We start from the raw sequence: 55,979 nt of genomic DNA on the forward strand, positions 1-55,979 counted from the left end.
CGCCCTCCCAGCCGGGATACGGCGGGGTCGCTCCGGGCGCCGGGTACTCCTGGCCCTCCTCCGGCGTCGTATAGGGCGGCTCGGGCCGCGCCGGCTCCGAGGACGGGCGCTCGAAGACGGCGGTGCTCTCGGCGTCCGGCGCGGCGGCGCCCTCCGCCGGGGAAGGCACCTCGGGAGCCGTCGGCAGGTCGGGGTGCGGGGGCTGCGGAGGCTCCTCCCCGGGGCCGGAGGGCCCCGGTCCGGACGGGCCGCCGGAGCCGAGGTAGTCGTCGGACTCCGGCCTCTCGTCGTCCCCTTCGGGGCGACCGTCGCGCGGATCCCGCGGCGGGCGAGGCTGGTTCGGGTCCCCAGGTGTGGTCACGTCTGCGTCTCCCGACGGGTCTGCATGCCGGATACCTCACCCTTACGCGCAACGCCCCGCCGAAACCGGACGACACGGTAAACGACTGTCCATGATTGGCCCACCATGCGCTCACACGCTGTGATCAGCACCCGGGTGTGCGAGCAGCCTGCCGGCCGACCTAGACTGAGCCATGTGCTGAAGGGCGACGGCCGACTCGGCCATGACCTGGACCCCGACGATCGAGCGCCACGTGACGCCTGCGGTGTCTTCGGTGTCTGGGCTCCAGGCGAGGAAGTTTCCAAACTCACCTACTACGGGCTGTACGCGTTGCAGCACCGCGGTCAGGAGTCCGCGGGCATCGCGGTCAGCGAGGGCAACCGCATCCTCGTCTACAAGGACATGGGCCTGGTGGCCCAGGTCTTCGACGAGTCCGTGCTCGGCACCCTCCGCGGCCACCTGGCGATCGGCCACTGCCGCTACTCCACCACCGGGTCGAGCGTGTGGGAGAACGCCCAGCCGACGCTGAGCTCCACCGACGTGGGCGGCCTCGCGCTCGCCCACAACGGCAACCTGATCAACACCCCGGAGCTGGCCCAGCGCCTGACCCCGGGGGCCACCCGGGCCACCACCGACACCGAGGTGCTCACCTCGCTGCTCGCCCAGGACCGCAGCAGGTCCGTCGAGGAGGCCGCCGCCGAGCTGCTGCCGCAGGTCAAGGGCGCCTACTCGCTGGTGTTCATGGACGAGACCACCCTCTACGCGGCCCGCGACCCGCAGGGCATCCGCCCGCTGGTGCTGGGCCGGCTGGAGCGCGGCTGGGTGGTCGCCTCCGAGACCGCCGCCCTCGACATCGTCGGCGCCACGTTCGTCCGCGAGATCGAGCCCGGCGAGCTGCTCACCATCGACGAGCGCGGCGTCAGGTCGCGCCGCTTCGCCCTGGCCGAGCCCAAGGGCTGCCTGTTCGAGTACGTCTACCTCGCCCGCCCCGACACCACGATCGCCGGACGCGGCGTCCAGGTCACCCGGGTGGAGGTCGGCCGGGTGCTGGCCCGCGAGCACCCCGTCGAGGCCGACCTGGTCATCCCGACGCCCGAGTCGGGCACCCCCGCCGCCGTCGGCTACGCCGAGGAGAGCGGCATCCCCTACGGCCAGGGCCTGGTGAAGAACTCCTACGTCGGACGCACGTTCATCCAGCCCTCGCAGACCATCCGCCAGCTCGGCATCCGGCTCAAGCTCAACCCGCTGCGCGAGGTCGTCCAGGGCAAGCGCCTGGTCGTCGTGGACGACTCGATCGTGCGCGGCAACACCCAGCGCGCGATCGTCAAGATGCTGCGCGAGGCGGGGGCGCGCGAGGTGCACGTGCGCATCTCGTCCCCGCCCGTCGCCTGGCCGTGCTTCTACGGCATCGACTTCGCCACCCGGGCCGAGCTCATCGCGGGCTCGCTCTCGGTCGAGGAGATCCGCGCCTCGCTCGGCGCCGACAGCCTCGGCTACATCTCGCTGGAGGGCCTCACCAAGGCCACGACGATCCCCGCCTCACGGCTCTGCATGGCCTGTTTCGACGGCTCCTATCCCATCCCGATCGACCAGGACAACGTGGGCAAGTTCGTGTTGGAGAGCAAGGCGTGACGAGCTACGAGGCCGCCGGGGTCGACATCGAGGCCGGTGAGCGCGCCGTCGCGCTCATGAAGGACAAGGTGGCCCGCTCCCGCAGGCCCGAGGTGGTCGACGACGACAGCGGCTTCGCCGGGCTGTTCGACGCCTCGGCGCTGCTGCGCTACCGGCGCCCGCTGCTGGCCACCTCGACCGACGGCGTGGGCACCAAGGTCATGCTCGCCCAGGCCTACGGCAAGCACGACACGATCGGGATAGACCTCGTCGGCATGGTCCTCGACGACCTCGTGGTGTGCGGGGCCGAGCCGCTGTTCATGACCGACTACATCGCCTGCGGCAAGGTGGTGCCGGAGCGCGTCGCGGAGATCGTCGGCGGCATCGCCGAGGGCTGCCGCCTGGCGGGCGCGGCGCTGGTGGGCGGCGAGACGGCCGAGCACCCCGGGGCGATGGGCCCCGACGAGTACGACCTGGCGGGCGCCGGCACGGGCGTCGTCGAGGCGTCGGCCATGCTCGGCCCGTCGCGGGTGCGGGCCGGCGACGTGGTGCTGGGGCTGGCCTCGTCCGGGGTGCACTCCAACGGCTACTCGCTGGTGCGTCACGTGCTGCGTGAGGCGTCGCTCTCCCTCGACGTGGAGCTGCCCGAGCTCGGCCGGCCGCTGGGCGAGGAGCTGCTGGAGCCCACCCGCGTCTACTCTCTCGACTGCCTGGCCCTGGCCGGCGCGGTCGAGGTGCACGCCTACGCGCACATCACGGGCGGCGGGATCGAGGGCAACCTGTCGCGGTCGCTGCCCGGCGGCCTGGACGCCCTGCTCGACCGGTCGTCGTGGACGCCTCCGGCCGTCTTCGAGGTGCTGGCCGGGCACGGGCGGATCGGGCGGCGCGACATGGACCGCACGTTCAACCTCGGGGTGGGCATGGCGGCCGTCGTCGCGCCGTCGGCCGCCGACGAGGCGGTGCGGCTGCTCGCCGACCGTGGGCTGCCCGCGTGGGTGCTCGGCGAGATCGTGCCCGGCACCGGCCAGGCGCGCTACCGCTGACCGCACCGGCACCCACCGCTCTCGCGCCAAAGGCGCGGGGGCGCGACGAGGTGCCCTGTTGAGACGCTCCGGGGTGCTCCGAGGCGCTCTGGGGTGCTCTGAGGTGCTCTGAGGTGCTCTGGGGTGCTCTGGGGTGCTGCTGAGGTGCGACGAAAGCCCCACGGGCTGGTGCCCGTGGGGCCCGACGCGGTGGACGAGCAGCCTGCTCCCCCGGCGTGATGATCACGCCGGGGGAGCAACTGCGTCAACCAGCAGAACCGCTATCGGCGCCCGGACGTACGGTCTTCGTCGTCTCCGGGCCCGTAGTCATCGGCGTAATCGGCATAGCGATCAGCCAGCTCGTCGTTGAGGTCGTCGGCGTCGTCATTGCGGCTGGAGTCTCCGACCCCGAGTTCGTCGCGAAGACGGTCAAGATCCGTGCCACCGCTGTTGTACTTCAGCTGGCGAGCAACCTTGACCTGCTTGGCCTTTGCTCGGCCGCGCCCCATTGGCTCGACCCCCTCGTGTGGGGTCGTCCCCGACCCCTCGTCGCTAACGCACCACACGCTGACGCCACCTGACTACGGGCGTCAGCCTATCGTTCGCCTATTACCGTACCTGTTTTGCGCCCAGCTCGGTACGTCGTATGGGCGTGGGGCGTCAGTGCCCAAGCCAAATGGCCCTAATCCGCCCGACTTCCGACATTCTGCGCTCGGCTAGCCTATCGGCTGCGACGGCCGGCGGTACGCCCTCGTCCGCGGCCATCTCGAAAATCTTCAGCGTGGTGTCGTAGATCCGCGCCGCCTTCGCCCTGGCCCGTTCCATGTCGAAGCCGCGGATCTCGTCGGCCACCTGGATCACGCCACCGGAGTTGACCACGTAGTCGGGCGCGTACAGGATGCCGCGCTCGGCGAGCTGCTTCTCGACCCCGGGGTGGTCGAGCTGGTTGTTGGCCGCGCCGCAGACGATCTTCGCGCGGAGCCGGGCGACCGTGTCGTCGTCGAGCGCCCCGCCCAGCGCGCAGGGGGCGAAGACGTCGATGTCGGAGGAGGTCAGGCTCTCGGCGTCGGACACCACGTCCACCTCGGGACGGCGGCGCCGCACGCGCTCGACGGCCTGCTCGCTGACGTCGCAGATCACCACGTCGGCGCCGTCCTCGCGCAGGAGCTCCACCAGCCGGTGGCCCACCTTGCCGACGCCCTCGACGCCCACCCGCCTGCCGAGCAGCGAAGCGGTGCCGTAGACGTGCTCGGCCGAGGCGCGCATGCCCTGGAAGACGCCGAAGGCGGTGAGGATGGAGGAGTCTCCGGCGCCGCCGTTGGCGAGCGTGCGGCCGGTCACGAAGCGTGACTCGCGGGCCACGACGTCCATGTCCTCGCTGAAGGTGCCCACGTCGCAGGCCGTGATGTAGCGCCCGCCGAGCGACTCGACGAACCTGCCGTAGGCGCGCAGCAGCGCCTCGCTCTTGTCGCGGGCCGGGTCGCCGATGATGACGGCCTTGCCGCCGCCGTGGTCGAGCCCCGCCAGCGCGTTCTTGTAGGCCATCCCGCGCGAGAGGTTGAGCACGTCGGTCAGCGCCGCCTGCTCGCTCTCGTACGGGTAGAACCTGGTGCCCCCGAGGCCGGGGCCGAGTGCGGTGTTGTGGAGGGCGATGATGGCACGCAGGCCGCTGTGCGCGTCGGCACAGAAGACGACCTGCTCGTGCGTGTCCTTGTGGGACGGGTCGAAGACGTCGGTCACGGTAGTGACTCCCTGTCCGGTCCGCCGCACCTTCGCGGCGGAGATCCCTCCCAGCGTAATGGCCACAACGGTGCGAGCCGATTGTCTTCATGACACGATGCCTCCGTGCTGCCCTATGCCGCGTACCTCCGCGTCTACGAGCCGTTGACCGCCTTCCCCGAGTCAGAGCAGAAGGTCTGGGCCGACTACGCCGATTCACGCGACCGTCCGCGCCGCGCCAACGCGCTCAACCACGAGCACGGCGAGTCGGTCAGGCGCCTGCTCGGCATGCCCCCTCAGCCCGTGCCCGCCCAGGAGAGCCCCAACGCCTACCTGAGGCGCGTGGAGGACCGGCTCTACGTCTGCCCCTGGCAGACGCGCCTGCGGTCGTGGCTGGCCTTCTCACGGCTGCGCGGCAGCACTCCCGTCAAGCTGATGGACCACATGGTCCCCAAGGCGATCGCCGAGCAGACGGCCGACGACTTCGACCGCTACAAGCGCACCCGCGGCTCCTCCGCGCTGCGCACCCACATCCGCACCACCGCCTGGCACGTGCCGCCGTCGTGGTTCGTGCCGTTCGACGGGAACGAGCGCTGGCTGGTGCTCGGCTCGGCCGCCCCGGGGCAGGACGTGACCACGGCCACGGGCCGCAACCTCATCTACGTCACCTCCATGGCCCAGGCGAGGAGGCGGGCGGCGCGGGCCCTTCAGGTGCTGCGCCGCCACCTGGGCGACGTGTCGGCCAACTTCGACGTGGAGGACGTGGCCCGCTGGCTGGAGGAGTTCCACCCGCACTCGCTGGTGGAGCTCGACTACGGCGGGCTGGTCCATCTCATGGACGACGACGCGCTGCAGGCCGACCAGTCGGTGGCCGAGCTGTCGGCGGCCCTCACGGGCCTGGACACGGGTCAAGAAGAACTTGCCTTCGCCATGTATCAGAGGGTCGTTCTCCGCTGGAAGTCAATGCAACTTCTGGAATCTGCCAACTGAGCCCCAATGCAACCGTCTGACCTGCATGAGTAGGTCATGAGTAGCGGCTGCTCGCTTCTGCGAACTGAGCAGTTTGCCGTTTTCACTGCGATACCACGAAACGTGTCGCTAGAATCACCGAGCGTGACATCGCCATGGGGGCGGGCAGTTGGGTCAAAGAAGGGCTCGCCAATCGCTCAGCGTGGCGGTATGGTCACTTCGGGTGATGCCGCATATGGCCCAGAAAAGCCGCACGTTCGGGGCCATAGGGGGACATCCGTGACACGCGCAAAGGCAGTCACAGGATCGCAAACCGGTCCACACGGAGGAGAGGCCGCACAAATGTCAGCTCGTACACCCGAGGCCGAGCCACTGCTCACGCCCGCCGAGGTCGCGACCATGTTCAGGGTCGACCCCAAGACCGTCACGCGGTGGGCCAAGGCGGGCAAGTTGACGTCGATTCGCACCCTTGGTGGTCACCGGCGTTACCGGGAGACCGAGGTCAGGGCTCTGCTGGCGGGGATTCCGCAGCAGCGCTCGGAGTAATGCCGGGGTTCGTCACGGACCTCAGGGGGGTTGAACGGTGGACCAGGCCGACGGCCCGGTCCACCACTGTGACGACGACCGTCGCGAACGGGAGCTGGCGCCGCCCGCCCGGCGCCACCCTTCCGATCCCCTACGCCGGCCGCTCCCCCAGCACCTCCAGGAGCCGGCCGACGTCACCGTCATGGCGAGCGGCCACGGCCAGCAGCGCGACCATCTGGTCGACGAGCATCCTCTCGAGCGTCGGCCGCTCGATGTCACGGTGTTCGAGCCAGTCAAGGCCCGCGGTCTCGACCGAGGCGATCCACGATCGCAGTGTGGCGCGCAGCACGGGACCCGGCTCCTCCACGCCCATCTGCTTCTGCACCTGCCTGCACAGGCGCTGCCGCACCCCGTCGACGATCTCGCCCACCTCGCCCGTGCGGTTGGCCGGGCCGCCGCGCAGCAGCGCCGCGAACCCCGCCGCGTGCTCCTCGGCGAAGTCGAAGTAGCAGGCGAGCCCCGAGGCCAGCTCGTCCAGCGGCCTGCCGCCCCCTTGCGGACGCAGCCGCGACTCCAGCCGCTCGGCCGCGCTCCGCAGCGCCGCCACGTAGAGCTCCTGCTTGCCGCCGAAGTAGTGGTAGACCAGGGCCCGCGAGGCGCCCGCGGCCGTGGCCACGTCGTCGATCGAGACGTCTTCGGCGTCACGCCTGCTGAACAACTCCAGGGCCGCCGCCATGAGCTCCTCTCGGCGGCGGTCGACGGTGAGCCGGCGCCGCGCCGGCCGTGCCGTCTCGGCTGACTTCCCGGCTGTCACACCTGCACAGTAGCCGAGGCCCTGCCCCAATAGCGGACATGTGACCTGACGGTCAATATCAGGCTTCCCTTACCTCAAGCCGTACCCTGGGGCGAACTCGATCGTTTGGTGAGACAAGGTGCCCATCTTCGCATCGCGGGGGAGAGCCATGTCAGGACCACCTGTTAAGTCTTCAACTATCACCGACCTCCGGGACATACCACGGCCCCGGCCCACGATCCGCAACGTCGCCGAGCGTGCCGGCGTCTCAAAATCGCTGGTATCGCTCGTGCTGCGCGGATCTCCGCACGTGAGCGAGCACCGGCGCCAGGCCGTCCTCCAGGCGGCGCGCGAGCTCGGCTACCGGCCGAACGCGGTCGCGCGCAGCCTGGTCGAAGGCCGTACGCACCTCGTCGGCGCGCTCGTCGCCGACCTGCACAACCCGTTCTACGCGGAGTTCCTGGACGGCCTGCAGGAGAGCCTGCACGGCGACGGCCTGCGCATGCTGATCGGCAACAGCCAGTGGGATCCCGCGTTCGAGGACGAGGCCGTGGCGGCGTTCCTCGAGCTCAGGGTCGACGGCCTGGTCCTCTTAGGCATCGCGCCGACCAGCGAGACGCTGATCGAGGCGACCTCGTACACGCCCACGGTCGTCGTCGGGGAACGTGACATCGAGCTGGAAGGCGTCGACATCGTCGTCGACGACGACAGGCACGGGGCCCGCCTGGCCATCGACCACCTGGTGGAACTGGGCCACACGAGGATCGCGCACATCGAGGGCGCGCGGCCGTCCCGCTGCGAGGGCTACCTCGTCGCGATGCGCAGGCACGCGCTCGCGCCGTACATCATGGTCGAGGCCGCCGAGGCGACCGAGGAGGGCGGCAGGATCGCCGCGCTGGCGCTGCTGACCCGCGACCCCCGGCCCACGGCGATCTTCGCCGGCAACGACGTGGTGGCGCTGGGCGTGCTGGCCGCCGCCACCGAGCTGGGGCTGCGAGTGCCCGAGGACCTGTCGGTGGCCGGCTACGACAACACGCACCTGTCGGCCTCCCACCACATCTCGCTGACCTCGGTCGACCAGCCGCGCCGCGCCATGGGCCGGTCCGCCGCCGCCCTGCTGAGCGACCGGATCGGGAACCCCGCGAAGGTCGCCCGGCTGCGCGAGGTCACACCCGAGCTGATCGTGCGGCGTAGCACGGGCCCCGCCTAAGAGGGGTCAAAGCATCGGTCAACCCGCACGGCCACCCCTACCGGTGGAGGTTTACTCGTCAGGGTCATGTCACGAGCTGATCCAGGGGGACAGTCATGCGTGATCCAGAACTGGTGTCCTGTGCCCAGCGCGCCGCGGCCGAGCTCGAGCGCGCCTGGGCGCAGTGGCGCTCGGCCAGGGGGCGGGGCGCCGACACCGGCGGCGAGTCCGTGGCCAGCTACGTCGCCCATTCCCTCGACCACCCGTGGGGCCGCCCCCGCGTCGTGCTCGGCCTGGACGCCGAGGACGCGCGGGAGCTGGCCGCCCTGCTGCAGCGGCAGGAGGTCGGCGAACGCGTCTGGTGAGCACCCGCTTTGCCGTAGGTTGGAGCTCATGCGTGCTCTACCAGCCACCGTTCTCGCCGCGTGCGGCCTGATCGCCTCCGCCTGCGGCGCCCCCGCCAGCGGCGGCGTCACGGCAGGTCAGGCCGCCCCCGCCGCAAGCTCCCCCTCCTCTGAGAGCTCGAAAGGCTCCAGCACCTCCACCGGCGCCTCGACCGGCACCTCCTCGACCGGCACCTCGACCGGCGCTGAGCAGGCGGCGACCTCGGGAGCCGCCCCGGCGCTCTCCGGCAAGGTGGTCGTCATCGACCCCGGCCACAACGGCGGCAACCACCGCGACCCGAAGGCCGTCAACCGCAAGGTCAACGTGCTGACCCAGTGGAAGGCGTGCGACACGACCGGCACGGCGACCTCCGGCGGCTACTCCGAGGCTGCCTTCACCTGGGACGTCTCCACCAGGCTCGCCAAGATCCTCAAGAGCCGCGGGGCCAGGGTCAAGCTGACCAGGGCCGGCAACGACGGCGTGGGCCCCTGCATCACCGAGCGGGCCGCGATCGGCAACCGGGCCAAGGCCGACGCCGCGATCTCGGTGCACGCCGACGGTTCCGCCCCGGCCAACCACGGCTTCCACGTGATCATGCCCCGGAAGATCAACGGCCCCGTCGACCCGGTCGTCGGCGACTCCCGCGCGCTGGGCCTCGCCGTCCGCGACTCCTTCAGGAGGGGCACCGGCCTGCCCTACTCGACCTACATCGGCAGCAGGGCGCTCAGCTTCCGCGACGACCTCGGCGGGCTCAACCTCTCGACCGTGCCGAAGATCTTCGTCGAGTGCGGCAACATGAAGAACGCGGCCGAGGCGGCCAAGTTCCAGGACCCCGCCTTCCGGCAGAAGATCGCAGTGGCGCTCGCGAACGGATTGCAGCACTATCTGAAGACATGATTCCTCGCCCGCGCCTGCTCCGTCACCTGTCCGGCTCCTACGAACTGACCTCCGGCGCCATCGTCTCGGGGCCCGCCGAGCTGGCCGGCGCCGTACTCGCCGCCCTGCCCGGTCTCGACCTGCGGCCGGGCGACGCAGGGGCGATCGACCTGCGGCTGGATCCCGACCTCGGGCCCGAGGCCTACCAGCTCGTCGTGGGCTCGCGCGGCGTGGAGATCACGGCGGGCGGCCGGGCGGGCGCGTTCTACGCCGGGCAGACGTTGCACCAGTTGCTTCCCGACGGGTCCTACCGGTTCTCGCCCGGGGCCTCGTGGAGCGTTCCGGGGGTGCGTGTCGAGGACGGGCCGCGCTACTCATGGCGCGGGCTGCACGTGGACGTGGCCAGGCACTTCTTCCCCAAGCGGGAGATCCTGCGGCTGATCGACCTGATGGCGGTGCACAAGCTCAACCGGCTCCACCTGCATCTGGTGGACGACCAGGGGTGGCGGGTGGAGAGCCGCGCCTACCCGTTGCTGCACGAGGTGGCCTCGCACCGGCCGCGCACGGCGTCCAACTACTACCACGAGCCCGAGTCCTACGACGACCTCCCGCACGGCGGCTACTACACGCTCGACGACCTGGCGGAGATGGCCGCCTACGCCCGCGCCCGCGAGGTCGTGATCGTGCCGGAGATCGACGTGCCCGGCCACGCCTCCGCCATACTGGCCGCCTACCCGTCGCTCGGCCCCACCGGCGAGCCTTTCGAGGTGCTCGACCGCTGGGGCATCTCCCCCGCGATCCTGTCGCCGCTGCCGCCCACGGTCGAGTTCCTGACCACGATCTTCGACGAGCTGATCGGCGCGCTGGGCGAGACGCCCTACTTCCACATCGGCGGTGACGAGGTCGTCCTCGACCACTGGGCGGCCTCACCAGAGATCGACGCCTACCGCGAGTCGCTGGGGATGTCCTCGATGGGGCCGCTGCACGCGTGGTTCCTGCGGCGGCTGGCCGACGTGCTCGCCGAGCGCGGCTCGCGGGCGGTGGTGTGGGACGAGGCGTTCGTCAGCGGCGAGCTGCGGCACGACACGGTGGTGATGCCGTGGCGCGGCATGGAGGTGGGCCGCCGGGCCGCCGCGGCGGGTCACGACGTGGTGGCCACCCCGGTGTTCCCGCTCTACTTCGACTACGCCGAGGCGGCTTCGCCGGACGAGCCGATGGCGATCGGCGACACGATCACGGTCGCGGACGTGGCCGCGTTCGTGCCCGCGCCCGACGGCTGGCCGGACGAGGAGCGGTCGCGGATCATCGGCGCGCAGGCGCAGCTCTGGACCGAGCGCATCCCCGACGCGCGGACGCTCGACTACCGCACCTGGCCGCGCGCGTGCGCGCTCGCCGAGGTGACGTGGTCGGGATCGTCGGGCGCGGACTTCACCGAACGCCTGGAGGCCCACCTGGGACGGCTGGACGCCCTGGGCGTCGAATACAGGCCGTCCGATGGCCCCCGGCCGTGGCAGCGCCGCCGCCCGCACCGGCCCGGCGTCATCCCGGTGGCCGCCGTCATGGAGCGCCTGGACCACTCGACCCACGACGCGGAGTCCACCCGGCCCAGCGTGTGACCGTCACAAGGCGTGTGACCGTCACGAGCCGGGCGGTGGGCGCGTACGGCTAGCGCGCCGCCGTACGACCGATGGCCTCCGTGACGGACGTGAGGCCGTGCCGGCGGACGCGGCGTGAGAGCTGCCGATGGATGCGCGAGGCCCACAGCGGCCCCCCGTACACCCATCCCGTGTAGCCCTGCACCAGCGTGGCGCCCGCCAGCAGCCGTTCCCACACGTCGTCCACGTCCTCGACCCCGCCCACCGAGACGAGCGTCAGCCGGTCGCCCACGCGGGCCCGCAGCCGGCGCAGCACCTCCAGCGAGCGTCCCTTGAGCGGCCGCCCCGACAGGCCGCCGCTCCCGCCCTCGTGCCTGATCGTGGTGTTGGTCGCGATGATGCCGTCGAGCCCCAGTTCCAGCGCAAGGTCGGCGACCGCGTCCACGTCCTCGTCGGCGAGGTCCGGCGCGATCTTCACCAGCAGCGGCGTGCGGCGCGGCGGGGAATCGGCCACGTCCTTGACGGCCGCCAGCAGCGGTCGCAGCAGCGCCACTGCCTGCAGGTCGCGCAGCCCGGGGGTGTTGGGGGAGCTGACGTTGACCACCAGGTAGTCGGCCAGGGGGGCGAGCTCCTTGGCGCTCGCCACGTAGTCGGACACCGCCTCCTGCTCGGGCACCACCTTGGTCTTGCCGATGTTGACGCCGACCACGACGGGCACCCCGCGGGGGCGGCGCAGGCGGCGGGCGGCGGCAACGGCACCGGCGTTGTTGAAGCCCATCCGGTTGACGACGGCCCGCTGCCCCACCAGCCTGAACAGCCGCGGCCGAGGGTTGCCGGGCTGCCCGTGAGCGGTGATGGTGCCGACCTCCACGTGGCCGAAGCCCAGCGCGGCCACGCCCTCGGCGCACGCCGCGTCCTTGTCGAACCCCGCGGCCAGCCCCAGCGGGCCCGGGAAGTGCACGCCGAACGCGCTGACGCGCAGGGCCGGGTCGTGAGGCGCGAGCGCCTTGTGCAGCAGCCGCTTGAGCAGCGGCAGCGTCGACAGGAGCGCGAGGGACCGGACGGTCAGCTGGTGCACGGCCTCGGCGTCGAACCGCCGCAAGACCTGCGTGAACACGAGGCGATACATCACGGGTCAGGCTACCAAGCGGGTCCGGGTGGCCGTTGATCGCGGCCCGCGCTCGGTCACGCACGACGAGCGACGAGAACACTGATCAAGGCCCCTATAGTGGCTCGTATGGCTCAGGTGAAGATCTACGGGCGCCGCGACGTGTGGGCGGGACGGCAGCGCGAGGTGTCGGACCTGCTCCAATCCTGCCTGGTGGAGGCATGGGGGCTGCCTGAGGAGAAGCGGTTCCACCGGTTCCTGCTGCTGGAGGCGGACGACCTCGTCTGCCCGCAGCGGGGCGACGGCTACCTGATCATCGAGGTGGTCTGCTTCACCGGCCGGAGCGACGAGGCCAAGCGGGCGCTCATCCGGGCCGTCTACGACCGGCTCCCGTTCCCGCCCGAGGACGTCGAGATCACGATCATCGAGATGCCGAGGGTCAACTGGGGCATCCGCGGGGTGCCGGCGGACGAGCTGGCGCTGCCGTACAAGGTGGACGTCTGAGCCAGGCGCCCAGCGCGTTCGAGCAGGGGGCGAGGGTCAGGGGTGGCACCGGGCTGACGGTATGGTCCGACTCATGAGCACTCACTATGACGTCGTCGTTCTCGGTGCGGGGCCGGGAGGCTACACGGCAGCCGTACGTTCCGCCCAGCTCGGTCTGCGCGCCGCGGTCGTCGAGGAGAAATACTGGGGTGGCGTCTGCCTGAACGTGGGCTGCATCCCCTCCAAGGCACTGCTGCGCAACGCGGAGCTCGCCCACATCTTCCACAACGAGGCGAAGACCTTCGGCATCAGCGGCGAGGTCTCCTTCGACTACGGCGCCGCCTTCACGCGCAGCCGCAAGGTGGCGGACGGCCGGGTCAAGGGGGTGCATTATCTGATGAAGAAGAACTCCATCACCGAGTACGACGGCCGTGGCACGTTCCTGGACGCCAACACTCTCCAGGTCAACGGCGAGACCATCACCTTCGACCACTGCATCATCGCCACGGGCGCCACCACCAGGCTGATCCCCGGCACGTCGCTGTCGGAGCGCGTGGTGACGTACGAAGAGCAGATCATGACCGACCGGCTCCCCGGCAGCATCATCATCGCGGGGGCGGGCGCGATCGGCGTGGAGTTCGCGTACGTCCTGCACAACTACGGCGTCAAGGTGACCATCGTCGAGTTCCTCGACCGAGTGGTCCCGCTGGAGGACGAGGAGGTCTCCGCCGAGCTGGCCAAGCGCTACAAGCGGCTCGGCATCGACGTCCTGACCTCGACCCGGGTCGACGCCATCGACGACAGCGGCTCCTCCGTCAAGGTGACCGTCACCCGGAACGGGCAGCAGGAGGTCCTGGAGGCCGACAAGGTGCTGCAGGCGATCGGCTTCCAGCCGCGCGTCGACGGCTACGGCCTGGAGAAGACCGGCGTGGCCCTCACCGACCGGGGCGCCATCGCGATCGACGGCCGGTGCCGGACGAACGTGCCGCACATCTTCGCCATCGGCGACGTCACGGCCAAGCTCATGCTGGCCCACGCCGCGGAGTCCATGGGCGTCATCGCGGCCGAGACCATCGGCGACGCGGAGACCATGGAGCTCGACTACGTGATGATCCCGCGGGCGACCTACTGCCAGCCGCAGGTGGCGAGCTTCGGCTACACCGAGACGCAGGCCCGCGACCTGGGCTATGACGTGAAGACGGTCAAGTTCCCGTTCACGGCGAACGGCAAGGCGCACGGCCTGGGCGACAGCGCCGGCTTCATCAAGATCATCAGTGACCAGCGGTACGGCGAGCTGCTCGGCGCCCACCTGATCGGCCCCGAGGTGACGGAGCTGCTGCCGGAGCTGACCCTGGCCCAGCAGTGGGACCTGACCGTGCACGAGGTCGCGCGCAACGTGCACGCCCACCCCACGCTCGGCGAGGCGGTCAAGGAGGCGATCCACGGCCTGGCCGGCCACATGATCAACATGTGACGACGTCCGTCGAGGATCGGTACGGCGCCGCCGTACCGATCGCCTGCCGCGCGGGCTGCGCCGATCAGCCGTTCACGCCGTGTACAGGCCGGCCGCGGCCAGCACCAGCGCGGCCACGGACGCGACGGTGCGCAGGTGGTTCCAGCGTGTCCAGCGCGGAGAGTAGCCGGACCAGTCGAGGGCGCCGGAGTCGAGCGCGTTGTTCATCGGCACGTTCACCACCGCCGTGACGCCCAACACGCCGAGGAAGTAGGCCGCGGCGGCGACGAGGAAGAGGGTCCCGGCCGTCGCTCTCCCGTCGCGCATGAGCAGGAGAAGGCCGGTCACCAGGGACGCCACGGGCGCGAGCAGGAACACCGGCAGGAACCACGCGTTGAGGATCTTCACGTTGACGCTGCTCATGGTGGCGGTCGCCTGGGCCGGCTCGATCGCGTCGAGGGACCGCATGACGATCACAGAGAAGGTGTAGAACAGCCCGGCCATGAGGCCGTTGAGGAGTAGCGCGAGGATCGCGAGAACCGGCAGCATGCCACGATGATCCCAGCGGCCCGCCCACGCCGCGAGTGGTTGATCCTCCCGACCGGTTTCGTGCATGGCAAGGCGAGGGGGCCGGATACCACCCCGGCCCCCGCCACCACACGGCATAGAGCTCCGCGAAGAGTCGTCTGCGCCGGTCCGACAATACCCTCTGCTCCATGATGATCGCGCTCTGTAATCAAAAAGTGATTCCAGAGAATTTCTCGGATTCCGTTTGGCGTCATGGTGCCCTCTGCCCGGATCAAGGCAGTAGAGTGCCGACATCGACAATCCGTAGTCGGGCAGTTACCAACCGTCGCAAATGCGGACACAGTCGAAATTGCTCCGCGAAGCAGTAAAAGGGGACACCCTCCCCGAGTCTGAAAGGGGGACAGAATGCCGTCCCAACTCGCCCTTCTGAGCGCTGTAAGCGTCATCGTCGCTATTCTCTGGCTCACCTACTACGCGATCCGGCGACTCTCCGACGTCGCCCCGACGGCCATCGCCGCCGTGATCACCGCCCTGGCCGCGCTGCTCACGGCCACGGCTCACCTGTTCGGCCTGCTGCCCACCTGATCCGGGCACCCGCACCGCCCCGGCCTCTCCTCTCGAGAGGCCGGGTCCACGCCGGCGCCGTCGCCGTCAGTGAGCGCCACCCGCCAGGTTGAGGCCGACGACGCCGCAGACGATGAGAACGATCGAGACGATCCGCACGACGGACGCCTCCTCTCCCAGGATGAGCATCCCCAGGGTGGCGGTCCCCACGGCCCCGATCCCGGTCCAGACGGCGTACGCCGTACCGACATCGAGGCTCTTGAGCGCGAACGCGAGCAGCCCGAAGCTGAGCACCGCGAAGACGGCGAACCCGACGCTCGGCAGCGGCTGGGCGAACCCGTCGCTGAGCTTGAGCGAGTAGGCCATCGCCACTTCGAACAGACCGGCCGCGATGACGACGAACCAGGCCATGACGGCTCCCTCCCAGGAGGCGTCGTCTTTGCGGACCGGGTACGGCGCGTCTCGTCCGGGCGGGGCCCGGATCGGGCTCGCGTCCACGACAACGGCCGTACCCGCCTGACGATTCCCCGGCGAGAGGGCTTCTTGACGTGCTTCCCGGTCGTGGGCTTGGCCGTGCCCTTGACCGGCTCGCAGGAGAGCGCCGTGGCACGGTTCAGGAGCGCTCCGGTTCGAGGTGCAGCGCGGTGATCCCGCACTCGAACGGCCGCGCGGTGACGAGGCGGAGCCGCTGGTAGGCGTCCGGGTTGCCGAACACCGGCATTCCGGCACCGATCGCGGTCGGGTTGACGAACAGGTGGAGCTCGTCGAGCAGCCCCTCGGCGATCAGGTTCGACACGAGCGTGCCGCCGCCATAGGCGATCATGTCGCCGCCCGGCTGGGACTTGAGCCGGTTCACGGTCTCGGCCAGGTCGCCGCCGGCGACGACGGCGTTGTCCCACGGCGACTCGGTGAGGCTGTTGGAGATCACGACCTTGGGCGTGTTGTTCATCCAGTCGACGGACGCCTTGTCCTCGCCTTCCGGCTGCGACGCCCAGTGCGGGATGAACCCCTCGGCGAGCCTGCGGCCCAGCACGATGCAGTCGACCGGTTGGGTGAGCGCCGTGATGTAGGCGTTGATGTCGTCGGTCCACGGGAACGTCATCCAGTCCATCTCGCCGTTCGGGCCCGCCATGTAGCCGTCGACGGTGGTCTGGACCTGGAGCTTGAACTTGCGCATGAGCCGCATCCTTCCGGTTTCCGCTTCGCTTTCGATGTCTCCACCCTCCCGCGGCGCCCTTAAGGTCTCCTTCCGCCATCCTTACGACCCGTTCCGCATGCCCTTAAGAGCGATTTCTCCGATCTAGGAACGATCCTGGCCTGGATAGGATCCAGGCTGGGCGGCATGGACACACCTCAACCCTTCCGGGTCGACATCCCGCAGGCCGACCTCGACGAGCTCGACGACCGCCTCGCGAGGACCCGCTGGCCCGACGAGCTCCCCGGCGTCGGCTGGTCGTACGGGGTCGCCAAGGACTACCTCACCGAGCTCGTGCACTACTGGCGCACCGGCTACGACTGGCGCCGCCAAGAGGCCCGGCTCAACGCCTTCCCCCAGTTCACCACCACGATCGACGGCCAGAACATCCATTTCCTGCACGTTCGCTCACCTGAGCCGGACGCCACCCCGCTGATCATCACGCATGGATGGCCGAGCACGGTGTACGAGTTCCTCGACATCATCGGCCCGCTGACCGACCCCCGCTCGTACGGCGCGGACCCGGCGGACGCCTTCCACCTCGTCATCCCGTCGGTGCCCGGCTTCGCGTTCTCCGGCCCGACCCGCGAGCCCGGCTGGGGATCGAACCGCACCGCACGGGCCTGGGCCGAGCTGATGCACCGCCTCGGCTACGAGAGGTACGGCGCGCAGGGCGGCGACTTCGGCAGCATCGTCTCGCCGGAGCTCGGCCGGGTCGCCCCGGACAAGGTCATCGGCGTGCACGTCAACGCGCTCGCCAACGCGTCGACCCCGACCGACCCGAGCGACCTGGACAGGTTGTCAGAAGCCGAACGGGAACAGGCGCGGCAGCAGGAGATGTGGTGGTACACGCACTCCGGCTACGCCACCCAGATGGGCACCCGGCCGCAGACCCTGGCGTACGCGCTCAACGACTCACCGGCCGGGCAGCTCGCCTGGAACATGGAGTGGTTCGTGGACTGGGACCCCGCGCGAACGGAGCAGGCCCCGGTGGACCGGGACGCGCTCCTCACCGACGTGACGATCTTCTGGCTGACCTCGACGGCGGGCTCAGCCGCGCGGCTCTACTTGGAGGCGGGCGAGGAGGGCTGGGGCAAGCGCCCCGCGCCCTCGCCGGTGCCGACCGGGGTGGCGAACTTCCCCGGCGACAACGCGATCCGCGGCCTGGCGGAGCTGTCCAACACCGTGACGTACTGGTCGGAGCTGCCCCGAGGCGGCCACTTCGCCTCGCTCCAGGCCCCGGACCTGCTGACCGAGGACATCCGGACGTTCTTCCGGAGTCTGAGACACCAGGAGGCTCTGCCCGAGTCCCGCAAGCCAGACAGAGATGGTTTTCTCCGCCCATAGAAGATCCGGAGGCATAGACTCGCGGTGACGAGGGGAGCACCGTGTGTCTGAGGTCGTTGCCTACTACGTGGATGAGTCCACGACCGTCCAGTTAGAGATCGAGCCATCGCCAGGTTTCCAGCCCGCGGGCCCGGGTGAGATCGTCGGCAAGGTGCGGGAATCCTTGGACCCGGCTGTCAAGGCCGCTCAGGTGGTGCTGGAGCGGGTGCGGGAGGCGTGCCCCGACGAAGTCCAGGTCAAGTTCGGCATCAAGGCCACCGGGACCATGAACTGGCTGGTGGCGAAGGCAGCCACGGAAGGCAACTTCGAGGTCACCCTTACCTGGCGGTCGGGCGCGGCCGAAGACAAGCAAGGAAGCGCCGCGACCGGGCAGGACCCGGCCGGGACATGAGCCGCACCGGTCCGGCCGACCGGTCTTGGATCACGGCGATTCACCTGCGCGAGGACGACGAGGCCCCGATCGGCTCGGGCCTGGTGGTGGACGAGCGGCGCGTGCTCACCTGCGCGCACGTGGCCCGGCCGAAGGGGCAGCCGGAGCGGCCTGACCTGTGGGTGGCCTTCCCCATGGTGGAGGACTCCCTGCCGCCCCGCCGGCGGGTGCGTGAGAGGACCTTCGCCGAGCCCGTTCACCTTACCGATCTCGTCGTCCTGCACCTGGACGAGGAGATCCCCGCCGGGGCGAACCCCGCCCCGCTGCGCTTCCCCCCAGGGAGCGAGATCCACTCTCGCTCATGGTGGGCGCATGGATTCCCCGGCGGGGATCCGGCCGGAAACACGGCGGACGGCGTCGTGGGGGAGATCTTAGGCTATGGGAAGCTCCGCCTGGACTCGGAGTCCCGCTATCACGTCGAGGTCGGCTTCAGCGGGGCGGGTCTGTGGTCGGGCGACTTTCGCGCGGTGGTCGGGGTGGTCTGCCAGGCGGCGCACCGTAACGGCGACGGCCAGGCCGTCAGCATGCACTGGGCTTTCAGGCAGTTGGAGGGCGAGAAACTCGGGGAGCTCACCAAACGCCTGGCCGATCAGGCCGATGAGACGGCGCTGGCCGCGTGGGGATGGGAGCTCGCCAAGGATCCGCAGGCGAGGTCGCACTGGCGTCCCAAAGCGCGGGGTGTGACCCGGGAGAGCGAGCGCGGATACCGCTTCCGGGGGCGGGACGCGGCCTTACGGGCTGTCAAGGACTGGTTGGACCGTGCGGACACCGAGCGCAAGGCGCTGGTCGTCACCGGTTCTCCAGGGGTGGGCAAGTCGGCGGTGCTGGGCCGGATCATCACCACGGCGGATCCCGCTGTCCGAGCGCGGCTTCCGGTGACCGACTCAGCGGAGAAGGCCACGGTGGGCTCGGTGGCGTGCGCGGTGCACGCCAAGGGCAAGACCGCGCTGGAGGTGGCCGCCGAGATCGCCCGCGCGGCCAACCGCGTGGCCCCCGGCGCCGTCAGCGATCTGGCGACGGTGGTGCAGCAGGCACAGGCCGAGCAGACCGGTCGTCGCTTCAACGTGGTCATCGACGCGTTGGATGAGGCGACGACACCTGCTGAGGCCCGCGCCATCGTCACCGGCATCGTTCTGCCGCTCGTGGAGACGTGTGACGACGTGCGCGTCGTGGTCGGCACCCGCAAACGCGATGACGGTGGGGACCTGATCCGGACCTTCGGGCATGGCCTCAAGACCGTCGATCTGGACGAGGCCGAGTATTCCCGCCTTGAGGACCTGAGCCATTTCGCCATGGCGACCCTGCGGCTGATCGGGAGTGAACGGCTCGGCAACCCGTACGAGGCGGAGGTCGTGGCCCGTCCGGTCGCCGACCGGATCGCCGTTCTCGCGAAGGGCAACTTCCTGATCGCCGGTCTGATCGCACGTACCTATGGCCTCTACGACACCGTGGCCAGAGAGCCCGGCCAGGTGGACTTTCCCGCCGATATCCGGTGGGCGCTCGATGAGCATCTGGAACGGCTCCCCGCTGTGGAGGAGATCCCGGCGCGGACCGTACTGGCCGCGCTGGCCTTCGCCGAAGCTCCGGGATTCACCGCGGACCTCTGGGCCGTGGCATTGCGCGCCCTGGAAGGCATCGACATCGCACCGGACCGGTTGTCCCGGTTCGCGCGCTCGTCGGCGGCGAGCTTCCTGGTGGAGTCCAGCGCTTCGACAGCCCCGGTGTTCCGGCTCTTCCATCAGGCCCTCAACGACACGTTGCTGGCGGCCAGGACAGACTTCCATGCCCGCGAGGACGACGAGCGGAGGCTCACCAGGGCCTTCATCGAGCACGGCACGAGCACCGGCTGGGTGTCCGCCCCCGACTACCTGCTGCGCTCGCTACCCCTCCACGCGGTCAAGGGCCGGGCGATGGACGAACTGCTCGCCGTGGACGAGTATCCGCTTCATGCGGATCTGATGCGGTTGACACCCCTGGCACGCAGAGCGGCCACGCCGCAGGGCAGGCAGCGCTCGCGCCTGCTCCGATCCTCCCCCCAGGCTGTGGCCGCGGAGCGGCCGGACGAGCGGCTGGCGCTGCTGAGCATCTCGGAGGCCCTGGACGCTCTCGGGAACGCCTACCAGCGGATGCCGCACCCGTCGCCGTACCGGGCGATGTGGGCTCAGGCCGCACCCCGCCTCATGGAGACGGTGCTCACCGGCCATGACGCCGCCGTCAACGGCGCCTGCGCCGTGACCGTCGACGATCGCACGCTCCTGGCGACCGCCGGCTCCGACAGGACCGTACGCCTGTGGGACCCGGCCACCGGCACGCAGATACGCGCCCTTACCGGGCACACCGCGAAGGTCACCGCCGTCCGCGCGTTCATGACCGCCGGTGGGTCCATGCTGGCCTCCTCCAGCATGGACAAGACCGTGCGCGTCTGGAACCCGGCCACCGGAGACCACCTGCGGACCTACAAGGGTCACACCTACGGGGTCACCGGCCTGTGCACGCTGATCGTGGACGGCCGTACCCTGCTGGTCACCACCAGCGACGACAGGACGGCACAGGTGTGGGACGCCGCCACCGGCCGCCGGCTGCGCACGCTGACCGGGCACACCGCGGAGGTCACCGGGGCCGGCGCCGTCACCCTTGACGGCCGCCCACTGCTGGCCACCGCCGGGCAGGACCGAACCATCCGCCTGTGGGACCCGGTCACCGGCGTCTGCCTTCGCACCTTGGCCGCTCACACCGAGGGGGTCAGAGGCCACTCGCGCCGGGTCACCGGCGTGTGCGGCCTCACTGTGGACGGCCGTCCCCTGCTCGCCTCCACCAGCCGCGACAGCACCGTCCGCCTGTGGGATCCGGCCACGGGCGTCTGCCTGCGTACCATGCTCGGTCACACCAGCGAGGTGACCGACGTCTGCGCTCTCACCGTGGAGGGCCGCACGCTGCTGGCCACCACAGGGGGCGACAGATTCGTCCGGATCTGGGATCCGGCGACGGGAGAGCAGGTCGGCAGCCTGGGAGGCCACACCAACGCGGTCAACTCGGCCAGCGCTCTGACCAGCAACGGTTACCCCCTGCTCGCCACGGCGAGCCGCGACCGCTCCGTGCACCTCTGGGCCGCGGACACCGGCACCATGCTCCGCCCGCACCGGTCGCTCCCGTACGGAGTCACCGGCCTGTGCCTGCTCAGCGTGGATGATCGCCCCGCGCTGGTGACGACCGGCCGGGACCGCATGGTCCACCTCCGGGACCCGAAGACCGGTGACCCTGTCCGCACACTTGCCGGGCACCAGGCCACGGTGAGCGCGGCCTGCGCCCTCAGGGTGAGCGATCGTACGGTCCTGGCGACCACCGGTGACGACAAGACCGTACGCTTGTGGGACCCGTCCACCGGGGCCTGCTTGCACGTCCTCACGGGACACGACAAGAGCGTCACAGCCGCGTGTGCTCTGGGCGAGGTGCTGGTGACGACAGGCCGCGACCACACGGTGCGCATGTGGGACGCGGCCACCGGCACGCCTCTGCGCACCATGACCGGTCACACCGGAGTCGTCAACGCAGCCTGCCCTGTAAGCGTGAACGGCAGGACCGTGCTCGCCACCGCGAGTCGCGACACCACGGTTCGCCTGTGGGATCCGGCGACCGGCCGGGCGGAGGGTGTCTTCGTCGCGCACGAGCGCTCGGCGGTCACCGGCCTGTGCACCGTTCAGTACGATCACTGGACGCTCCTGGTGACGACCAGCCGCGATCAGACGGCCAAGCTCTGGCACCCGGCCTCAGGCGACCGCCTGCTCACCCTCCGCGGACACACGGACACCGTCAGCGCCGCCTGCGCGGTGACTGTGGATGGTCGGATGCTGCTCGCCACGTCGAGCTACGACCGCACGGTGCGCCTGTGGGATCCGGCGACGGGTTCGTGCCTGCGGGTCGTGCCTGTCCAGCACGAGGCTCTGGCACTGTGCCCGATTCCCGGAGGGGTGGCGGTCGGCCTGACCGCAGGAGTACTCGCCGTCAGCCTGTCGAGGTGAGAGGAAGAGGCGGTGTCCGGGAGGGCCTCGGTCAGGTGCCGACGTAGGCCGCGAGGTGCTCGCCGGTGAGGGTGGAGCGGGCGGCGACGAGGTCGGCGGGCGTGCCCTCGAAGACGATCCGGCCGCCGTCGTGGCCGGCTCCGGGGCCGAGGTCGATGATCCAGTCGGCGTGCGCCATGACCGCCTGGTGGTGCTCGATGACGATGACCGACTTGCCGGAGTCGACGAGCCGGTCGAGCAGGCCGAGCAGCTGTTCGACGTCGGCGAGGTGGAGGCCGGTGGTCGGCTCGTCGAGGACGTAGAGGCCGCCCTTCTCGGCCATGCGGGTGGCCAGCTTGAGCCGCTGCCGCTCGCCGCCGGACAGCGTGGTGAGCGGCTGGCCGAGGCCGAGGTAGCCGAGCCCGACGTCGGCGAGCCGGTCGAGGATGGCGTGCGCGGCCGGCGTGCGCGCCTCGCCGGCGCCGAAGAACTTCTCGGCCTCGGTCACGGACATCGCGAGCACCTCGCTGATGTCGCGACCGCCGAGGTGGTGGTCCAGCACCGATGCCTGGAACCGCTTCCCCTCGCACTCCTCGCAGACGGTGGCGACACCGGCCATCATCGCCAGGTCGGTGTAGATGACGCCGGCGCCGTTGCAGGTGGGGCAGGCGCCCTCGGAGTTGGCGCTGAACAGCGCCGGCTTCACGCCGTTGGCCTTCGCGAACGCCTTGCGGATCGGGTCGAGCAGTCCGGTGTAGGTCGCCGGGTTGCTCCGTCGCGAGCCGCGGATCGCGCCCTGGTCGATCGACACCACACCCGCGTCGTCGGGGATCGACCCGTGCACGAGCGAGCTCTTGCCCGAGCCGGCGACGCCGGTGATCACGACGAGCACCCCGAGCGGGATGTCGACGTCGACGTCGCGCAGGTTGTTCGCCGTCGCGCCGCGGATCTCCAGCGCGCCTGTGGGCTCGCGCACCGTCTCCTTGAGGGCGGCCCGGTCGTCGAGATGGCGGCCGGTGATGGTGCCGCTGGCCCGCAGCCCCTCGACGGTGCCCTCGAAGCAGACGGTGCCACCCGCCGTGCCGGCGCCGGGGCCGAGGTCGACGACGTGGTCGGCGATCGCGATCGCCTCCGGCTTGTGCTCCACGACGAGCACCGTGTTGCCCTTGTCGCGCAACCGCAGCAGCAGGTGGTTCATCCGCTGGATGTCATGAGGGTGCAGACCGATGGTGGGCTCGTCGAAGACGTAGGTGGTGTCGGTGAGCGAGGAGCCGAGATGGCGGATCATCTTGGTGCGCTGTGCCTCGCCGCCCGACAGCGTGCCCGACGGCCGGTCGAGGCTGAGATAGCCCAGCCCGATCTCCACGAACGAGTCGAGCGTGTGCCCCAGCTTCGCGAGCAGCGGCGCCACCGACGGCTCGTCCAGGCCGCGGACCCATTCGGCCAGGTCGTTGATCTGCATCGCGCACGCATCGGCGATGTTGATCCCGCCGATCCGCGACGACCGGGCTGCCTCGCTGAGCCGGCTGCCGCCGCACTCCGGACAGGCGGTGAAGGTGACCGCCCGGTCCACGAACGCCCGGACGTGCGGCTGCAGCGCCTCCCGGTCCTTGGAGAGGAACGACTTCTGGACCTTGGGAATCAGCCCCTCGTAGGTGAGGTTGACGCCGTTGACCTTCACCTTGGTCGGCTCGCGGTGGAGGAAGTCGTGCAGCTCGGTCTCGGTGTAGTCGCGGATCGGCTTGTCCGGGTCGACGAAGCCCGACTCGGCGTAGATCCGCACTGTCCAGAAGTTGTCGGACTTCCAGCCGGGGATGGTGAACGCGCCCTCGGCGATCGACTTGGAGTCGTCGTACAGTTGGGACAGGTCGATGTCGGTCACCGATCCCATGCCCTCGCAGCGCGGACACATGCCGCCGGTGATGTTGAAGTCGCGCCGCTCCTTCACGGTCTTCCCGCCGCGCTCGAGCGTGACCGCACCCGCTCCGCTGATCGAGGCGACGTTGAAGGAGAATGCCTGGGGCGAGCCGATGTGCGGCTGCCCGAGCCGGCTGAACAGGATGCGCAGCATCGCGTTGGCGTCGGTGACGGTGCCCACCGTGGAGCGGGAGTTCGCGCCCATCCGCTCCTGGCCGACGATGATCGCCGTGGTCAGCCCTTCGAGCACGTCGACCTCGGGCCGCGCCAGCGTCGGCATGAAGCCCTGCACGAACGCGCTGTAGGTCTCGTTGATCAGTCGCTGCGACTCCGCGGCGATCGTGCCGAACACCAGCGAGCTCTTGCCCGAACCGGAGACGCCGGTGAACACCGTCAGCCGGCGCTTCGGGATCTCGACGCTGATGTCCTTGAGGTTGTTCACGCGCGCGCCGTGCACGCGGATCAGATCGTGGCTGTCGGCAACGTGCGGCGCGGAAGGCTGCGTGTCCATCCTCGTGGCCATGCTCATCGTCTCTCCAACTGTCGGGCGGCGCGCCATCGCGGCAAGGGGAAGCTCGCGTGAACGGCGATGTCCATGGCAGTCAGGGTAGGTGCGGCTCCGAGACCCGCGCTTCTCGAATCCTGACCGGTCTGGTCACATGCGTACCAGCTCCAGTAGCTGATAAGTCAACACCGCGGGCTGCATAGCCGGGAAGCCGCGTAGCGTTCGTGTCTCCAGCCCTGCCTGCCGCGCCAGGGACTTCAGCAGTTCGTGGTTGCCGAGGCTGCTGAATCCCAAGAAGATCCGCCCGTCCGGTCGGACGTAGTGCGCCGCCTGGTCCAGGAAGCTTCGATGAGTGGTGTAGCCAGGATCGAATATCGCGCGTTCCAGCACGTTGTGCACCACATGGTCAGGTGGAAGCTCGATGAAGCTGGAGTTCCAGAAGATGGCGTCGAAACGCGCTCCCTCCTCAAGTTCCGCGAACAGGTCGCTGCGCAGCACACGCACCCTCTCTCCGACGCCGTGCCTGCGGACGTTGAGCCGGGTGTTCTCGACGGCCTCCTCGCTGATGTCGAGGGCGGTGACCTCCGCGCAGCCCTTCAGCGCGGCGGTTACGGCGGTCACGCCGGCACCGCAGCCGATTTCCAGGAATGACCCCTGATCCGGATAGGGAAGCCAGGTGGTGAACAGCTGGGTCGACAGGTCGTGGACGGGAGCGAAAACTCCAGGGAGCAGATCCCATTCTCTGCCCAGGAGGGAGAAGACGGGAGGGCGCTGGGCTACGGCGGCGTTCATCCGGAGGAGTGCGCTTCCGAGACGGAGGCCGGGCTGATCCTCGCTGGTTGTCATCCGGTGGCCAGACGTCCGGTTGCCGTCGCATCGCCTCTGGGAAACTCCTGCCCGAGCAGCCGCAGGAGTGGTGCGGCTTTCACCGCCGTCTCCTCGAACTCGGCCTCGGGATCCGACAGAGCGATGATCGCACCGCCGACTCCGAACTCGATGCCCTCCGAGGACATCACCGCGGTTCGGATCGCGATACTGAAGTCCGCGGCTCCCGACAGGGAGAAATAGCCGATCGCGCCCGAATAGACACCGCGCGGCCCTTGTTCCAGCTCGTCGATGATCTGCATCGTGCGGATCTTCGGGGCCCCTGTCATGGAGCCGCCGGGGAACGACGCTCTCAGGCAGCCGACGGCCGAGGCCCCGGGCTTGAGCCGGGCGCGTACCGTGCTCACCAGTTGGTGGACCGTGGCGAAGGTCTCGACGTCGAAGAGCGGGTCGACGTGCACCGAGCCGGCCGCGGCGTTCCTGCTCAGGTCATTGCGGACGAGGTCCACGATCATCAGGTTCTCCGCGCGGTCCTTGGGATGAGTCGCCAGATCGTTCCGCAGCCGTTCGTCCTCGGCCGGGTCCGCCGAGCGTGGACGTGTGCCTTTGATGGGCTTCGACTCGACGACGCCGTCGGCGTCGATCCGCAGAAATCGCTCCGGAGAGGTGCTGAGAACGGAGAGCGGCCCCAGGCGCAGGAGCGCCGCGAACGGCACGGGGTTCTGCTGCCGCAGCAACCGGTAGGCGTTCCAGGGGATGAAGGTGCCCGGGACGGTCAGCATGTTCGTCAGACAGATCTCGTAGGACTCGCCGGCAGCCGTCTCATCCTGGCAACGGGCGATCAGCCCCAGATAGCGGTCTCTGGGATGGCGCAGGCGGATGCGGCCCGCGCGGCCGTGGGAGTCGATGGCCGGCGGGCCAGGGACGGGCGCGTGCTCGCCGGCCGTTCGTTCCAGCCGGGCCTGCACGTCGTCGAGCCATCGCGTCGCGGCGGCATCGTCGTGGGGTTCGGCGAGGGCGAGCAGGTAGATGTCCCGGGCGACGTGGTCGAAGACGATCATCCTGTCCGCGAAGACCATGACCGCATCCGGGTACGGTGAGCGATGGCAGCGGTCTCCCCCGCATTCGGCTTTGAGCTCGTAGCCGAGGTAGCCGACCCAGCCGAGCGTGAAGTCGAACGGCAGGCCCGGCACGTGAGTGCGGAGGGAAGCCAGATCATTCTCGAGCCAGTCGAAGAACGGTCCCTGATGGACTGCCGTTCCGGCGGCAGACTCGATCATGAGACGGCCGTGCCAGACATCGGCGCTCACCACACGGGCCAGCGGCCCGCCGGCGCAGCCCATGAAGGAGAACCGTCCATCCCGGTCTCCGGATCTGCTGCTGTCCAGCCAGAAGGCGTAGGGAGCATCGGAGTACAGCGCGTCGTACACCGCTTCGGGGGTGATGTCGGCGATGACGGCACGGACGATGACGTGTCGGCCGGCCGACACGTGCGGGACAAGCGGGGCATGGCCAGGTGATACGAACGTGGTCGCCGCCCTGGGCGTGGTCGCCGATCCGCCTCGTTCGTCCTGCCACCGGCGCGTGAGAGCCGCGAAGTTACGGAAGAGCCTCATGCCGTGCTCGGTGCAGATGGATTCGGGGTGGAACTGCACCCCCCACATCGGGCGCTCCCGGTGCCGAAGGCCCATGATGACGCCGTCCGAAGTCCAGGCGGTGGCGACGAGATCGGGCGGCGGTTCGACGGCGGCGAGGGAGTGATACCGCACCGCCATGAACGGCGAAGGCAGTCCGGCGAAGATGTCCTCCCCGGTGTGCTCCACCGGCCAGCAGGTGCCGTGTTCGGCGCGGGGAGCGAGTCCGACCTTGCCGCCAAAGACGTAACAGATCCCCTGGTGCCCCAGGCAGATGCCGAGCAAGGGTATTCCCGCGGTCGCGATGATCTGCGCGGAGATCCCGAAGTCACCCTCCCTGTCGGGACGGCCTGGACCGGGGGATATCACCACGTTGTCGAAGTCCCGGAGAGACCGCGGGTCCCATCCGGGCTCGTCATTGCGGATGACGGTCGGCTCGCTCCCGTTCGCCTCCGCGAGGTAGTGGGCCACATTGTGGGTGAAGGAGTCGTAGTTGTCGATGATCAGAGTTTTCACGGCTTCCTTACCAGTCCAGAGGGCCGCACCGGGCAGGGCGCTCATCCGTTCGCGGTCCGGAAGGCCATCCGCAGGAGTTCGGGCCTGCGGATGATCTTTCCGTCGGGATTTCTCGGGACGGCGGCTGCCAGGTGGAAGCGCCGTGGGATCTTGAAGTCGCTCAGCCGGTCGCGGCACCAGCGGGCGAGGAGATCCGCTGTGAGCGTTTCGTCACCGCCCACATAGGCCTCGATGGTCGCGTCACACACCACGACCGCTTCCCGGACGGACGGATGCCCGCGAAGCACGGCCTCGACCTCTCCGAGGTCGACCTTCAACCCTCCGACCACGACCACGGAGTCGGTGCGACCGAGGATGTGCAGATGGCCTGTCCTCGCCTCGCCCACGCACCGGTCGAAGGTACGCAGCCACCCGTCGTCGTACCGTCCGTGCTGCTCGGTGTACAGGTAAGGGGAACGTTCCAGAGCGACATGGAGCTCACCCGCGAGTTCCCTCACTCGCATGTCACGGGTGGGAGTCCCCACGCAGGGCGGCGCGCAGCCTCCGGCGAGGTCCGCCGCGACGAGGCCGGTCTCCGTGGTGCCGTACACCGGCCGGATGGTGGTCCCGAAGGCGTCCGCGAACCGGTCGTACACCTCTTGGGGGAGCATCTCCCCCGCCGACACGGCCAACCGCAGCGCGGGCGGTTTCCGGTGCCGGCGACGAGAAAGGAGGTCGAAGTGTACGGGGACCCCGAAAATCGCGTGCGCTCCGGTCTCAGCGGCAGACTGTAAGACGTCGGCGGGGTTGATCCGCGCTGGGAACACCAGCTCGACTCCCGCGTTGAGGGCGTGCAGAAGGCCGCCCACCAGCCCCATGGTGTGGGTCAGCGAGTTGAGGAGCACGAGCCGCTCACCCCGCCCGGGCATACCCTCCAGTGCGGCGTACCGGTCGAGTTCGGCGAGCAACGAGCCGGAGGACCGGCCGACGGCTTTCGGCGCACCCGTCGACCCGGAGCTGAACTGCACCAGGCAGATGTCACTCTCGGCGGAGCGGCCGGTCACCCGGCGCTCCACACGGACGTGGTGCTCGTCCGCCAGAATCGCCGTCGCCTTGCCCGGCGTCGCGGCCGGAGAAAGCACGTACTGGGGCTCACACAGGGACAGGACGCGCTCGAACTCACCGGCGGATGACCGGTGGTCGACCAGGATCACCTGCGCGCCGAGCGACCAGGCCGCGAAGAGCGTCTCCACCTGCGTCACCCCCGGCGGCACGCACAACGCGACGGTGGACCCACGCCCGGCACCGCGCGCCCTCAAAGCCGTCGCCCGTTCGGTGATGCGCTCCCTCAGCTGCCCCAAAGTCACTTCATGCGGAACCCTCGCCCAGACCGCGGACGCCGCCCCGCGTCCAAGGATGTCCGCACCCCACCACGTACGGGTTTCAGCTGCCATCGGTGACCACCTTCCTTGTTGATCCTTCGCGGTGATGCTCGCCGGCCCGCGAGCCCAGCGCCGCGGGGCCGAAACCGATGAGTGCGGCCAGCAAGGCGAGCACGGACGCCACGGCGGGTGCCGCATAGCCGGTCCGGGCGCCGGCCACATCCACGATCCAGCCGCCGATGGCAGCGCCGGCCGAGATGCCGATGAGCATCCCGGTGTTGGTGAGCGTGATGCCCTCGTTGATCCGCGCCGGCGGCACCAGCTCGTGGACGAGCGTCATGCTGGTGATCATGGTCGGCGCGGTCGCCACACCGGCGACGAAGAGCAGCACGGCAAGCGTCCAGATGTCCCCCGCGAACAGTACGGGCTGCATGAGCACGGCCATGGCGGTGACGCACGCCAGGAAGCGCGCCGAAGTCGTGTGCCGCGCTCTGAGGGTGCCGAATGCCAGCCCCGCGATCGCCGAACCCGCGGCGAGGAGGCCCAGGATCACGCCCGCGGCCGAGGCGTGGCCCAGCGATTCGGCATAGGCCACGGTGACGACCTCCACACTGCCGAAGATCACACCGGTGAACAGGAACGTCGCGATGATCTCCTTGATCCCGCCGACGCGCAGAGGTGATCCGGTGCCGGCCGTGACGGGATGCACGGCGGGTTCGGTCCGGCGCTGGGCGGCGAAAAGCAGCGTTCCAGCCAGGAGCAGCGCGGTCGCGGTGGTCAGTCCCGCCTCGGGCATGACCATGGCGCACAGCAGGGTCGCCAGCACCGGACCGAGCATGTAGCACAGTTCGTCCAGGGTCTGCTCGAAGGAGTTGGCACTGTGCAGCAGATCCGGCTCGTTCCGGTACAGCTCGGCCCAGCGCGCCCTGGCCATCGCGCCAACGCTGGGGACGCCCGAGGAGGCCATGTAGGTGACGAACAAGGTCCAGTCCGGAGCCCCACAGCGGACGCAGAGAACCATCAGCGTCGACGCGAACGCGGAGATCAGGATGGTCGGTACGGCCACCCTGGCCTGGCCGTGGCGGTCCGCGAGCCGTCCGATCCACGGTGTGAGGACGGCCACCGCCGCGAAACCGGCCGCGGACACGGCTCCGGCGAGCGCGTAGGAGTCGCGCAGGGTCGCCACCATGACGACGACGCTCACACCGTACATCGATGTCGGCAGCCGTCCCATGAATCCGGTCACGGTGAAGGCGACGGTGCCGGGCGCCGAGAACATGCGCCGGTAGGACGTGAGCATGGCGAGGTCTTCCTTGGGCGAGGAGAAGGGAATACGTGGTGCGTCACGGACAGCGCATGACGTCGGCTCCTCTGGCCGACATGCGGAAGACGCGTTCGGTGAAGTCGTGGGCCGTCACAGCGGCGCGTACGTCGTCCAAGGCGTGCGCCGGAGCGTGCAGGAGCAGGAACCCTCCACCACCCGCGCCGAGGAGTTTGCCGCCGGTCGCTCCGGCGGCGAGCGCGTCACGATAGGCCCGGTCGACGGAGGGCAGGGACACCCCGGTGCCCAAGCCGCACTTCAACTCCCAGTGGCGGCCCAGCAGGTTTCCGAGCGAGACGGTGTCACCCTCGGTGAGCGCCTTTCGCGCCACCGTCGTGAGCTCCTTGATCTCGTGCAGTCGCCACTGCGTGTCCCGGTCCCCATGGACCACACGCGCGTTCTGTGCGGCGAGCATCTCTCCCGCGTCACGCACGGTGCCGGTGAAGAACAGCAGGAGCTCGTCATCGAGTCTCCTGATCGTCTCGGCGTCGACTTCGACGTCCTCCACCTCCACCCCGCCCGACCGGTCGAAGTAGAGCTGTCGCATGCCTCCGTACGCGGACAGGTAGGGGTCCTGCCGGCCGACGGGCCTGCCCAGGCTGCGGGTCTCGATGTCGCCCGCCGCTCCGGCCAGTTGCTCCGGCGACAGTGGCTGCCGGGACATCCCCGCCAGGAGGGCGACACAGAACGCCGCGGAGCTGCCGAGGCCGCTCCCGCCTGGCACGTCACCAAAGGAGGCGAGTCGCAGCGGCGAACCGTCCCAGTGTCTGCGCAGCACTTCACGGGCGAAGGGATTGATCTGGGCATCCGGCGCCTGGCTGTGCGCACAGCTGTCCAGGCAGGCGCGGATGCCATGCCCAGCGCTGCCGGTGTGTCCGACGACAGTGACGCGCAGGTCGATGGCCGAACCCAGGACGCTCCCCCCGAAGCGACGGGCATAGCTGGGCAGGTCCGTTCCGCCCCCGGCCAGAGAGATCCGCAGCGGGGCGCTGCTCATCCACACGTGGACCTCCTTCCTTGGTGTCTACAGGGCCGCGCGCAGCAGCGCCGCCGTCCGTTCGGGGTCGGTCTCACTGACGAAGGCGCCGGCGCCCAACTCCCCCGCGGCCGGCCGTTTGACGGATGCTTCCGAGTACCTGTCGGTGAAGATGCGGGCGTGAAGGTGGCTGTACTCCCGGCCTCGCCGGGCAGGTGCCTGCATCCACAGGCTCATGTACGGGAGCGGGGTGGCCGCCACGCGGTCCAGGCAGCCGATGACGGAGCGGTAGACATGGGCCAGCTCAGTGGTCTCGTCCGGTGTCAGCGCGGGCAGGTCAGGCAGGTGACGCCGGGGATACAGATAGATCTCGTACGGCCAGCGGGCCGCGTACGGCACGAACGCCGTCCAGTGCTCGCGCTGCACGACGAGGCGTTCTCGTGCGGCCGTCTCCCGTTCGATCAGGCGACAGGCGATGCAGCCCTCCCCCCGCTCATGGGCCCGTTCAGCGCATGCCTGTACGCGGGCGAACCGGGCGGGCACGAACGGATAGGCGTAGATCTGCCCGTGCGGGTGAGCCAGGCTGGCGCCGATCTGTGCACCTCGGTTCTCGAAACACAGGACCTGCGCCACCTCCCGGCGCGCTCCGAGCGCGAGGGTGCGGTCGGCCCAGGCGGTGATCACCGTACGTACACGCTCGACGGGCAGGCGGCTGAGGGGGACGTCGTGGTCACTGCCGAACGACACGACCTCGCATGCCCCGGAGGCGGGCACATCGGCGAGCACACCGCCGTGCTCAGGACGATGGGGTACGGCGTCGCTGCCGGTCAGCGCCGGATAGCGATTGTCGATGACGACGACGTCGTAGCTCTCGGCGGGAATCTCCGTGGCCAGATCGCCCCGGCTGGGACACAACGGGCACACCTTCTCGCCCCCGCGGGTGCGCGCCCTGCGGGAAGGGGCGGAGATCACCCACTCTTCCTCCAACGGATCCCAGCGAAGGGTGCCGGGTGGCTGAAGCGGCGGCAGAGTCCGCCGGTCTCTGACGACGCGAGGCCGGACCTGTCCATCGTCGTAGAAGTGGACGCGGCGCCCGTCGGCGAGCCGCCCTGAGGTGACGGTCACCGCCGGAACGCCCCTGGAACAGCCCTCCTGTGCCACCACGCGATCCCGGATCGCTCGCAGCGCCTCCGCGGTGCTGGAGGCACGAATGTCGGCTCCGTCTGATTCCGTGTCACACGCCCCGCCGTAACAGACCCGAGCGGTACGGCATCCCGCCCGCCGCCCTGCCTCCACATCGCTGGCGAAGTCACCGACCATCCAGGAGGCGGACAGGTCGAGACCGAGTTCGTGAGCGGCCCTCAGCAGCAGGCCGGGCGCGGGCTTGCGACAGTCGCAGGCGACGGCCAGATGCGGGACGACACCTTCGGCGTGATGCGGGCAGTGCAGAATGGCGTCCAGCGTCACCCCCTCGGCGGCGAGCCGGCACCGCAGATGGGAGTGCATGGCTTCCAGGTCGTCGCCGCCGAACAGCCCTCGGGCCAGGCCGGACTGGTTGGTAACCACCACGAGGGCCAGCCCTCGCTCCCGGAGAGCACGCAGATGAGGTGCCACCCCGGGTGACAGCACCAGGTGCTCGGGCCGGCTGGGGTAGTGCCTCGGCTCGGTCAGAGTCCCGTCACGATCGAGGAAGACGGCGGGCCGTCGCGTCACCGAGGCTCTCCTGTCACGGCCAGGGTGACCGAGGTGGCATCGGATCCGCGGACGACCTCCCGCATGTGCCGTGTCAGCACGTGGGTCATGGTCATGTGCAGGTCTTCCTGCTCTTCGATGGATTCCGCGGGCGCCGCCACCCACGCGTCGCACAGGTCTCGGGCATGCCCGCCGACGGGACCGAGCAGGCCGACGGTCGTCATGCCATGGTCGCGACCGTACGCGAGCGCGTGCAGGACGTTGGGAGAGTTGCCGCTCGTGCTGATGCCGATGATCACGTCTCCCGGCACGGCGAGCCCCTCGATCTGACCGCTGAAGACCTTCTCGTACCCGATGTCGTTGGCCCAGGCGGTCAGTGCGGGCACATGGTCGACGAGGGACACGACCCGCACCGGAGGAACACCGGACACGCGGGTGTTCTTCGCCATGTCCACGGCGAAGTGCGAGGCGGTCGCGGCGCTGCCGCCGTTGCCGCAGACGTACAGCGTTCCGCGGGAACGGTAGGCGGCCTCGATGATGGAGGCGACCCGTGCCAGATCCGCCACGGAGACGGCCTTCAGGCTACGGCTCAGACGATCAAGGTAGTCATGCATGGAGGGGTACTGGTCCTGACTTCGCTCGGTCATGGGGGAGGCCGGTGTCCGGGACGGCTTCACCGAGTTCGGCGGAGCGTGCCGAGGGCGTACATCCGGTTGTCCGCCTCAGAGGTGACATCGCGGAAATCGGGTTGGGACGCCACCCAGGACAGGTACTCGTCGACGACGTCGGGGAGTTCGACGACCGGACGCCAGCCGAGCGCCTGCAGCGCCTCGGTGCTCGACAACACATGGCGGGTGTCCCCGACCCGGTAGGACCCGACGATCTCGGGTTCGCAATTGGCGCCGGCCGCCCGAATCACCAGTGCGGCATAGTCGCGGATACTCACCCGGCGTGCGCCGCCCACGTTGAACGCGCGTCCGACCGCTCGATCGTCACCGAGGACCAGCACGTTGGCACGGGTCACATCGTGGACGGACACGTAGTCGCGCAGTTGGCGCCCGTCCTCGTAACAAAGGGGAGCGCGACCGTTGATCACACGCTGGCTGAAGATCCGGAGGACACCCGAGTAGGCGTTGCGGAAGGACTGCCGGGCGCCCTGGACGATGGAGTATCGCAGCGCGACCGTCGGGATGCCGTAGCGGTCACCGAGCATCAGGGCGAGTGACTCTTCCCCATGTTTCGACAGGGCGTAGGAGTTGTGCGGGCGAGTGGCGCTCTCATCGGTCCAGACAGGTTCGAGAGCGGTCTCGCACGACGGACAAGGCAGGTCCCAGAGCCCGCGATCAAGGCGCTCACGGGCGCGCGGACCAGGCCGCAGCTCACGGAGAGCGGGACAGGCGGGACAGCTGTACGCGCCCTCCCCGTACACGGCCTGGCTGGAAGCGACGATCACACGGGAACAGGGCTGGCCACGGGCGACGAGCACCTCGTACATCAGCGCGGTCGACACCGTGTTGGTAGTGAAGAAAGTGGAGAAGTCCGGAAGATAGTCCTGGTACGCGGCCAGGTGGTACACGGCGTCGACACCATCCAGCGCCTTCTCCCAAGCCTCTCGGTCGCGGACATCGCCTTCGACGCACTCGGCGCCACGCTCCCGCAGGTGTTCGGGGAACCGCCGCTCGGCGTGCACCGGCGGCGTCAAGGCGTCGAGGATCCGGACCTCGTGGCCGAGGTCGAGGAGGGCGTCGGCCGTGTGCGAACCGATGAAGCCCGCGCCGCCCGTGACAAGGATTCTCATACGTGCTCCTGCTGACTCGATATGGCTGCGGCACCCGCGAGACCGGCCAGGCGCCGATAGAGCCGGGCGAACTCGTCCGCGGTGCGGGCCCAGGACCAGTCCCGGGCCATGGCGCGGCGACGAAGCACACTCGCCTCGGCGGGCCGGTCCCGCAGCACGGCGAGGGCGGAACGGACGGTGTCGCGTACGGCCTCCGGGGTGTGGGCGGGGATGATCCAGCCGATGCCGTCATCGGAGTCCACGGGAACGACGCTGTCCCGCAGTCCGCCTACGGGACTGACGACGGGAAGCGTGCCGTAGGCCATGGCGATCAGCTGGTTGAGGCCGCAGGGCTCCACGCGTGAGGGCATGACAGTGAGGTCGGAGCCCGCGTAGAGCAGCCAGGCCGTCTCCTGATCGAATCGCGGAACACAGGCCAGCCGGTGCGGGTGTTCGCTCGCCAGAGCGGCCAGCGCGCCGCGGAAGGGTTCGACGCTGGGCCCCATGAGCACCATCTGTACGGCTCCTTCGGCTCCCTCGGCTCCCTCGGCGAGGAGCGGCGTCATGGCCGCGAGCAGCAGATCGGTGCCCTTCTCCGCGACGAAACGGGAGCAGATGCCGACGACCGGGACGCCCGGGTCCTCGACCAGGCCGAGGCGACGCTGAAGGGCCGCTTTGTTGAGGCGCTTGCCCTCGTCCACGGTGCCGGCGTCGAAGGGCACGGACGGACGACCCGTGGCCGCCGGGTTCCAGATCGTCCCGTCCACACCGGACACGACGCCGGTGTGGTCCATCGCCGCCCACACATCGGCCACCGCGCTGTGCGCGTGGACCGTGGGAAGTTCCCGCGCGTACGTCGGACTGCAGGTCACCCCGGCGTCCGCCGAGAGCAATCCCAGGACGAGCATGCTCTCGCGGCCCCCCGCACGGCGTCGCAGCCGCGCGACGGCCTCCCCGGGTAGTCCGAGTGTCCTGGTCAGGTCCCCCAGGGCCGTCTGCCCGGCGAGGTGCCCCTCATAGGCGGCGCTGTGAATGTTCATCAACAGCGCCGGAGAGCCGCCGGCGCGCCGGGCCCGCAGGTGGGCCAGGGCTGCCCCGGACTGCCAGTCGTTGGCGTGCACGAGGTCGTAGGTGACGCCGGTGCGTTCAACCCATTCGGCGACGCTGGCCCCGAAGAAGGCGGCACGCTCGACGGCGTCGGCGAACTCCGTGTACCTGGCGTCACGGTAGATCCCATCCCGGTCATACCAGGCGTCCGCCTTGATCAGGACGACGTCGCACGGCCCGCCGTGGTCGAGCAGTCGCAGGACGGTCGCCTCGGACGTGATGCTCCCTATGGTTCGGGCGGGTAGCCGGCCGATCTCGGCTGTGCGCAGCCCTGACCGCTCCACCAGCCACGGGTAGGCGGGCATGATGAGGTCGTGTACCAGACCGTGTCGGATCTGCAACGACGCGGGCAGTCCCCTGCTGGTGAGGCCGAGGCCCCCCTCCGTGAAGTGCGGGGCGTACTCCTGGGTGATGTACAGACATCTCACGGGGCCGTGACCCCCTGCTGTATGGAGGTTGTGCGGACCCACAGTCCGAAGATGTGCATGTCGGGGTTGACGGGGAGGAGCAGAGCACCACAGGGCAGGGCATCGTCGAGCCGGCTCTCGTGGCGATAGAGCCGGGGACGCGGTCCCGGGATGTCCCGGCCGTGTTCGCGCAGCAGCGAGCCGGTGAAGTGACACCGATCGCCGTACACCGGCCGCGCGGAGAGGAAGTCGGTGAGACCGACCGGCACGCGCTGCCGGCCGCCGTCGCCGTCGTCCAGGTGAAGCGAGTCAAGAAATGACCCGTTCGTACAGGAGCCCAGTACGATGACACCCGTCACGTGCAGATGCGCGGGGAGCTCGATGCGCTGTCCGTCGCAGGCGACATTGTCGGGAGCTCCGCTCCCCCATGCCTCCGGTGCCGTCCGCAGGAGACCGGCCACGGTGCCGAGCTCTTCGGCCGGATAGGACCGACCGAAGCCGTCGAGCCCCGGACCGATGTCGACGCCCGGCAGGGCGGTGCCCGCGTTGTCACGGTAGGCGGACAGATCGACCGGCAGGGTTCGTGGCGGCATGTCCTTCCGCGCTTCCGCCGCGCCGAGAGCTACCATTCGATCTCCTCTCCCAGTGCTCGCAGCACGTCCGCGGCGGCGGTGAGAGCCGCTCGGACCTCTCCCAGACGGTTGAGGACCTCGTCGCGGTACTTCCCACGTTCGTGATCGGGAAGGATCACGCTGCGCACGAGGAGAGCGCGGGTGACGAGCCAGTCCTGCGAGGCTCGTTCAACCGCGCCGGCCACCGCGTCGAGTGACGGGCACCCGTCCGCCTCCGGATCGGGCGCCAGCGTCAGGTGACGGCCGAACCAGCGCAGCGTGTGGTGGTAGGTCCACATGCCGCGCAGCAATCCGGCGACGCGATCGCGCTCCGGGTCCTCGCCGGACGCTCGTTCCGGTCGGCGCATGGCCGGGAGGACTCCCAGGACATCGTCCATGGATCCGGCCAGCCAGTCGGTCAGTTCGACCCCGCTGAGCCGGGAACCTTCCCGTCCTGTGAGCATCTCGGTGTAGTCGAGGAACCGGCCAGCCCACGACCGCCTCACGGGGCCGGCTCCCCTGCCCGCGTAACCGTCACGCAGCATCAGCCAGCGCAGGTCGACTCGGTCGTCACTCAACGCGGGCACCAGTGCGTCGACGCGCACCCGGTCGTCGAAGTGAACGATGTCGACAGGGTCGGTAAGCCGGACGGTGCCTTCCGCCGGATCGTACTCGCGGAGTACTACGGCGTGCGGCGCGTGCACCCGGCCGTGGTCGATCCAGTAGTGCGCCAGGTGGAACGTGTCGACGATGACCATGGCCGGGTGGCCGTCGCGCAGCGCCTGGAAGAGCGCGTCGAGGCCCTCCGAGCCGGCGAGCGGGTTTCGGACCACGTCATGGCCCCACGCGGTGAGGGTCTCGCACAGGGTCGGCAGAACATCGTGCATCGCCACCCAGCCGTTCTGCCGTTCGGCGTCCGTCGCCGCCGTGGCGCCGAGGACGAGGGCGGGATCGGTGCCGGGGGAACGTTGCCGCAACAGCGTGGCCAGCGTCGCGTGATAGCAGCTCGGATCGGTCGGATCGGTCGGATCGGTCGGATCGGTCGGATCGGTGCGGGGGGACGTGACGGCGCTCACGCGATCGCGTCCTGGCCGGATCCGGCGGCATCGTACTGGTCGTAGTAGTGGCGCAACCTCGTCGAGATGCGTGGGTTGTGCCGTGCCGTGGCCAGGATCTCCGGTGGTGGGGTGAACACGGGGTGGAGGGAGTCCGCGAAGAAAGTGAGTTCGCGGTACATGTTGTGCTCGATCTGGGTCGGCCAGTCGACGGGCAGATGCCAGTTCGACTCGTATCCGACCGCCAGGGTGTGCGTGACGGTGGTGCGGACGATCTCGTGGCGCTCCATGGACTGGATCGGCGCGCGCACCGGTGAGAAGAGGCCGAGGTCGAGCTGAGCCGCGTCGCCGAGGATGCGGCGCGCCAGCTCAGGGGCGAGCAGCGGCGAGAGGGTGAGCCCGTCGCGATACGTCCCGGTCAGTATCCACAGGCCGTCGGGACCGGCCTGTCCGATGAGCGGATAACCGTCCAGAGACACCGGCCGGTTGCCGACATGCGTGCGAGTGACGGGACTGTGCCACAGCCCACGATGCACTTGACGCACGGCGCAGTCCAACAGGAAGTGAACGTCCCTGACCACGGGGTGCGCGACCGGGTCGGCCGAGATGATGTTGGTGGCGCCCACGTACACCTGTCCGGGGCCGCGCGGTACGACATGCAGACCGCAGGCGAACGCCCGGTTGGGTGTGCGGATCACACTGCGCGGGACCCGGCCTCCCGCGGGCGTCGTGTCCAGGAGGACCGAGACGCCGTATCCGGAGACCAGGGGCGGCACGGTCCTGGCGAGATCGGGAATGCCGTCCAACAGGAGCTGGGTACGCGCTCCCGCGGCCACGATGACCGTACGACCGCTCAACCGGTCGCCGGAGGCGAGAACGACGCCGTCCATACGGTCGTGATCGACGATCAGCTCCACGGCCTCGTCGGTGACGAGCCGGCCGCCCCGCCCGATGAACGCCTGCCGCAGTCGGTCCAGGAGGAGAGCCGAGTTCACGGCATGCTCGCCGGGTATGTGCAGCGCCTTCAGCGGCCTGGCCAAGGCATCGGGTTCGATCCAGTCGATCTGTGACGGGTCGACATCCTCGTACTTCTCGCCGTACTCGGCCAGCGCCTGCCGGATCGCCGCGTAGTTGTCGGAATCGACGCCAGGTGCGCCGATCGCGTTCAAGAGCACGAACGTGCCGTCGGCCGTGATCAGGCTTTCGGCCCCGGGCTCCCCCGCGTCGGCGTCGAGCTCGGCCAGCCAGGCGTCCCACCGGTTCCGCGCCTCGAACCCGAGATCCAGCTTGGCGCGTCCAGATCGTCCGTGCAGCAGCGTGGTCGTGACCTCACCGAAGCAACCGATCATCGCGCCCGCGGCTGCGGAGGCGGACCAGGGACGATGCTCCTGGCCCACCAGAGCGACAGCGACGCCGTGGCGTGCCAACGTGAGGGCCAGGGAAATCCCGAGTACGCCATTGCCGACGACGACGGCGTCAAACGATTCGGCAGTGCCCGAATTGGTGCTGGTCATGAACTCCTACCTTGATGCGAGGCCCTGATGCGGACCGAGAAAGCCGACATGACCGGTTTCCGGGTGCCGGAGGGATACGAAAACCGCCTCGCGGCCGGGGGCGGAACGTCACGCCTTCGCCTCAGGAGCAAGCCACATCGTCAGGGAACTTCTCGGAGAGATAGCCGTACAGGGCACGGACCGATGTGAATCTGCGCAGGTCTGAACGTTCGGGATCAATGCTGACGCCGTGCCGCTCTTCCAGCAGGTGCTGAATCCAGACGAGCGCGAGGGAGTCCACGACGATGGGAGCATCGAAGGCCAACCCCTCGGGGTCACCAAGACTGAGGCATTCGGCCACGATCGCTCGCACTTCGTCAAGAGTGACTGACACCAAGAGCTACCTTTCTGACGCGTCAAGGGATCGCGGCCATGGCACTGATCTCAACGAGCTGATCGGGGTATCCCAGGCAGGCAACCCCCAGCAGGGTCGAGGCGTGCGGCGGTGAGGCGAACCCGGAATCGCACGCGATGCCCCATGCCCGACCAAGGTCTTCGGAGGTGCTCGCGACGACGTAGACCGTGCTGGACAACACCTGGCTCAGGTCACTGCCGACCGCGCGCAGCGCCGTGCGCAGATTGGTCAGTGCCTGTCGCGTCTGAGCCACGAGATCGCCCGCACCGACAAGGCCGCCGCCACCGTCCAAAGGAACGGCGCCGGCCATGAATGCCAGGTGATGGCTCGGCTCCACGACAACCGCGTGCGCGTAGCCCGGAGGCGGGAACAGACCTGCGACGGTCGGCCGGTGGATCATCACACTCTCCTACTGGGTGCCACCAATCAGTATCACTTTCAGTAATTAATCGGATACTCTTAGTAGTCACCAAGAGCCTGCCCAATCCGACAGCCCCATCTACCGCTGGAGTTACAACAGGGCCAAGCGCAAGGCCGTAGGCAGCTGCCGCCAGAAAGACGAAAACGCCCCGGAGCGATGATCGCTTCGGGGCGTTCTGGCTGTTCAAGTGTGGTGGTCAGGGGCAGGGTCGAACTGCCGACCTTCCGCTTTTCAGGCGGACGCTCGTACCAACTGAGCTACCTGACCCGGAGCGGTCCTGACGGGACTTGAACCCGCGACCTCCACCTTGACAGGGTGGCGAGCACTCCAAACTGCTCTACAGGACCTTGCTTTGTTTTGCCGCGCTTTGCGACCCGCTTAGCTTACCAGGCTTTCGGTGGTCTTCGACCGGCCGTTTTCCCGGTGCGCCAGGCGCTTCGCGGTGCCCCCAACGGGATTCGAACCCGTGCCGCCGCCTTGAAAGGGCGGTGTCCTAGGCCGCTAGACGATGGGGGCTAGGATTCCCTGTCGCCTTCCGTCGGAGACCTCTGAAGCATAGGGGACGATCGCCCCTGATGCCAAAGTGGCGGGCCGGCGGCCGGCTTCGGGGTGGTGCTGACGGAGCCTGTCGGGGACGGGGGCGTCGTCGGCACCGGGGCAATCATACGTCCAGGCTCGTCCTCGACGTGACGCTGGACGTACACCGACTGCTCCCCGAGGCCGCCGAGCGTGATGTCGTCCCAGGCCTGGAGGCGTCTGGTCTCCCTGTCGAAGTAGAGGACCGAGGCCTGTACGGGGGTGGGCTGGGCGTGTTCGAGGGCACGCAGGCCGGCGCCGCCGGTGGAGCCCTGGACCAGGACGCGGGTGCCGGTGGGCAGCAGGGTGGTGGAGCGTTCGTGGGCGTGGCCGGCGAGCACCAGGGGGGTGGCGCCGGAGAAGCCGCGGGCGATGATGTCGTCGTGGACGGCCACCAGGTCCGCCTGACCGAGCTTGCCGAGGTGGGAGCGGCCGTACTGTTCGAGGTTGGCCGGGTCCGCGTCGACGGCGACCGACTTGTCGGGGGTGAAGCGCGGGTCGCCGAGGCCGTAGATGTTCAGGCCCTCCACGTTCTGGGCCTCGTCGTCCAGGACGACGGCGTTCCGGTGCCGGGCCACGGCCTTCTGGGTGATCACCGAGTCGTGGTTGCCCCGGACGAACACGTACGGCACGCCGAGGCGGCCGATCTCGTCGACGAACTTGTTCTCGGCCTTGCTGCCGTGGTCGGTGATGTCGCCGGTGTCGACGATCAGGTCGACGGCGAACTGGTCCTTCAGGGAGTGGATGACGTTCCAGGCGATCGGGTTGATGTGGATGTCCGAGACGTGCAGGACACGGATCGAGCGCGGGTCGGCGTCGTACACGGGCAGCGTCGAGACCGCGTCGTACAGCTTCGAGACGTTCGTCACGAGCTTGGTGAGCTGCGACCGGTACGACTCGAACTTCGTCACGATCGACTCGGCGCTGCCGACGAGGGACGGCGCTGCGGCGACCAGGCCCGAGTAGCGCGGTTCGACCAGCGAGCCGGGCCGGAACGTGAGGGCGGCGAGCCCGGCCGTGGCGGCGAGCGTGACCGAGGCCGCCAGCAGGCCCGCCAGCGCGACGCGCGGCCGCCTGAAGACCATCAGGACGGCGAGCAGGGCGCCCGCCCCCGCGCACAGGAGCGAGCGGACGACCAGCGCGCGCACCCCGTCCAGCAGGTCACGCTCGATGAGCTCCGGAAGGCGGTCGGCCAGGCGGGGGTCCTCGATCAGCGCCTTGGCGCGCTCCTGGTCGATGTTCTCGAGCGTGATGCGCAGCCGCAGCGGAGCGTCGTGGGTGTGGAACGTGAGCGTCCCCAGCGGGCTGGCGTCGACGACGGTCTCGCCACCCCAGGCGGGACGGAGGGACATGCCGGTCTCCACGGGCCCGACCTGGGCCGTGACCGTGCCGCTGAGGAAGATCCCCAGCCAGGCGCCGACGGCCGCGACCGCGAGCACGGCGAGGAACCTGGACACGCGTGACCGGGCGACCCTGTTCAACCTGACAACGAACTTCATGAGGTTTCTGGCTCACCTGACAAGCGGGGCAGAATGGCAACTGTGATCGACGTATCGCGGGAGAAGTTCGAGGAGCTCGTGGCCGAGGCACTGGACACGATCCCTCCCGAGCTGATCCGGGTGATGAGCAACGTGGTCGTCACGGTGGTCGACGACCCGCCCGAACCCGATCTCCTGGGTCTCTACACAGGTGTCCCCCTTACCGAGCGCGGCGACTGGTACTCCGGAGTTCTGCCCGACCGCATCGAGATCTACCGCAATCCCATCTGCCAAGTGTGCGACACCGAGGAGGACGTGATCGACGAGGTGCGGATCACGGTGGTCCACGAGGTCGGGCACCACTTCGGGATCGACGACGCGAGGCTGCACGAGCTGGGCTGGTGACCAGGCGCATCGGGTTGGCCGCTTTGGGTTGCGGGCGGCCCGGTGATCAGGCACCTTAGGTGACATACTGAACACGCTCAGTCAGGCACAGCGGAGTCCAATGGGGGCCATGCGGACGCGACGGCTGCCGGGGCGGCATCGCCGTGCTGGACACCATCACGCCACCTACGGCGAGGTCATCGCCATCAGCGAGTTCCGCGCGCTCTGGTACGGCCAGGGCCTGTCGCTGCTGGGCGACCAGCTGGCCCAGGTGGCGCTGGCCGTGCTGGTCTACGAGCGCACCGGCTCGCCGCTCGCGACCGCCGCCGTCTACGCGCTGACCTACCTGCCGTCCATCGTCGGGGGCCCGCTGCTCGCCGGCCTCGCCGACCGGTTCGCCCGCAGGGGCGTCATGCTGACCTGCGACCTGATCCGCGCCGCGCTGGTCTCCGCGATGGCGCTGCCGGGCATGCCGTTCTCTGTGCTGTGCGGGCTGGTGTTCCTGGTGGTGCTGCTCAGCGCGCCGTTCTCGGCGGCCCGGGCGGCGCTGCTGCCCGAGGTGCTGGAGGGTGACCGCTATGTCGTGGGCTCGGCCTTGCAGAACATGACGAACCAGGCCGTCCAGATGCTCGGCTTCGCCGCGGGGGGCGCGGTGATCGCCACCATGGGCCCCTACCGTGCGCTGGCGCTCGACGCGGCGACGTTCCTGGGGTCGGCGCTGATCCTGGTCACGGGTGTACGGCGGCGCCCGGCGGCCGGCGGCGACGGGGCCAGGCCGTCCATGTGGAAGATGACCAGGGCGGGCACCCGGCTGGTCTTCGGTGACCGGAAGCTCCGCACGCTCGTGCTCTTCGCGTGGCTGTGCGGGTTCTACATCCTGCCCGAGGGCCTGGCCGCGCCGTACGCCAAGGAGCTCTACACGGGGACGCTGCCGGTGCCGGTGATCACCGGGCTGCTGATGGCGGCGATGCCGACGGGCACGGTGGTGGGGGCGTTCCTCTTCGGAAGGTTCGTCTCGCCGTCGAGGCGGCTGCGGATGATGGGCTGGATGGCCATGCTGAGCTGCCTGCCGCTGGTCGTGACCGCGATGCGGCCACCGCTGCCCGTGGTGCTGGCGGCCTGGGTCCTGTCGGGCATCGGGGGCGCCTACCAGCTCGCGGCCAACGCCGCGTTCGTCCAGCGGGTGCCCGCCGAGCGGCGCGGCCAGGCGTTCGGCCTGGCGCAGTCGGGGCTGATGGCCGCGCAGGGCGCGGGCATCCTGCTGGGCGGGCTGGCCGCGGAGAGACTCGGCCCCGAGCCGGTGATCGCGCTGGCCGGCGTCATGGGGGTGACGTGCGCGGCCGTGCTCGCCATGATCTGGGCCGAGTCTCGCGGTGACAGCGCGGCCCGGGCGGGCGCCCCGGCCACCACGTGATCACTGCTGGGGTTTCTGCTCGTCGTCCCAGACGCCGGTGGTCGTGGAGGAGGACTTGGCCTGCTGCTTGTTGATCAGGTCCTGGACGATCGAGGCGTCCCTGCCCTCCTCGGGCAGGAGCAGCCATCCGATCGCGTACACGCCGATGCCCAGCCCGCCGAACAACGTCGCGATCGCGAGCGCGATGCGGATCAGGTTCGCGTCGATGCCGACGTACTCGCCGACGCCCGAGCAGACACCGGCGATGATCCGGCCGTTGCGGGTCCTGCGCAGCTGCTTGATGTTCTGTTCGCTCATGCCTCCAGGCTGCCCGCGGGGGGCGCCTTCGCACATCGGGATTCCCCCTGGTAGAACCCTGGTAGCCCCTTATGCGAGGAGAGGACACCTCATGGACGATCTGCTTCGCGTCGACGACCGGCTCAGTGGTGACCAGAGGCTGATCAGGGACACGGTCACCTCGTTCGTCTCCGACCGGGTCCTGCCGTACGTGGGCGACTGGTTCGAGGAGGGCACCTTCCCGGCGCGCGAGCTCGCGCCGGAGCTCGGCTCGCTCGGCCTGCTCGGCATGCACCTGGAGGGATACGGCTGCGCGGGCACGGACGCCACCTCGTACGGCGTGGCCTGCCGCGAGCTGGAGGCGGGCGACTCCGGGCTGCGCTCCTTCGTGTCGGTCCAGGGGTCGCTGGCGATGTTCCCCATCTGGCGGTACGGCTCCGACGAGCAGAAGGACGAGTGGCTGCCCAGGATGGCGGCCGGCGAGGCGATCGGCTGCTTCGGTCTGACCGAGCCCGACCACGGCTCCGACCCGGCCGGCATGCGCACCTACGCCAAGCGGGACGGCGCCGACTGGGTGCTCAACGGATCCAAGATGTGGATCACCAACGGCTCGATCGCCGACGTGGCGGTGGTGTGGGCGCAGACCGACGAGGGGATCCGCGGCTTCGTCGTCCCCACGGACACGCCGGGCTTCTCCGCCCCTGAGATCCACAAGAAGCTGTCCCTGAGGGCGTCGGTCACCTCGTCCCTGTACTTCGACGACGTCCGCCTGCCCGGCTCCGCCGTGCTCCCTGGGGTCTCCGGGCTGAAAGGCCCGCTGTCGTGCCTCACGGAGGCCCGGTTCGGGATCCTCTGGGGGGTGGTGGGCGCCGCCCGCGCGTGCCTGGAGGCGGCGGTCGAGTACGCCAAGACGCGCGTGCAGTTCGGCAAGCCGATCGGCGCGTTCCAGCTCACCCAGGAGAAGCTGGCGTGGATGTACGTCGGCACGGCTCAGGCGTCGCTGACGGCCTTCCACCTCGGCGCGCTGAAGGACGAGGGGCGGCTGGAGCCCCGGCAGGTCAGCTTCGGCAAGCTGGCGAACGTGCGGGCGGCGCTCGACATCGCCCGGCAGGCCCGCTCGATCCTCGGCGGCAACGGGATCACGCTCGAATACCCGGTGATCAGGCACATGAACAACCTGGAGAGCGTGCTCACCTACGAGGGCACGCAGGAGATCCACACGCTCGTGCTCGGCGAGGCGCTCACCGGGATCTCCGCCTATCGTTGAGCTGGTCGAGATAGTTGTAGGCGGTGACGCGTGAGACGCCGAGCCGCCGGGCGACCCGGTCGACCGAGCGCTTGACGAAGAAGGCCCCCTTCTCGTCCAGATATTTCAGGACTTCGAGCTTGTCGTCCTTGGTCATCAAGGCGACGGACTTGCCGGTCTTCTCGATCGCGGTCTCGATGAGGTTGTCGAGCACCTCCACGATGTCGGTGGCGAAGATCTCCTCGCGCTCCGGCGCCTCGTCCCCGAGCAGGTGCTCGATGTTGGCCCGCGCCGCCTGCAGCGGCGTCATGTCCACGTTGATGCAGAACGCCGCGATCACCCGGCCCTGCTCGTCACGGATGTAGACCGACGACGAGCGGAGCTCTCGGCCGTCTCCGGTGCGCCCCTTGTAGCCGAACTCGTCGTGGTCGGCCTCCTCCTCCCTGAGCATCTCCAGCCCGAGATTGGTGGAGGGTCCGCCGACCTTGCGCCCGGTCACGTGACCGTTCTCGATGGCCGCGATCGAGCTGGCCATGTCGTGCCCGGACAGGTCGTGCAGGACGACCTCGCAGTGCGGGCCGACCGCCACCGCGACCGCCTTCATCACGGGACGCAGGATCGCCTCGAGCTCGTCCAGGTTGTTGATCATCAGCCTCATCCCCCTGCACAGAATTTCAGTTCACTGTATTGATTAGTTGTACAGAATCTGCGCACACTTAGCCACCAACGTGAACCCCCGGTGTGCGCGATGGAGCGGCCATGAGAACACGACCCGTCCTGCTCGCCGCCGTGCTCGGCACGGCGCTGCTGGCTGCGACCGCATGCGGCGGTGGCGGTGGCGAGGGCAAGCCCGCCGCCGAAGGTGGACAACTCGTCTTCGCCAACTTCCAGTGGCTGGAGCCCAACAGAGGTGAACAGCTGTGGAAGGCCGTCACCGGCTACCAGCAGGCCAACCCTAAGGCCACGATGAAGCAGCAGGCGATCACCCGCAAGGACTACGAGAGCACGCTCAAGACCCAGATGGGCGCGCGCGGCGGCCCCGACATCCTCGTCATCCCCGACACGTTCTTCCCCGAGCTGGCCCAGGCCGGGCTCCTCGAACCCGTCGGCGACGCCCTCGGCCCCGACGAGAAGGGCCGGCTCAACACCACCAACCAGGCGGCCACCTACAAGGGCGAGCAGCTCGCCTACGCCTGGGAGAACGTCAACTACGCCCTGTTCTGGAACAAGAAGCTGCTCGACGAGGCGGGCGTGCAGCCGCCCAGGGACATGGCCGGACTCGTCGCCGCCGCCAAGGCCGTCAAGGAGAAGACCGGCAACCCCGGCTTCGCCGTGCGGCACCAGATCAACGAGGAGACGCCCTGGTGGATCGACTTCTCCAACTGGCCGTACGGCTTCGGCGGCGGCTGGTCGCGTGACGGAAAGCTGACCATCGACTCGCCGGAGAACGTCGCCGCGCTGACGGCGTACAAGCAGATGTACGCCAGCGGCGCGATGCCCGTGGGCGACGACGCCTCCACGTTCAGGTCGAAGTTCCAGCAGGGCAAGATCGGCATGATGATCGACAACAGCTCCGCGCTGTTCACGATGGTCAACGGCAACGCGACGGTGCCGAGCACCTCCGGCGTGGGAGCCGCGCCGCTGCCCTTCCCCGGTAAGGGGTCGAGCCGGGCCAGCTTCTTCGTCGGCATCAACAAGAACAGCCCGAACAAGGCGCTCGCCAAGGACTGGCTGAAGTGGTTCTTCTCGGCGAAGGCGCAGGAGACGGCCGCCGCGGCGCTCGGCGCCAGCGTGATCGGCACCGACGCGCAGCCGCCGCAGGCGTTCCTGTCGGCGAACCCGTGGGTGCCGGTCTTCCGCGACCAGGCCGCCGGCTCGCAGGACGCCGTGATCGACGGTTTCGAGACCAAGACACCGCGGATCAGGCACATCGTGCTCCAGCAGGTGGAGAGGGTGCTCGTGCAGAACGCGGATCCCGCCGCCGCGCTGAAGCAGGCGCAGCAGGAGGCGGAGAAGCTCGGGTGATCGAGAACCCCGGGGCGGCGAGGCGCCTGCCGTACCTCTTCGTCGGCGGCGCGGCGGTCTACCTCGTGCTGCTGACCGCCGCGCCCCTGCTCAACGGCCTCTGGCTGAGCGTCACCGACGCGCAGTTGCTGAACCCGACGGGCGGGTCGTTCATCGGGTTCCAGCACTACGCGAGGCTCTTCGGCGATCCGGGGTTCTACCACTCGCTGTACGTCACGCTCGTCTACACCGCCGCGGTGGTCGCCGGCTCGCTGCTGCTCGGCACCGTGGCCGCCGTCCTGCTCAACCGGTCCTTCCCCGGCCGTACGGCCGCGCGGACCGTGCTGACGATGCCGTGGGCGGTGCCCACCGTGGCGGTGAGCCTGATCTTCGTGTGGATCTACAACAACGACAGCGGCGTGCTGAACCGGCTGGTGCGCGCTCTCGGGTTCGACGCGCAGGGGTGGCTGACCGACACCTCGTGGGCCCTGGTCGCGGTGACGGCGGCCTCGGTCTGGAAGGTCTTCCCCTTCGTGATGCTGGTCGTGCTGGCGGCGCTGCAGTCGGTGCCCGACGAGCTGTACGAGTCGTCGCGGGTGGACGGGGCCGACGCGCTCAACACGTTCAGGCAGATCGTGTTCCCGTACCTGCTGCCCATGCTGCGGGTGGCGGCGCTGCTGATGACGATCTGGTCACTGCGGCGCTTCGACATCGTGTGGCTGCTCACGCAGGGCGGACCGGTGGAGGCCACGAACACCGTGGTGATCAGCGTCTACCGGGAGTCGTTCATCAACTCCGACCTCGGCCTGTCGGCGGCCATCGGCGCCGTGGGCCTGGTCCTGTCCACTGTGGTGACCGTGGCGCACTTCGCGCTGGAAAGGCGCTCGAAGGAGAGTGAGGCGTGGTGACCCGTTCGCGGCGGTTCGGGGTGCTGCGGGCCCTGGTGGTGCTGGTGCTCGTGGCCGTGGTGGGCTTTCCGCTCTACTGGATGGTGACCACGGCCACCCGGCGCAACCAGGAGATCTTCGCCGGCGACGCGCCGCTGGTGCCGGATCCGGCGCGGCTGGGCGAGCTGTTCTCCGGGCTCGGGCCCATGCTGGACTGGCTGGCCAACAGCGCTTTCGTGGCGTTCGGTACGACGCTGCTGAGCCTGCTGATGGCCGTACTGGCGGCCTACGCTCTGTCGCGGTACCGGTTCAGGGGTCGGGGCGTCTTCGGGTTCGCGCTGTTCGCGACGCAGATGCTGCCTGAGGCGCTGATCGTCGTCCCGCTTTATGCCATTTTTTTGGTACTTGGGCTGCTGAACGATCTGGGCGGGCTGGTGCTGGCGAACACCGCGTTCGCCATGCCCGTCGCGGTCTGGATCCTCAAGAGCGCCATAGACCGCATTCCGGTCGAGATCGAGGAGTCGGCCCGGGTGGACGGGTGCCCGCGGTACGCGGTGCTGCCGCAGGTCGTGCTGCCGCTGGTGATGCCGTCAGTGGCGGCCGCGGCCGTCATCTCGTTCTTCGACGGGTGGAACGAGTTTCTCTTCGCCAACACGTTCATGGTCGACAAGGAGAAATGGCCCGCCTCCAAGGGGCTGGCCTCCTATGTCGGCGAGTTCGTCACGCCGCTGGGCACGGTGATGTCGGCCGCGCTGGTCTTCACGCTGCCGGCCATCGTCTTCTTCCTGCTGGTGCAGCGGCGGATCGTCAGCGGGCTCACGTCCGGGTCCGTGAAGGGGTAGGTGCCAGGTGCCTCGCATCGTGTTCGACGGTGTTTCGAAGTCGTACGGCGACACATCCGTCATTACTGATTTTTCAGCAGAGGTGGAGGATCAGGAGTTTTTGGTGCTTCTGGGCCCCTCAGGGTGCGGCAAGTCCACCATGCTCCGCATGATCGCCGGCCTCACGGACATCACCTCCGGGTCGCTGGAGTTCGACGGCCGCCAGGTCAACGCCCTGGAGCCGCGCGACCGCCGGATCGCCTTCGTCTTCCAGTCGTACGCGCTGTACCCGCACATGACGGTCCGCGCGAACATCGCCTTCCCCCTCCTCATGAACCGCTTCCGCTGGTACCACCACCTGCCGGTGGCCAACTCCCTCATGCGCCGCCGATTCCTGCGCGACCCCGCCGTGAACGCCAAGGTCGAGGAGGTGGCCGCGATGATGGAGCTCACCGACCACCTCGACCGCCGCCCCCGCACACTCTCCGGCGGCCAGCGCCAGCGCGTAGCCGTCGCCCGCGCGCTCGTCCGCGAACCCGCCCTGTACCTCCTCGACGAGCCCCTCTCGAACCTCGACGCCAAACTCCGCACCCAGATGCGCGCCGAGATCGCCGCCCTCTACCACCGGGTCCGCAAGACCTTCGTGTACGTCACGCACGACCAGGTCGAGGCCATGACCATGGGCACCCGCATCATCGTGCTCAACGACGGCACGATCCAGCAGTACGGCACCCCGAAGGAGATCTACGACCGCCCCGCCAACACCTTCGTGGCCCGCTTCATCGGCAGCCCGCCCATGAACCTCATCCCCTGCACCCCGACCGGCGACACCCTCACCACCCCCGGCGGCCCCCTCCCCCTCCGTGCCCCCACCCCCGACCCCGTCCTCCTCGGCGTCCGCGCGGAGAAGGTCACCCTCAGCACCTCCCCCGGCGGCCTACGCGCCCGGATCGTGGTCGTCGAACACCTCGGCGCGGAGACCGTCATCGGCTTCAACCTGGGCGACTCCCGCGACCTCCACTACGCCCGCATGCCCGGCGACGTCACCTTCACCCCGGACACCACCTGCCGCGCCGACCTGGACCTCAACGGCGCCTCCTGGTTCGCCCCGGAAACCGGCGCCCGCCTCGATCCGTTACTGTGAGGGGGCGGGAACGGCGTCGCGCCGCGGGCGGTAGTCTCTGTACCCTTGCTGTGCATGGGGCGTTAGCTCAATTGGCAGAGCTGCGGACTTTTAATCCGTAGGTTCCGGGTTCGAGCCCCGGGCGCCCTACCTCACTGAACTGGGCGGACTCCCCTTTTGTTGATCGGGAAATCCGCCCAGGGGTGCAATATGGGTTGCAATCAGCCGTCCCACAGAGCGCGACCCATGCACGCCGCCGCCTCCGTGGCGAGGGTCTCCGTGATGTGCGTGTAGCGCTTGGTCGTGGTCAGTTGGGAGTGGCCAAGGACGGCCTGGACCACGCGGATGTCCACGCCCTGTTCGAGTGCAGGGTCGCGGCAGTATGCCGGGCGTCGTGGACTCGGGCGTCCTTGTCGATGTCGGCTTCCTTGAGGATCTCTTTCCACTCGTCCCAGTCGTCGCCGGCGTCTAGCGGGTTTCCGTCCGGCATGCACCAGACGAGGTCCCACTCCTGCCACCTCTCCCCTGCGGCTTCCCGTTCAACCTGCTGGGCTTCCTTCTGGAGCTTGAGCAGCGCGATCAACGGAGGCGGGAGGGCGATCTTGCCCTTGCCCTTGCCCTTGCCCTTCGGCTTCACGAACGTCCAGCCGCTCACCTGCTTGGGGCATGCAACCGCGTGCTTGGCGCAGTCGGGCGGGCAGAACTTGGCCTTGGGGCAGTCCTTGGGGCCGGGTAGCGGTGAAGTCGCTCGCCGCAGGCATGCGGCTCTTCGCAGCCGTGCCGATACCGGAGGCGCTTGGCAGCTCGACCAGTGGCGCAGCACACCTCTGGTTGCCGAGTTCCACACGGCAAATTCTGGCACCACGGTGGCGAGAAGATCGTCTACTGTCCCGACTCCGCCGCTGCGAAGCTCCGGGAAGACCTCGGCGACCTCGCCGGCGTAATCAGCCGTGGCCCCACATCGATGTATTCGCCACCGACATCGAACCGCCTGATGTCCGTCGTCTTGTGCGAGGAGCACGTGAGTGCCCAGTCCGCCGCCGGTCCGATCTCCTGGAGACGCAGTCGCTTCTTTCGATTGATCCCGCGAGCGCGACCGCGGGTGCGGAGACAGCCCAGGGCGGCTTTCTGACTGGGAGCAGGTCCTGTTACTCCAAGATCACTCAACCGAACATGACGACGCTCCTTGTCCAGCGCGGGGGCGTCGTCATGTTCAGGATCAGAGCAAGTCATAAGCCCAAGAAGTGCCTGACATCGTGCGGCGGACTCTAGAAAGTCAGCCCTGCGAGCATGTCAGCTTTTGCGCACAAGCTTGCCTTCTTCGTTGACTCGATGCGCTAGCAACTCCTTGAGCAGCGCCTCATCGTCCTCTTGCCGGCGGAGCTCGCTCGTCAAGGAGACATCCTTCCAGAGCCGCTGCCCTTCCAGGGCCACAAGGGTCGCCTTGCCCTCATCCCCATTACCGAGTTCCGACTGACCGCCGAATGACCCACCGAGGATATTGCCATAATCATCGGTGATCAGCGTGACGTTATTTAGGTTCATATTGTTGTCCCTTTTGATAGTCAGCTATTGGCAGCGTGGGTGCGAAACCAAAGCCCGACGGTGTTGCCGTTCGTGACAGTGAAGTGATAGAAGCATCGGCTAGTGAGGCCATCAGGGTTTGTCGAGGTGAACCGAACATGCCCCAGCGATCCATTCATTGCCCAGTTGAGCAGCTGCGGAACCGCACCGAGCACGATGGGGCCGCGGTAGGCTTCATTCGCATATCGCCACTGGTAACCGAGGGTCGTGTTGCCGGCGATGAAAAAGTCTGTTGAGTCGTAGGATACGGTCATTGAGGCCTCCTGATATGTCGTGGTCAAGACACTGAGGCGCACGGAATTGGAGTATCCCGGTAGCTGTCACGCACAGGCCCCCGCGCCTGACTCGAAATCCGACGTACCCGATAGTTTTAGCGCAAGAACGCTACAACAACTAAAGATTTTCTTTGGAAAGCATGTCAGGTTCGTCATGCGGCGGCCCACACCCTGTATCGGCGCTCTGGACAACCACAGCATTCCGGGCCACCGGTCCGGATGCCGAGCGGCACGAAATATTGCCCTGTTAGACCCGCCAGGGTTGGCGGACACTGTTTCGACTAAGCCGACATGAACGCCTCAAGCACAAGACCACGAGCCAGGCGTCAACGATCGACGTCGGTCGCACACAACTGCCTAGCCCGCTGTGCGGGTCGCACGCTGCGCGTGCGGCCTGGGGCCGTTCTCGCGCGCGGCCCGACACTCGGGCCGCGCCACCCCTGCTGTTATCCCAAGATCCGGAACATATGCGGAACGAGAGTGGCACAGCCTGATCACAACGACGCTCCACCATCCGCCAAGAATTTATGAAACTGCGCCGCGTGCCGCGCGTCGTGGGATCATCGCCACGGCTGCCTTAGCCGACTCGGCGGCCAACTCGGGGTGTCGGTGGTGAACCAGAACTGCCGGTGTCCCAGGTGCGCCGACACGTCCTTCATGACGGCGCCGGCCGCCGGCATGACGGTGGCCGCGCAGTGCCGGAGGTCGTGCAGCCGTAGGGGCGGCAATCCGGACTTCTTGATCAGCCACTCGAAGTGGTCAGACAGCTTGTCTGGATCAAGCGTTTGATCAGCATGCCCGCCTTGGGGAGGGCACCGCCGCATGCGCGATCCGATCAGCGCGGCAAGATTAGGTCTCGAGCGTGGATGTCCCGTCGGGGGGAGGATGGCGGCCCGCATCAGCGAGCGAGGTGCTCAGCTATAACGCTCCACAAATAGATAAATGGTATGAGGCGGTCCGAGTATCCAGGCATATCGTCGCGTCACCCCCAGTCACACGAAAGGACTGCCAGCTGATGCGACGACTCACGATGGCAGCCACGGTGGTGTTCGTCGCGGTAACCACCGCGACGCCCGCCAACGCCGCGCCCCCAGCCTTACCATCCCAGCCCTCGCCCCAGACGGCCCAAGCCGTGACAGCCGCCGATCCGGCACCTGAGGTGGTCGGTACCGAGCAGGCCGTATCCCGGCGGCTCGGCGCGAATCGCACCAGCACCACAATCCGGCATGCCGACGCCACCTACGTCAAGGTCCACATCGACGAACTCCTGTTACGGCCCGGCGACTACATCACCGTGTCAGACCCTGCCGGGCGCGAAACCCACACCTACCTCTCCGACCCCACACGCGTACAGCGGCCCGAAAACTCCGCCGCGACCACCGCCGACCGCGGCTTCTGGGCGATGTCGGTCGAGGGCGACACCGCGGTCGTGACGCTGCACAGCCCGACGCGCGGCATCGGATCGTACGTTCGCCTCGACCGGATCGCACGAGGCTTCACCCCAGCGGAGTTCGCGGCGCGCGACGCCGTCCGGCCCCTGTCCATCTGCGGCGCCAATGACTATCGCGACGCGGTCTGCTACCGGTCCAGCCATCCGACGGAGTACCAGCGCTCCCGCGCGGTGGCCCGGCTGCTCATCGGCGGCACCAGCGCCTGCACCGGCTGGCGGGTCGGGCCGAACAATCGGTTGCTGACGAACAACCACTGCGTCAGTACGACCAGTGGCGTCAGGCAGACCGAGATCCAGTTCAACTATGACTGCCCGACGTGCGGCGGCACCGGTGCCAACCCGGTGACCAAGGTCGTGGGCGAGCAGATGCTGAAGACCAGCCCGCTGTCCAGCCTCGACTACACGCTGCTCACCGTGCAGAACTTCGGCGCCATCTCCAGCTTCGGCTACCTGGAGCTCGACGCTCGCCGCCCCCTGCAGGGCGAGCAGATCTACATCGCCGGGCACCCGCGCGCGGCCGTGAAGAAGCTCTCCATCACCAGCGACCGGAACAACGGGAACTGCGTCATCGACAGGCCCGTCAGCGGCGTCAACAGCGGCTACCTCTGTGACACCGAAGGCGGCTCGTCGGGTTCGCCGGTCATCGCCCGCTCCACGCACAGGGTGATCGCGCTCCATCACCTGGGGGGCTGTCCCAACGAGGGAACCCGCATCGAGCTGATCAAGCCGGAAATCGACGGCATACTCTGACCGGCGCGAGCGTGCTCTGAAGAGACTGCGGTGCCGCGGGCCCTGGACGGCTGCCCGGCCGCGGCCGGCACGCTCAGGGCCTGACACCACGCCCGGCCCGGGGACCCCATGGGCCCTGGGCCGGATCGGACGTTACAGGCCGCCTCCGGCACCCTCGGGGTCCAGGCGGGTCAGCCCTATACGGGGATCCAGTCGAGCGTGACCGCCAGGATGACGAAAGGCGACGGCCGCGTAGCCCACGACGAACGCGATGATCGTGGCCAGGATAGACGGTGGTCTGGGTGCGCCAGTCGACGCTCATGGACGACCCCGCCCGCACCGCCGACATCGCCAAGGCCTTCGCCAAGGTGCTGTCGATCTGACGAGGCGCGCCGGTCCAGGTCACTCTGGGACTGCCGATGTCCGTGGATTTCCGGCATTCCTCCTGTCACGGAGATCGCCGTCTGTAACCTGGACGGCATGGCTGATGCGGTACTGGCCGAGGCTGACCTGGTCCGCGAGGCGCAATCGGGGGATGTCACCGCTCTCGGGGTGCTGCTGGCCCGACACCAGGCGGACATGCGCGCGGTCGCTCTGAGCATCCTGGGATACGGCCCCGACGCCGAGGACGCCGTCCAGGAAGCCGCCCTGGTCGCGTTGCGCCGCATCGGGGACGTCCGCGATCCGCACGCGGTGGGGGCGTGGCTGCGGGCGGTCGTCCGGAACGTCTGCCGGATGCAACTTCGCACCAGAACCGCGGTGCCGACAGACGACATCGAGTCGCTCGCACCGCCGTGCGCCGAGCCCGACCCGGGCGAGCTGCTGGATCGGTACGCGACGCGGGACTGGATCTGGCGCGCCCTGCAGGAGCTGTCGCCCAACCTGCGACTGGTGACGATGCTGCGCCACTTCACGGGGGTGACCGCCTATGACCAGATCGCGGAGTTGTGCGCGGTGCCGGTGGGAACGGTGCGCAGCCGGCTCAGCCAGGCGCGGGCCAAGATCTCCGAAGCGCTGCTGGCGACTTCGAGGCTGGCACACGACGATGTGGCGGCGCTGACCGAGGCATGCCGCCGGGACGCTGAGGAGACGCTGCGGGCCGCGGAGCGCGGCTCGTTCGGTGAGGCGCTGGCGGCACAGTGGTCGCCGATGGTGGAGACGACGTGGGCCCGCGACAAGCACACGCACGGTCTTGACTATCCCGTGCAGGTGATGAACCGCAACCTCGACGACGGTGTGCGCCATCACCTGGCCAACGTCGTCGCCGGCCACGATGTGGTCATCTGGGAGACCGACCTGACCAATCCCCCCGACGACCCCTTCCACTGTCCACCGGCGTCCGTGTGGGTGATGTTCATGGAGCAGGGCCGGGTGGGGCGGCTGCGGGTGTTCCATCCCCGGCATCATGGCGGCCCCTCGAGGCCGTCGCGCTGACCGTCACTGGCCTGGCCGGCTGAGGTCGGCTCCGGGTGGCGCGTACCGATTCGCCGACTGATCGAACTTCTGGCGTGGCCGGCGCATCTTGCGGGTGCCAACAAGTAACCCAGGGGGACATCATGTCGAAACCTCA

The 55,979-nt window shown here is 69.0% G+C and carries 52 protein-coding genes, 4 tRNA genes, 1 pseudogene and 1 riboswitch; of the genes and pseudogenes, 24 read left to right on the top strand and 33 right to left on the bottom strand.

Annotation, left to right across the window (positions count from 1 at the left end; genetic code table 11):
* Nucleotides 1-361, bottom strand: a pseudogene (locus tag DQW85_RS03180) (hypothetical protein); the annotation flags it as partial.
* A gap of 174 nt (nt 362-535) precedes the next feature.
* On the opposite strand from DQW85_RS03180, the gene purF reads away from it, so the two are divergent.
* Together purF and purM are read left to right on the top strand one after the other, a co-directional pair.
* Entirely contained in the window at nt 536-1,972 is a 1,437-nt protein-coding gene (gene purF / locus DQW85_RS03185; RefSeq protein WP_113698921.1) for an amidophosphoribosyltransferase, read from the top strand.
* A complete protein-coding gene (purM, locus tag DQW85_RS03190) occupies nt 1,969-2,994 on the top strand; it encodes a phosphoribosylformylglycinamidine cyclo-ligase (RefSeq protein WP_113698922.1) in 1,026 nt (341 codons plus the stop codon). Before purF ends, purM begins: the two co-directional genes overlap by 4 nt.
* Nucleotides 2,995-3,254: 260 nt before the next feature.
* On the opposite strand, the gene DQW85_RS03195 is transcribed toward purM, so the two are convergent.
* Both DQW85_RS03195 and DQW85_RS03200 read right to left on the bottom strand, forming a co-directional pair.
* Nucleotides 3,255-3,482 (bottom strand): DUF3073 domain-containing protein, encoded by a 228-nt coding sequence (locus tag DQW85_RS03195; RefSeq protein WP_113698923.1) that lies wholly within the window; start codon nt 3,480-3,482, stop codon nt 3,255-3,257.
* A 151-nt stretch (nt 3,483-3,633) separates the two neighbouring features.
* Nucleotides 3,634-4,713, bottom strand: coding sequence for a Leu/Phe/Val dehydrogenase (locus tag DQW85_RS03200; RefSeq protein ID WP_113698924.1), 1,080 nt, complete (start codon nt 4,711-4,713; stop codon nt 3,634-3,636).
* Between the two features lie 105 nt (nt 4,714-4,818).
* Between DQW85_RS03200 and DQW85_RS03205 the strand changes: the two genes are divergently transcribed.
* Together DQW85_RS03205 and bldC are read left to right on the top strand one after the other, a co-directional pair.
* Complete coding sequence (locus DQW85_RS03205; RefSeq protein WP_113698925.1) at nt 4,819-5,682, top strand: DUF8083 family protein; 864 nt, start codon at nt 4,819-4,821, stop codon at nt 5,680-5,682.
* Nucleotides 5,683-6,003: 321 nt separating this feature from the next.
* A complete protein-coding gene (gene bldC / locus DQW85_RS03210; RefSeq protein WP_013133571.1) occupies nt 6,004-6,207 on the top strand; it encodes a developmental transcriptional regulator BldC in 204 nt (67 codons plus the stop codon).
* Nucleotides 6,208-6,337: 130 nt separating this feature from the next.
* Here bldC and DQW85_RS03215 read toward each other — a convergent pair whose 3' ends face one another.
* Nucleotides 6,338-7,000, bottom strand: coding sequence for a TetR/AcrR family transcriptional regulator (locus DQW85_RS03215; RefSeq protein ID WP_240196893.1), 663 nt, complete (start codon nt 6,998-7,000; stop codon nt 6,338-6,340).
* Nucleotides 7,001-7,148: 148 nt separating this feature from the next.
* Here DQW85_RS03215 and DQW85_RS03220 point away from each other — a divergent pair, with 148 nt between their 5' ends.
* The 4 genes from DQW85_RS03220 (at nt 7,149) to DQW85_RS03235 (ending at nt 11,044) form a co-directional block, all read left to right on the top strand.
* A complete protein-coding gene (locus DQW85_RS03220; protein WP_113698927.1) occupies nt 7,149-8,189 on the top strand; it encodes a LacI family DNA-binding transcriptional regulator in 1,041 nt (346 codons plus the stop codon).
* 95 nt (nt 8,190-8,284) lie between these two features.
* Nucleotides 8,285-8,533 (top strand): hypothetical protein, encoded by a 249-nt coding sequence (locus DQW85_RS03225; protein WP_113698928.1) that lies wholly within the window; start codon nt 8,285-8,287, stop codon nt 8,531-8,533.
* Nucleotides 8,534-8,561: 28 nt separating this feature from the next.
* Entirely contained in the window at nt 8,562-9,449 is an 888-nt protein-coding gene (locus DQW85_RS03230; RefSeq protein ID WP_113698929.1) for an N-acetylmuramoyl-L-alanine amidase, read from the top strand.
* Nucleotides 9,446-11,044 carry a beta-N-acetylhexosaminidase gene (locus DQW85_RS03235; RefSeq protein WP_113698930.1) on the top strand — a complete coding sequence of 533 codons (1,599 nt, stop codon included), beginning with the start codon at nt 9,446-9,448 and terminating at the stop codon, nt 11,042-11,044. Before DQW85_RS03230 ends, DQW85_RS03235 begins: the two co-directional genes overlap by 4 nt.
* A gap of 49 nt (nt 11,045-11,093) precedes the next feature.
* Here the strand turns inward: DQW85_RS03235 and DQW85_RS03240 are convergent, their stop codons facing one another.
* Nucleotides 11,094-12,152 (bottom strand): quinone-dependent dihydroorotate dehydrogenase, encoded by a 1,059-nt coding sequence (locus DQW85_RS03240; RefSeq protein WP_205314839.1) that lies wholly within the window; start codon nt 12,150-12,152, stop codon nt 11,094-11,096.
* A 108-nt stretch (nt 12,153-12,260) separates the two neighbouring features.
* Here DQW85_RS03240 and DQW85_RS03245 point away from each other — a divergent pair, with 108 nt between their 5' ends.
* Both DQW85_RS03245 and lpdA read left to right on the top strand, forming a co-directional pair.
* Nucleotides 12,261-12,635 carry a tautomerase family protein gene (locus tag DQW85_RS03245; RefSeq protein WP_113698932.1) on the top strand — a complete coding sequence of 125 codons (375 nt, stop codon included), beginning with the start codon at nt 12,261-12,263 and terminating at the stop codon, nt 12,633-12,635.
* Nucleotides 12,636-12,708: 73 nt separating this feature from the next.
* Nucleotides 12,709-14,088 (top strand): dihydrolipoyl dehydrogenase, encoded by a 1,380-nt coding sequence (gene lpdA, locus DQW85_RS03250; protein ID WP_113698933.1) that lies wholly within the window; start codon nt 12,709-12,711, stop codon nt 14,086-14,088.
* Between the two features lie 72 nt (nt 14,089-14,160).
* On the opposite strand, the gene DQW85_RS03255 is transcribed toward lpdA, so the two are convergent.
* Nucleotides 14,161-14,616, bottom strand: a complete 456-nt coding sequence (locus DQW85_RS03255) for an anthrone oxygenase family protein (RefSeq protein WP_240196894.1) — start codon at nt 14,614-14,616, stop codon at nt 14,161-14,163.
* Between the two features lie 384 nt (nt 14,617-15,000).
* Between DQW85_RS03255 and DQW85_RS03260 the strand changes: the two genes are divergently transcribed.
* A complete protein-coding gene (locus DQW85_RS03260; protein WP_113698934.1) occupies nt 15,001-15,180 on the top strand; it encodes a hypothetical protein in 180 nt (59 codons plus the stop codon).
* A 66-nt stretch (nt 15,181-15,246) separates the two neighbouring features.
* Here the strand turns inward: DQW85_RS03260 and DQW85_RS03265 are convergent, their stop codons facing one another.
* Both DQW85_RS03265 and DQW85_RS03270 read right to left on the bottom strand, forming a co-directional pair.
* Nucleotides 15,247-15,570, bottom strand: a complete 324-nt coding sequence (locus DQW85_RS03265; RefSeq protein ID WP_113698935.1) for a DMT family transporter — start codon at nt 15,568-15,570, stop codon at nt 15,247-15,249.
* A 16-nt stretch (nt 15,571-15,586) separates the two neighbouring features.
* Nucleotides 15,587-15,652, bottom strand: a riboswitch (guanidine-III (ykkC-III) riboswitch).
* Between the two features lie 120 nt (nt 15,653-15,772).
* A complete protein-coding gene (locus tag DQW85_RS03270) occupies nt 15,773-16,336 on the bottom strand; it encodes a dihydrofolate reductase family protein (RefSeq protein WP_113698984.1) in 564 nt (187 codons plus the stop codon).
* A 165-nt stretch (nt 16,337-16,501) separates the two neighbouring features.
* Between DQW85_RS03270 and DQW85_RS03275 the strand changes: the two genes are divergently transcribed.
* The 3 genes from DQW85_RS03275 to DQW85_RS03285 are packed head-to-tail and all read left to right on the top strand — an operon-like array spanning nt 16,502 to nt 22,150.
* A complete protein-coding gene (locus DQW85_RS03275) occupies nt 16,502-17,701 on the top strand; it encodes an epoxide hydrolase family protein (protein ID WP_113698936.1) in 1,200 nt (399 codons plus the stop codon).
* A 43-nt stretch (nt 17,702-17,744) separates the two neighbouring features.
* Nucleotides 17,745-18,092, top strand: coding sequence for a CU044_2847 family protein (locus DQW85_RS03280; RefSeq protein ID WP_113698937.1), 348 nt, complete (start codon nt 17,745-17,747; stop codon nt 18,090-18,092).
* A complete protein-coding gene (locus DQW85_RS03285; protein ID WP_113698938.1) occupies nt 18,089-22,150 on the top strand; it encodes a trypsin-like peptidase domain-containing protein in 4,062 nt (1,353 codons plus the stop codon). Before DQW85_RS03280 ends, DQW85_RS03285 begins: the two co-directional genes overlap by 4 nt.
* Before the next feature lie 31 nt (nt 22,151-22,181).
* On the opposite strand, the gene DQW85_RS03290 is transcribed toward DQW85_RS03285, so the two are convergent.
* The 19 genes from DQW85_RS03290 to DQW85_RS03380 form a co-directional block, all read right to left on the bottom strand.
* The gene (locus DQW85_RS03290; RefSeq protein WP_113698939.1) at nt 22,182-24,575 is read right to left on the bottom strand and encodes an ATP-binding cassette domain-containing protein; all 2,394 of its coding nucleotides are present in this window, start codon (nt 24,573-24,575) and stop codon (nt 22,182-22,184) included.
* A 126-nt stretch (nt 24,576-24,701) separates the two neighbouring features.
* Nucleotides 24,702-25,343: a methyltransferase gene (locus DQW85_RS03295; protein WP_113698940.1), complete on the bottom strand. Its 642-nt coding sequence runs from the start codon at nt 25,341-25,343 to the stop codon at nt 24,702-24,704.
* 50 nt (nt 25,344-25,393) lie between these two features.
* Nucleotides 25,394-27,526, bottom strand: coding sequence for an aminodeoxychorismate synthase component I (gene pabB, locus DQW85_RS03300; protein WP_113698941.1), 2,133 nt, complete (start codon nt 27,524-27,526; stop codon nt 25,394-25,396).
* A 41-nt stretch (nt 27,527-27,567) separates the two neighbouring features.
* Nucleotides 27,568-28,959 carry a class I adenylate-forming enzyme family protein gene (locus DQW85_RS03305; protein ID WP_113698942.1) on the bottom strand — a complete coding sequence of 464 codons (1,392 nt, stop codon included), beginning with the start codon at nt 28,957-28,959 and terminating at the stop codon, nt 27,568-27,570.
* Nucleotides 28,949-30,187 carry an MFS transporter gene (locus DQW85_RS03310; RefSeq protein ID WP_205314841.1) on the bottom strand — a complete coding sequence of 413 codons (1,239 nt, stop codon included), beginning with the start codon at nt 30,185-30,187 and terminating at the stop codon, nt 28,949-28,951. The genes DQW85_RS03305 and DQW85_RS03310 overlap by 11 nt, the downstream gene beginning before the upstream one ends.
* Before the next feature lie 43 nt (nt 30,188-30,230).
* Entirely contained in the window at nt 30,231-31,205 is a 975-nt protein-coding gene (locus tag DQW85_RS03315) for a GHMP family kinase ATP-binding protein (protein ID WP_205314842.1), read from the bottom strand.
* 27 nt (nt 31,206-31,232) lie between these two features.
* Nucleotides 31,233-32,897: a galactose-1-phosphate uridylyltransferase gene (gene galT, locus DQW85_RS03320; RefSeq protein ID WP_205314843.1), complete on the bottom strand. Its 1,665-nt coding sequence runs from the start codon at nt 32,895-32,897 to the stop codon at nt 31,233-31,235.
* Nucleotides 32,894-33,523, bottom strand: a complete 630-nt coding sequence (locus DQW85_RS03325; RefSeq protein ID WP_205314844.1) for a D-sedoheptulose-7-phosphate isomerase — start codon at nt 33,521-33,523, stop codon at nt 32,894-32,896. Before DQW85_RS03325 ends, galT begins: the two co-directional genes overlap by 4 nt.
* A 26-nt stretch (nt 33,524-33,549) precedes the next feature.
* A complete protein-coding gene (locus DQW85_RS03330; protein ID WP_113698945.1) occupies nt 33,550-34,674 on the bottom strand; it encodes an NAD-dependent epimerase/dehydratase family protein in 1,125 nt (374 codons plus the stop codon).
* Complete coding sequence (locus tag DQW85_RS03335; protein WP_113698946.1) at nt 34,671-36,188, bottom strand: glycogen synthase; 1,518 nt, start codon at nt 36,186-36,188, stop codon at nt 34,671-34,673. The genes DQW85_RS03330 and DQW85_RS03335 overlap by 4 nt, the downstream gene beginning before the upstream one ends.
* Entirely contained in the window at nt 36,185-36,796 is a 612-nt protein-coding gene (locus tag DQW85_RS03340; RefSeq protein WP_205314845.1) for a hypothetical protein, read from the bottom strand. The genes DQW85_RS03335 and DQW85_RS03340 overlap by 4 nt, the downstream gene beginning before the upstream one ends.
* Nucleotides 36,790-37,854 (bottom strand): cysteine peptidase family C39 domain-containing protein, encoded by a 1,065-nt coding sequence (locus DQW85_RS03345; protein WP_113698947.1) that lies wholly within the window; start codon nt 37,852-37,854, stop codon nt 36,790-36,792. Before DQW85_RS03345 ends, DQW85_RS03340 begins: the two co-directional genes overlap by 7 nt.
* Nucleotides 37,851-39,347: an NAD(P)/FAD-dependent oxidoreductase gene (locus DQW85_RS03350; RefSeq protein ID WP_113698948.1), complete on the bottom strand. Its 1,497-nt coding sequence runs from the start codon at nt 39,345-39,347 to the stop codon at nt 37,851-37,853. The genes DQW85_RS03345 and DQW85_RS03350 overlap by 4 nt, the downstream gene beginning before the upstream one ends.
* Nucleotides 39,348-39,468: 121 nt before the next feature.
* A complete protein-coding gene (locus tag DQW85_RS03355; RefSeq protein ID WP_205314846.1) occupies nt 39,469-39,699 on the bottom strand; it encodes an acyl carrier protein in 231 nt (76 codons plus the stop codon).
* A 43-nt stretch (nt 39,700-39,742) separates the two neighbouring features.
* Nucleotides 39,743-40,141 (bottom strand): RidA family protein, encoded by a 399-nt coding sequence (locus DQW85_RS03360; protein ID WP_113698950.1) that lies wholly within the window; start codon nt 40,139-40,141, stop codon nt 39,743-39,745.
* Between the two features lie 211 nt (nt 40,142-40,352).
* A tRNA-Phe gene (locus DQW85_RS03365) sits at nt 40,353-40,429 on the bottom strand.
* 5 nt (nt 40,430-40,434) lie between these two features.
* A tRNA-Asp gene (locus DQW85_RS03370) sits at nt 40,435-40,509 on the bottom strand.
* Between the two features lie 96 nt (nt 40,510-40,605).
* Nucleotides 40,606-40,678 (bottom strand) — tRNA-Glu (locus DQW85_RS03375).
* Nucleotides 40,678-42,237: a metallophosphoesterase family protein gene (locus tag DQW85_RS03380; protein ID WP_113698951.1), complete on the bottom strand. Its 1,560-nt coding sequence runs from the start codon at nt 42,235-42,237 to the stop codon at nt 40,678-40,680. Before DQW85_RS03380 ends, DQW85_RS03375 begins: the two co-directional genes overlap by 1 nt.
* A gap of 33 nt (nt 42,238-42,270) precedes the next feature.
* On the opposite strand from DQW85_RS03380, the gene DQW85_RS03385 reads away from it, so the two are divergent.
* Together DQW85_RS03385 and DQW85_RS03390 are read left to right on the top strand one after the other, a co-directional pair.
* On the top strand, nt 42,271-42,621 hold the full coding sequence (locus tag DQW85_RS03385) for a metallopeptidase family protein (protein WP_205314847.1): 351 nt from the start codon (nt 42,271-42,273) through the stop codon (nt 42,619-42,621).
* Nucleotides 42,622-42,730: 109 nt separating this feature from the next.
* Nucleotides 42,731-44,014 carry an MFS transporter gene (locus DQW85_RS03390; RefSeq protein ID WP_240196895.1) on the top strand — a complete coding sequence of 428 codons (1,284 nt, stop codon included), beginning with the start codon at nt 42,731-42,733 and terminating at the stop codon, nt 44,012-44,014.
* Here the strand turns inward: DQW85_RS03390 and DQW85_RS03395 are convergent, their stop codons facing one another.
* Entirely contained in the window at nt 44,015-44,311 is a 297-nt protein-coding gene (locus DQW85_RS03395; protein WP_113698953.1) for a PspC domain-containing protein, read from the bottom strand. It abuts the gene before it with no gap.
* Between the two features lie 91 nt (nt 44,312-44,402).
* On the opposite strand from DQW85_RS03395, the gene DQW85_RS03400 reads away from it, so the two are divergent.
* Nucleotides 44,403-45,557, top strand: coding sequence for an acyl-CoA dehydrogenase family protein (locus tag DQW85_RS03400; RefSeq protein WP_113698954.1), 1,155 nt, complete (start codon nt 44,403-44,405; stop codon nt 45,555-45,557).
* Here the strand turns inward: DQW85_RS03400 and DQW85_RS03405 are convergent.
* The gene (locus DQW85_RS03405) at nt 45,532-46,185 is read right to left on the bottom strand and encodes a helix-turn-helix transcriptional regulator (protein WP_162794688.1); all 654 of its coding nucleotides are present in this window, start codon (nt 46,183-46,185) and stop codon (nt 45,532-45,534) included. The genes DQW85_RS03400 and DQW85_RS03405 overlap by 26 nt on opposite strands.
* A gap of 110 nt (nt 46,186-46,295) precedes the next feature.
* Between DQW85_RS03405 and DQW85_RS03410 the strand changes: the two genes are divergently transcribed.
* The 5 genes from DQW85_RS03410 to DQW85_RS03430 all read left to right on the top strand — a co-directional run bounded on the left by DQW85_RS03410 (nt 46,296) and on the right by DQW85_RS03430 (nt 50,521).
* The gene (locus DQW85_RS03410; protein WP_113698956.1) at nt 46,296-47,561 is read left to right on the top strand and encodes an ABC transporter substrate-binding protein; all 1,266 of its coding nucleotides are present in this window, start codon (nt 46,296-46,298) and stop codon (nt 47,559-47,561) included.
* On the top strand, nt 47,558-48,448 hold the full coding sequence (locus tag DQW85_RS03415) for a carbohydrate ABC transporter permease (RefSeq protein WP_162794689.1): 891 nt from the start codon (nt 47,558-47,560) through the stop codon (nt 48,446-48,448). Before DQW85_RS03410 ends, DQW85_RS03415 begins: the two co-directional genes overlap by 4 nt.
* Complete coding sequence (locus tag DQW85_RS03420) at nt 48,442-49,269, top strand: carbohydrate ABC transporter permease (RefSeq protein ID WP_205314848.1); 828 nt, start codon at nt 48,442-48,444, stop codon at nt 49,267-49,269. Before DQW85_RS03415 ends, DQW85_RS03420 begins: the two co-directional genes overlap by 7 nt.
* 19 nt (nt 49,270-49,288) lie before the next feature.
* Nucleotides 49,289-50,392, top strand: coding sequence for an ABC transporter ATP-binding protein (locus DQW85_RS03425; protein WP_275888164.1), 1,104 nt, complete (start codon nt 49,289-49,291; stop codon nt 50,390-50,392).
* A 56-nt stretch (nt 50,393-50,448) separates the two neighbouring features.
* A tRNA-Lys gene (locus tag DQW85_RS03430) sits at nt 50,449-50,521 on the top strand.
* Nucleotides 50,522-50,592: 71 nt separating this feature from the next.
* Here DQW85_RS03430 and DQW85_RS48090 read toward each other — a convergent pair.
* The 4 genes from DQW85_RS48090 to DQW85_RS44090 all read right to left on the bottom strand — a co-directional run bounded on the left by DQW85_RS48090 (nt 50,593) and on the right by DQW85_RS44090 (nt 52,209).
* A complete protein-coding gene (locus DQW85_RS48090; RefSeq protein ID WP_420819142.1) occupies nt 50,593-50,724 on the bottom strand; it encodes a hypothetical protein in 132 nt (43 codons plus the stop codon).
* Complete coding sequence (locus DQW85_RS45615; protein WP_205314851.1) at nt 50,679-51,026, bottom strand: tyrosine-type recombinase/integrase; 348 nt, start codon at nt 51,024-51,026, stop codon at nt 50,679-50,681. Before DQW85_RS45615 ends, DQW85_RS48090 begins: the two co-directional genes overlap by 46 nt.
* A gap of 638 nt (nt 51,027-51,664) precedes the next feature.
* On the bottom strand, nt 51,665-51,916 hold the full coding sequence (locus tag DQW85_RS03440) for a hypothetical protein (RefSeq protein ID WP_113698959.1): 252 nt from the start codon (nt 51,914-51,916) through the stop codon (nt 51,665-51,667).
* Nucleotides 51,917-51,936: 20 nt separating this feature from the next.
* Nucleotides 51,937-52,209: a hypothetical protein gene (locus DQW85_RS44090; RefSeq protein WP_162794690.1), complete on the bottom strand. Its 273-nt coding sequence runs from the start codon at nt 52,207-52,209 to the stop codon at nt 51,937-51,939.
* Between the two features lie 1,036 nt (nt 52,210-53,245).
* Here DQW85_RS44090 and DQW85_RS03450 point away from each other — a divergent pair.
* On the top strand, nt 53,246-54,430 hold the full coding sequence (locus DQW85_RS03450; protein WP_205314852.1) for a trypsin-like serine peptidase: 1,185 nt from the start codon (nt 53,246-53,248) through the stop codon (nt 54,428-54,430).
* Nucleotides 54,431-54,889: 459 nt separating this feature from the next.
* Nucleotides 54,890-55,843 (top strand): RNA polymerase sigma factor, encoded by a 954-nt coding sequence (locus DQW85_RS03455; protein ID WP_113698962.1) that lies wholly within the window; start codon nt 54,890-54,892, stop codon nt 55,841-55,843.
* Nucleotides 55,844-55,979 lie beyond the last annotated feature (136 nt).

Origin of the sequence: Nonomuraea lactucae (assembly GCF_003313395.1) — a bacterium.
Taxonomy (GTDB): domain Bacteria; phylum Actinomycetota; class Actinomycetes; order Streptosporangiales; family Streptosporangiaceae; genus Nonomuraea; species Nonomuraea lactucae.

What these genes read in the sequence shown, in the direction of transcription:
- DQW85_RS03195 (WP_113698923.1), bottom strand. Translation starts at nt 3,482, where the DNA reads ATGGGGCGCGGCCGAGCAAAGGCCAAGCAGGTCAAGGTTGCTCGCCAG.
- bldC (WP_013133571.1), top strand. Translation starts at nt 6,004, where the DNA reads ATGTCAGCTCGTACACCCGAGGCCGAGCCACTGCTCACGCCCGCCGAG.
- DQW85_RS03220 (WP_113698927.1), top strand. Translation starts at nt 7,149, where the DNA reads ATGTCAGGACCACCTGTTAAGTCTTCAACTATCACCGACCTCCGGGAC.
- DQW85_RS03225 (WP_113698928.1), top strand. Translation starts at nt 8,285, where the DNA reads ATGCGTGATCCAGAACTGGTGTCCTGTGCCCAGCGCGCCGCGGCCGAG.
- DQW85_RS03230 (WP_113698929.1), top strand. Translation starts at nt 8,562, where the DNA reads ATGCGTGCTCTACCAGCCACCGTTCTCGCCGCGTGCGGCCTGATCGCC.
- DQW85_RS03235 (WP_113698930.1), top strand. Translation starts at nt 9,446, where the DNA reads ATGATTCCTCGCCCGCGCCTGCTCCGTCACCTGTCCGGCTCCTACGAA.
- DQW85_RS03240 (WP_205314839.1), bottom strand. Translation starts at nt 12,152, where the DNA reads ATGTATCGCCTCGTGTTCACGCAGGTCTTGCGGCGGTTCGACGCCGAG.
- DQW85_RS03245 (WP_113698932.1), top strand. Translation starts at nt 12,261, where the DNA reads ATGGCTCAGGTGAAGATCTACGGGCGCCGCGACGTGTGGGCGGGACGG.
- lpdA (WP_113698933.1), top strand. Translation starts at nt 12,709, where the DNA reads ATGAGCACTCACTATGACGTCGTCGTTCTCGGTGCGGGGCCGGGAGGC.
- DQW85_RS03255 (WP_240196894.1), bottom strand. Translation starts at nt 14,616, where the DNA reads ATGCTGCCGGTTCTCGCGATCCTCGCGCTACTCCTCAACGGCCTCATG.
- DQW85_RS03260 (WP_113698934.1), top strand. Translation starts at nt 15,001, where the DNA reads ATGCCGTCCCAACTCGCCCTTCTGAGCGCTGTAAGCGTCATCGTCGCT.
- DQW85_RS03265 (WP_113698935.1), bottom strand. Translation starts at nt 15,570, where the DNA reads ATGGCCTGGTTCGTCGTCATCGCGGCCGGTCTGTTCGAAGTGGCGATG.
- DQW85_RS03270 (WP_113698984.1), bottom strand. Translation starts at nt 16,336, where the DNA reads ATGCGCAAGTTCAAGCTCCAGGTCCAGACCACCGTCGACGGCTACATG.
- DQW85_RS03275 (WP_113698936.1), top strand. Translation starts at nt 16,502, where the DNA reads ATGGACACACCTCAACCCTTCCGGGTCGACATCCCGCAGGCCGACCTC.
- DQW85_RS03285 (WP_113698938.1), top strand. Translation starts at nt 18,089, where the DNA reads ATGAGCCGCACCGGTCCGGCCGACCGGTCTTGGATCACGGCGATTCAC.
- DQW85_RS03290 (WP_113698939.1), bottom strand. Translation starts at nt 24,575, where the DNA reads ATGAGCATGGCCACGAGGATGGACACGCAGCCTTCCGCGCCGCACGTT.
- DQW85_RS03295 (WP_113698940.1), bottom strand. Translation starts at nt 25,343, where the DNA reads ATGAACGCCGCCGTAGCCCAGCGCCCTCCCGTCTTCTCCCTCCTGGGC.
- DQW85_RS03305 (WP_113698942.1), bottom strand. Translation starts at nt 28,959, where the DNA reads ATGGCAGCTGAAACCCGTACGTGGTGGGGTGCGGACATCCTTGGACGC.
- DQW85_RS03310 (WP_205314841.1), bottom strand. Translation starts at nt 30,187, where the DNA reads ATGCTCACGTCCTACCGGCGCATGTTCTCGGCGCCCGGCACCGTCGCC.
- DQW85_RS03315 (WP_205314842.1), bottom strand. Translation starts at nt 31,205, where the DNA reads ATGAGCAGCGCCCCGCTGCGGATCTCTCTGGCCGGGGGCGGAACGGAC.
- DQW85_RS03325 (WP_205314844.1), bottom strand. Translation starts at nt 33,523, where the DNA reads ATGACCGAGCGAAGTCAGGACCAGTACCCCTCCATGCATGACTACCTT.
- DQW85_RS03330 (WP_113698945.1), bottom strand. Translation starts at nt 34,674, where the DNA reads ATGAGAATCCTTGTCACGGGCGGCGCGGGCTTCATCGGTTCGCACACG.
- DQW85_RS03340 (WP_205314845.1), bottom strand. Translation starts at nt 36,796, where the DNA reads ATGGTAGCTCTCGGCGCGGCGGAAGCGCGGAAGGACATGCCGCCACGA.
- DQW85_RS03350 (WP_113698948.1), bottom strand. Translation starts at nt 39,347, where the DNA reads ATGACCAGCACCAATTCGGGCACTGCCGAATCGTTTGACGCCGTCGTC.
- DQW85_RS03360 (WP_113698950.1), bottom strand. Translation starts at nt 40,141, where the DNA reads ATGATCCACCGGCCGACCGTCGCAGGTCTGTTCCCGCCTCCGGGCTAC.
- DQW85_RS03380 (WP_113698951.1), bottom strand. Translation starts at nt 42,237, where the DNA reads ATGAAGTTCGTTGTCAGGTTGAACAGGGTCGCCCGGTCACGCGTGTCC.
- DQW85_RS03385 (WP_205314847.1), top strand. Translation starts at nt 42,271, where the DNA reads ATGGCAACTGTGATCGACGTATCGCGGGAGAAGTTCGAGGAGCTCGTG.
- DQW85_RS03390 (WP_240196895.1), top strand. Translation starts at nt 42,731, where the DNA reads ATGCGGACGCGACGGCTGCCGGGGCGGCATCGCCGTGCTGGACACCAT.
- DQW85_RS03395 (WP_113698953.1), bottom strand. Translation starts at nt 44,311, where the DNA reads ATGAGCGAACAGAACATCAAGCAGCTGCGCAGGACCCGCAACGGCCGG.
- DQW85_RS03400 (WP_113698954.1), top strand. Translation starts at nt 44,403, where the DNA reads ATGGACGATCTGCTTCGCGTCGACGACCGGCTCAGTGGTGACCAGAGG.
- DQW85_RS03405 (WP_162794688.1), bottom strand. Translation starts at nt 46,185, where the DNA reads ATGATCAACAACCTGGACGAGCTCGAGGCGATCCTGCGTCCCGTGATG.
- DQW85_RS03410 (WP_113698956.1), top strand. Translation starts at nt 46,296, where the DNA reads ATGAGAACACGACCCGTCCTGCTCGCCGCCGTGCTCGGCACGGCGCTG.
- DQW85_RS03440 (WP_113698959.1), bottom strand. Translation starts at nt 51,916, where the DNA reads ATGAACCTAAATAACGTCACGCTGATCACCGATGATTATGGCAATATC.
- DQW85_RS44090 (WP_162794690.1), bottom strand. Translation starts at nt 52,209, where the DNA reads ATGACCGTATCCTACGACTCAACAGACTTTTTCATCGCCGGCAACACG.
- DQW85_RS03450 (WP_205314852.1), top strand. Translation starts at nt 53,246, where the DNA reads ATGCGACGACTCACGATGGCAGCCACGGTGGTGTTCGTCGCGGTAACC.
- DQW85_RS03455 (WP_113698962.1), top strand. Translation starts at nt 54,890, where the DNA reads ATGGCTGATGCGGTACTGGCCGAGGCTGACCTGGTCCGCGAGGCGCAA.